Below are 57,671 nucleotides of genomic sequence, written 5' to 3' on the forward strand. Positions count from 1 at the left end.
TAGCTCGTAGGTGATAGGGATAAATACAAGCCTGGGTAATACCCACTATTTCATCCTCTAATCCTAAATCAAAAAGCGTTTCCGTTTGTGAAGGTACCAGAGAAACAATGCGTTTTGGCGTTTGTTCAAAGGTATGTTCACAACCAAGTTGATCCTTTAGTACTATCATAATCTATTTTTTAAAATCTCTTGCATTTCTTGTTGTATTTTCAAGGCTTCTTCTCTTGCTTTCTCAGCAAAATCATGTTGATTAGAAGCGTATATAACCCCTCTGGAAGAATTGATCAACAAGCCCACATTTTCTGTTAACCCATACGCGCAAACTTCTTGCAAACTTCCTCCTTGCGCCCCAACACCTGGTACCAACAAAAAGCTTGTAGGAGCCACAGTGCGAATATCTTTAAAATACATTGCCTTTGTTGCTCCAACAACATACATTAGATTCTCCGCTTTTTGATAGGTTTGTGACGTCTGAATTACCTTTTTATATAGGGGTTCTCCATCAATCAATTGGGTTTGAAAGTCAAAGGCACCTTCGTTAGAAGTCAAAGCTAGAAGAATCGTATGCTTATTTTCAAAAGCTAAGAAAGGCTCTACAGAATCCTTCCCCATATAAGGAGCAACGGTTACACTGTCAAAAGCCATATCTTCAAAGAAAGCTTTGGCATACATTGATGCTGTATTGCCAATATCTCCTCGTTTTGCATCGGCTATCGTAAAAAGTTCAGGGTAATTGTCATTGATATAACCTATTGTTTTCTTTAATGCCTCCCAACCTTTAATTCCATAAGCTTCAAAAAAAGCAATGTTGGGCTTATACGCTACCGCTAAATCATGCGTAGCATCTATAATGGCTTTATTAAAACTAAAAATAGGATCCTCTTCTTTTAATAAAAAAGCGGGGATTTTAGTTAAATCAACGTCTAAACCTACACATAAAAAGGATTGTTTACGTCGAATCTCATCAATGAGTTGTTGTGTTGTCATGCTTCTTATATTTTTAAAAAAAACCACACTAAAAAGTGTGGTTTCTTTTTTTATATTGCGTTTTAATAAACGTCACTTTCTTTTAATTTCTCCGTATTACTTACCAATTGTAATTCTTCGATAATTTTCTGAATACCTCCATTCATTACTCCATCTAAATCATACAAGGTTAAGCCGATACGGTGATCCGTAACACGTCCCTGTGGATAGTTGTACGTTCTAATTTTAGCTGAACGGTCACCACTACTCACCTGAGAATTACGTTTTTTAGCATCTTCTTCCTGTTTTTTCGCCAATTCCATTTCGTATAAACGAGAACGCAAAACAGATAAAGCTTTGTCTTTATTTTTGTGTTGGGATTTCTCATCCTGACATTGAGCGACTAAACCCGTTGGCACATGCGTCATACGTACAGCCGATTTGGTTGTGTTAACCGACTGTCCACCAGGTCCTGAAGAACAGAAGAAATCAATACGTACATCATTCATATCAATATGAACATCAAACTCTTCTGCTTCTGGCAATACCATAACCGTTGCTGCCGAAGTATGAACACGTCCTTGTGTTTCCGTTTGTGGCACACGCTGTACACGGTGAACACCTGCTTCAAACTTTAGGATTCCATATACATCTTCTCCAGTTACTTCAAAGATAACCTCTTTGTAACCTCCTGAAGTTCCTTCATTCACATCTACAACAGAAGTTCTCCAACCTCTTGATTCGCAGTATTTCGTATACATTCTAAACAAATCTCCAGCAAAAATACTAGCTTCATCTCCGCCTGTACCGGCGCGAACTTCCACCATTACGTTTTTCATATCTTCTGGATCCTTCGGAATTAAAAGAAATTTAATCTCATCTTCTAATTCTGGCAAACGACCTTTCGCTTCAGCTAATTGCATTTTGGCCATATCTACCATTTCGGCATCACTTCCATCGTCAATTATTTCATTGGCTTCTGCTATATTTCCTTTAAGAGCTAAATATTCCGTACGTTTTTCAACTAACTTATTTAAATCTTTATATTCCTTGTTTAATTGTACATAACGCTTTTGATCAGCAATAACATCCGGTTGAATAATCAAATCCGATATTTCATCAAAACGCTGTTTTATAATTTGTAATCTATCTATCATATCTTGAAAAGAGATAATTTATTTGGACTGCAAAGTTAAAAAAAAAGAGGAATATATTGGCATATTCCTCTTCATTTCGTTTCTTTTATACCTATTATTTTTTAATCTCTACCGCAATATCAACCTCAGACCATGTTTTGCCTTCGTGTAAGGCATTACAAGCTGTATGTAAAGCATTAAAAGCATCCTGTGCCGTGAAGTCAGCGATAATATCAATTGCCCCTTTTAGCTTCAATCCACCTTCCGTAGCTTCATAAGCAAATTCTTTTTCTTTTGTTACCCCGTTTAAAGTCAAGTTAACTAAAACCTTTCCATCCTTAAACTCTCCGAAGAAACCATTGATATTTCCTACCAATTTACTGAAGAAATTCATTCTCAAGGTTTCATCTCTCGCAGGATCACCTGTACTAGCTGAACTGGTAACAATCATAAATTGTGCGCCTTTCAGACTTTCCTCTAAAGTAGCCGCATCGTGTTTTACTTCTGATAGTTTAACCTCGTCAAAGGTTCCTTTTACACCTACTTTAGCTGGTGTTTTAAAAGCCGTCCATTCAATAGAATACGTTAATTCTTTTTGCGCAGGCGTTTCTGTTGTTTGTTCTACAGCTTGCTCAGGCGCAGTTGTATCTGTTGATTTTTTATCTCCACATGAAATAGCCACTAAACTAACTAAAGCTAGTGCTAAGATTGATTTTTTCATAATGCTATTGAGTTTTGTTCCTTGAAGCAACTAAGGTACAAAAAGGAATTCATAATCTGTAATCCTAAAAAATTAAAATTTCCTTAAAACTTTTTTGTTTTTAAAGAACAAAAGGGAAAGAAAACTAAAATCATCCCGATTGAAAACATACTCTCCCTTATAGGTAGTAATTTCCAAACCTACAAGTAAAAAAAAGCAGTAAACCTGAGGCTTACTGCTTTTTAATATTTCATTTTGAGAACACTTACTTCTTAACTGGTATTTGTTTTAAAATTTCTAAAACAAAATTCCAGAATTTCTGAAGTGATTGAATATTAGCACGTTCTGCTGGAGAGTGTGCTCCTTTGATGGTTGGACCAAAAGAAATCATATCCATATCTGGATAATGAGTCCCTAAGATTCCGCACTCTAACCCAGCATGACAAGCCACAACATTTGGTTTTACGCTGTGTTGTTGTTCATAGATATCCACTAAAACATCTAAGATTTCAGAGGTTGGATTTGGACTCCATCCTGGATATGCTCCTGAGAATTCTACTTCACATCCCATTAATTCAAAAGCAGAACGCAAGCTATTAGCCACATCCATTTTAGAAGATTCAACCGAAGAACGCGTTAAGCATTTTACTGTTAATTGTCCATTTCCAACTTCTACTTTTGCAATATTGTTTGAAGCCTCTACTAAATCATCGAAATCTGGACTCATGCGGAATACGCCATTATGAGCAGCATACATCGAACGCACAAAGAAATACTGTGCCATAGGTGGCATTACTTTATTTGGCGTTTCTACTTCGTCTAATTTTTCAAAAATCACTTCTAAATCAGGATCTACTGTCTGCAATTCTGCTTTGATTTCTTCAACAATTTGAGTCATATCATAAACAAATGCCTCATCGTACATTTGAGCAATAATAACAGTAGCAACACTCTCACGTGGAATAGCATTGCGCAAACTTCCTCCTTTAATTGTTGCTATTTGCAAACCAAAATTATCAAATGAATCAAACAATAAGCGGTTCATGATCTTATTTGCATTCCCCAAGCCTTTGTGAATATCCATTCCTGAATGTCCACCATTTAAACCCTTTATTGTAATTCTATAACCTACCGCATTTTCCGGAGCATCCTCTTCATCATACTCTGCTGAAGCCGTTACATCAATTCCTCCTGCACATCCGATATCGATTTCATCATCTTCTTCGGTATCTAAGTTCAATAGAATTTCTCCTTCAAGTAGTCCACCTATTAGACCTTTAGCTCCTGTCATACCTGTTTCTTCATCAATGGTAAACAAAGCTTCAATGGCTGGATGTGGAATATCACTGCTTTCTAAAATAGCCATAATAGTAGCAACTCCTAATCCGTTGTCTGCTCCTAAAGTGGTTCCTTTTGCGCGTACCCATCCCTCTTCTACATACATTTCAATACCTTGAGTATCAAAATCAAAATCGGTATCATTATTTTTTTGGTGAACCATATCCAAATGCGATTGCATCACAATGGTTTTTCTGTTCTCCATACCTGCTGTTGCTGGTTTTTTAATAATAACATTCCCTACCTCATCTTCAATTGTTTCTAGCCCCAACGATTTTCCAAAGTCCACCATAAACGCAATTACACGTTCTTCTTGCTTAGAAGGTCGCGGCACTGCATTTAAATCAGCAAACTTATTCCATACTTGTTTCGGTTCTAAATTTCTTATTTCTTGGTTCATAATTTCAATATAGATTCTACTAATTCCGTGTACCTCAAAGGTACAGTTATTCTTTTTAAAATGTAGAAATTGAGACTAATTTTGTTAATCTCCTTCTCTTTTATTGCGCTCGAATAGGTAAATAAATAGTTTAATACAAGTGATTTAACTTGCTTTTTCAGAGGTTATTACAGTTCCAATACTTGCAAAAACAACACAGCCTATCGAAAGCCATTGAATCATTGTTAGTGCCTCCCCTAAAAACAAAAGTCCGCTTAAAGCTGCAAATGCAGGGTGTAAACTCGTAAAAATACTAAAACTCTTTGCAGGCATTCGCTTCATGGCTACTAAATCTAACGTAAAAGGCAAAGCACTTGATAAAATGGCGACAGCCAAGCCTAAGAAAAAAAGTGTAGGAGTTATGTGCATTAATCCACCCGATGCTATTCCAACAGGAACAATCAGCATTGCTGCAAAAAGAGTACCTACAGATACGGCTACTTTCCCATCAATTAATTGAGTTACCTTACTTCCCATTACAATATAACCCACCCAAAACATTCCAGCCATAAAAGCCAGACCTAAGCCAAGTAAATCAACATTATTACTCTTCCAAGGTACAATCAATAAAATACCTATACAGGCCAATATCGCCCAAAGAACATCCAATACTCTTCTCGATAAAAATAGGGCTAACATCAAAGGACCAACAAATTCAACCGTAACTCCCAATCCCAAGGGCACGCGTTCGATAGCGAAGTAAAATAATAAATTCATCCCTCCAATACTCAAACCATACCCCAAACAACAAAGCCATTGCTTTTTGGTTAATGCGCTAAAGTTTGGGCGGTTAATTATTAATAATAAGAGGGCAGATAAGCCAATACGCAAGGAACTTGCCCCAGCTGGTCCTAAAATAGGGAACAGTTTTTTTGCTAAAGAAGCACCTCCTTGAACACATAATATAGATGTCAAAGCAGCTGAAATAGCCGTTCTTTTTTCACTCATTTCCAACGATTAAAAAAAATAAACTTTATTCCATTTTGGCCTAACGTTTATTTTTGCTGCAAAACTACTGTTTCACACCTAGTATAGCAATTGAAATACCTTATTTATTTTAGAAGAAAATAGAATTAAATTGCGACCTCACTTTCATGGGATCTAAAATTCCCATGTAGGATTGCAGTAAAAAAATCACAAAATACTTGATGAATCGGTTGATCAATTTGTGTGCCTTTTATTCCTAAATCACAGTGTACCTTACTTATTTTTTGAGTTAAGCTTTCAACTATACACACACCAAATTCATGAAGTTCACGTTGAAAACAAGCGCTAATCAATTGATTTTTAGTTAATATAAATTCAATTTCGTCCGCCTTTTTTAGAACGGTTTCTAAATTGTCCTGCACTGAATTCTTATAAACTTCTAAGATAGGATGAGCTAACCCTTTTTCTGCCTCTTCCATAAAGTGATAGGCTATTCCTAAATAATTAACTAACAAAGTTAGATCTGCAAAAAGGCGAAAGGGTATTTGGGTGATTGCGTCCTCAGTATAAAAAGTATCATAGGTAAAATGATAATCAGCAGGTACTACAATGGCGTTGACTTCAAAAGAAAAAGTACCAGTTGCCTTCATACCCATTGATTTCCAATTGGGAATAATTCGGACTTTACTACTTTCAACAAGGAAGGAACGAATGCAAGTATTTCCCTGTGCATCCAAAAGTGGTTTTCCTTGTTTCACCACTTGTGCATTCAAGGTAAAATGGCTTAAATAAGGGGCTCCTGTAGCATAATGCCATAGTCCTTGAAGAAGAAAGCTTCCGTCGGTTTGTTCCTCCGCTGTACCACCCACCATTCCACTTCCACCAAAACAGGTTTGTTCATCCGAAAAAAGAGTCTTGGCGAGGTGCGGAAGCATATTTCTCGAAAAGTAATTAGCTCCCGAACAAAGGGTAAGCATCCATCCTAAACTGCCATCGATGCGTGCCCATTCATACAAAGCTGTAAGTCCCGTTTTAAAATCACAACCCAATCCACCATACGCCTTAGGTACCCATATTTGCAACGCTCTTGTTTTGTAAATATGAGTCATTACCTCATCCGAAATAGAAGTTGCCCCTTGCATGGCAATCCTTAATTCATTAGCTGTTAGCATTCGCTTGATTTTTTATAATTGTATTCCATTTGAAGTAACCAACAACGGCTACGCTAAATAAGAAAACGGTAAGTGCCGCATAGAGATATAAATCTTTGTGAATCATCAAAGGAATCGAAATTAAATTACTAATATTCAATAAAATCCAATTTTCTATTTTTCGCTTTGCCATTAGCCACATACCTGCCCATGCAAAGGCACTCACTAAAGAGTCCCAAATAGGTACATCTGAATCGGTATAATGCGTGAGAAAAAACCAAAATAAACCAAAAGTAAAACTGACAATTCCCACCACAATGAGCTTTTCATTAACATCTGTTGTCGAAATGCTAGCCTCCTCTTTTTGCTTTCCATATTTCCAAAATAGCCAACCGTAAATACTCATCACTAAATAGTAAAGGTTGAGCGTAAATTCGCCATAGAGTTTAGCGACAAGCATGACATAGAGTGTCAACGATATTCCCGCAATTCCAAAGAGGTAGTTGTTGGCGTTATTTCTCGATGCAAGTACCACTTGAATCATAGAAAAAAAGACACCGAGCCATTCGGCCCACGTTGTTTGTTGTAAAATTTCCTGCATCATATTAACTTAACTAAAGTAAATGATGAGATGATAAATGGTTGATCCCTACGCTAGCATTATCTAGATCAGGTGTGGAAACGAGTTCCAGGGTATCATCTCAGCCACACCACCGTGTAGCACCCCTTTCAAGGGCAAAGTTGACATTTTTTTTTGATACAAAAAAATTTCCTTTGCCCTTGTTTGACAGGAATACTTCATTCTTCCCCCATCTGCTCATCGACTCTGCAAACTTAACACCCCTACACGTCTCAGTTTTTGTTGTATTTCCTCACACCAAGGTAATCCTATACTAATGCGAATACAATTTAGAAATTGACGTTGCACCGTAAACATTCGTCCGGGTGCTATGCTAATTCCTTCTTTCATACACAAATCATATAGTTTGAGCGTATTTACTCGTTCATCAAATTCAATCCACAACGACAAGCCTCCTTCGGGACGCGTAACTTTAGTGCCTGGAGGAAAATCTTCGAGAATAACGGCTAACATTTTCTGATAATTAACAAAGAGACTTTGCCTCAATTTACGCAAGTGTTTTTCATATTTGCCTGATTTCATAAAATTGGCTACTGCCTCTTGTACAATCGCAGGGGAAGAGATGGAATGGATTAATTTTTGTTCGATCACTTTATCTTGGTATTTACCTGCACTCACCCATCCTACACGATAACCTGGGGCTAAGGTCTTAGATATGGCGCTACACCACAATACATTTCCTGTGGTATCAAATGCCTTGCAACAAAGGGGGCGTTTTCCACTAAAATTCAAGTCACCATATACATCATCTTCTATCAAGGGAATATTATAAGAAGTTAATAATTCAACTACTTTCTTTTTATTTTCTACAGGCATACAGCTGCCTAATGGGGTATTGTAGTTCGAAATTAAAAGGCAAATATCAATCGTAGGACACACGCGCTCCAAGGCATCCAACTTAACACCTGTTACAGGATCGGTTGGAAGCTCTAAAACTTTAAATCCCAAATCAAGAGCCAATTGAAAAATCCCCGGATAACAAGGACTTTCTATCGCAACGGTATCTCCAGCTTTTCCCAAAGCCAATAAACACAAGGAAATAGCGTGAATACTTCCATTCGTTGTTACAATATCATCTTCTGTAATCGAACCTCCCCAAGTCAATGAATGTGCCGCAATCATCCGCCTTAGCTGAATATTTCCTTGAACAGCTTCGTAATCACCCCCCCCGTACTTCATTTGTTTAGCCGCCTGAATAATTTCCTTTTTCATCTGAGCCACAGGTAAAAATTCCCCATAGAGCGAATTGAAAGAAAACAAAGTCAACTCTTCCTTTCCAATACTAGCATACACTTTATTAATAATATCCTTAGGGAGATCGCTATTCGCTAAGGGTGTTGGATTAGAAGCTTTAGGTAAAGGAAAATTAGCATAATTGATATGACTTACGAAATAACCCGATTGAGGAACAGCCAAAATCAGAGACTCCGATTCCAATTCTAAATAGACGCGCTTTGCCGTATTCATACTGATGCTATGTGTTTTACACAATACACGTAGGGAAGGCATACGATCTCCTTTTTTGAGTATCCCATTTCGAATTTGATTGGCTAGCTTTTCTGCTAAACCTAAATAAATGTATTTATCGTTCATTTTTTTTAACTGTATCCATTCAAATATACAAAACTGAGACTGTATTTGTTCATAAAACCCCTGTACTTTTGAAAAAAATAAAGAAATGAAAACAACAGTAGTAACCAATACATCCAATGGATGGATGAACGGATTGATTGGTGTACTTTTATTTAGTGGATCCATGCCTGCAACAAAAGTTGCTGTATTGAGTTTAGATCCCATTTTTGTAACACTTGTTCGCGCTTTAATTGCTGCCCTACTTGCTGCCTTTTTCTTATTGTACACCAAAGCCACTTGGCCGACTAAACAAGAATCACACTCTATTTTACTTGTTTCAGCAGGTGCTGTTATTGGATTTCCCTTATTATCGTCTTTGGCTTTACAGCATATGACAGCGGCACGATCACTCGTTTTTGTTGGAACTTTACCCTTGAGTACCGCTATTTTTGCCGTAGTGCGTGGCAAGGAAAAACCCAAACCGTTATTTTGGCTTTTTGCTCTCTTAGGTAGTGCGTTAGTTGTTGGCTTTGCTTTTGCACAACAGACGACGAGTTCACTTACGGGCGACTTATTAATGCTAGCAGCTATTATTTTATGTGGATTAGCCTATGCAGAAGGAGCTGTTTTGACCAAAACAAGAGGTGGAAGTCAAGTAATTTCTTGGGCCATTATTTTTGCTCTACCTGTATTAGTACCAACCTTTTTCTTTGTTATTCCTTCTTCCCTACAGACGATCCAAATGAATACTTGGCTTAGCTTACTCTATCTAGGAACCATGAGTATGTTTACTGGTTTTATCTTTTGGTATAAAGGATTAGCACAAGGGGGTATCGCTTCTGTTGGACAATTGCAACTCTTACAACCTTTCTTTGGTTTAGCTCTTGCAGCCTTTTTCTTACAAGAATTTATCTCTATCGGAATGGTAGGCGTAACTTTAGGTGTTGTGCTCTGTGTAGCTGCTAGTAAAAAATTCACTTAAATGCCTTTTTCTATACTTATTCTTATTTGAGCTATTCATAACAAGCACAAGGCATAAATCCAATCAGTGATATAATTATAACTATTGAGTGATACTAAATTTTAACTTTAAAAATATACTGATTGGTATTTTTATTTTATATTTGTGCAGATTTAAGTTACTAAACTATGAGTAAAGCAGCTCAAACAAAGCAGTTTATTATTGAAAAAACAGCCCCCTTGTTTAATACCAAAGGATACGCTGCTACTTCCCTATCAGACATCACAACTATTACAGGATTAACAAAAGGGAGTATCTATGGCAATTTCAGCAATAAAGATGAAGTTGTGATTGAAGCCTTTCTCTATAATGTATCTCTTATAAAACGCGAAATTCACGCCGCACTCAATCGAGGAGCAAATCCCAAAGAATCTTTGTTGAATTTTGTTGAATTTTATCGAATGTATTGGGAAACACTAGTTACATCTGGTGGTTGTGCCCTGCTGAATGCAGCAACCGAAGCTGATGATCATCTCCTTTTTCTTAAAGAAAGTGTTCAACATAATTTTAAACTTTGGATTCATCGCCTTACGGGTGTTATTGAACAAGGAAAAGAACAAGGCTATTTTAAATCAAATACGGAGTCAGAAGAAATTGCATCTTTATTTATAATGCTTATAGAAGGTGGTATTCTACTCTCACGCTCTATGGGAAACAAGAAACATTTAGATATAGCACTTAATCAAATTGACCATATAATTCACACCGAAATAGCTTCTTAAGCGCAACTAATCATTGGATAACTCATCGAATGATTTTTTTAAACACAAAAATATACCGATTGGTATTTTATTAAAATATAAAAAGGAAACAATGAAAGATGTATTTATTATCGCAGCGAAACGCACACCCATTGGAGGATTTTTGGGTCGCTTACAAGCTTATACAGCAACCGAATTAGGCAGTTTAGTAACCCAAGATCTCTTAAAAAACCTCAATCTCCCTATTGATGCAGTTGATAGCCTATATATAGGCAATGGTTTAAGTGCAGGATTGGGACAATCTCCAGCCCGACAGGTAGGTATTTTTGCAGGTTTATCAAATGCTACAGATGCCACAACCATCAACAAGGTATGTTCTTCGGGATTAAAAGCAGTATCCTTAGCTGCCCAACAAATTCAATTAGGTCAAGAGAATCTTATTGTAACGGGTGGTATTGAAAGTATGAGTAATGTTCCTTTTTACTCTTCGTATCGCAAAACGCATAAATTGGGAACGGTAGAAAGTCTAGATGGTCTTTTAAAGGATGGTTTAACGGATGCGTATGCACATTGTCACATGGGAAATGCTGCAGAAATTGGGATTCGCCATTTTGGGTTTACTCGAGAACAATTAGATCACTATGCATTAGCATCGTACAAAAAAGCGCAAACAGCAACCGAAGCAGGCAAATTCAAAGCAGAAATTGTGGCTATCGCCTCCCGCGATAAATCAAAACCCAATGCAATAGAAACGGATGAAGATATCTATAAAATCATACCTGAAAAAATGCCTCATCTACGTCCTATTTTTGAAGAAGAAGGTCTTTTAACAGCGGCAAATTCAAGTAATTTAAATGATGGCGCTGCTATTCTCTTACTTGCCTCAGCTCAAGCCGTTGAAACGCACAAGCTAAAACCTTTGGCTAAGATTATTGCCTATGCAGATGCAGCCCAAGATCCTTTGTGGTTCACAACTGCGCCTGCCCTAGCGATTCCCAAAGCATTAGAACGTGCCAATCTTACTTTAGATGCTATCGATTTATTTGAAATCAACGAAGCGTATGCCTCTGTTCCCCTTTCTATGCGTAATCTATTAGGCATTCCTGAGGATCGTATGAATATTTATGGAGGTGCAGTCGCACTAGGACATCCAATTGGCGCATCTGGTGCGCGTATTTTGGTAACGTTAACACATGCCCTACACCAAGAAAATAAAAAATATGGACTCGCAGCAATTTGCAACGGTGGTGGTGGCGCAACAGCCCTAGTCATTGAAAAAGTATAAATTAAATACACACAATATGGAAAAGTTTGACTTAGTAGTAATTGGTTCAGGACCTGGTGGTTATGTTGCAGCCATCAGAGCCTCTCAATTGGGATATAAAACAGCAATTATAGAAAAGTATGATACCCTCGGAGGTACCTGTACCAACGTAGGTTGTATACCTACAAAAGCTCTTTTAGATAGTACCCATCATTATGCGGATGCTTTATCCAAGTTCAAAACACATGGTATTGAAATTCAAAGTATTCATTTAAATTTTGAACAGATGTATCATCGAAAAAACGAGGTGATTCAAAAAAATACGCAAGGATTAGATTTTTTAATGCGCAAAAATAATATCACGCATATACAGGGTACAGCTAGTTTTACAACTAATATCTCTCTTACAGTAACTTTCAGTAAAGGAGATATAGCGTCAATTAAAGCCGATCGATTTATTATTGCAACGGGATCTAAACCAGCTACTATTCCCGGTATTAAAATAGATAAAAAACGAATCATTACATCTACTGAAGCTTTAACCTTGAAAGAGCAACCAAAAAGCATAATCATCGTAGGTGGAGGAGTTATTGGTGTAGAAATGGCATCTATTTTTAGTCGCATGGGTACGCAAGTAACAATTTTAGAATATGCTACTAATCTACTAACAACAATGGATACAGAACTCGGCAAGACCTTACATAAAGTATTGAAAAAAGAAGCGATTGATATTCGACTTGAACAAACCGTTTATCAAGTGGATAACTTGGGAGAACAAGCTCGTGTAAAATTTAGAGATAAACAAGGCCTAGAACAAGAATTACAGGCAGATTATGTGTTAATGGCGGTTGGAAGACGCCCCTTTACAGATGGATTGGGTCTCGAAAACACATCGGTAACCGTAAATAACAAAGGTTTTATTGAAACCAATGCGAAGCTTCAAACACAAGCCGAAACAATTTATGCAATTGGCGATGTTATTGGTGGCGCTATGTTAGCACATAAAGCAGAAGAAGAAGCTGTTTTTGTGGTAGAAACGATAAATGGACAAAAACCACACATTCAGTATAATCACATGCCCAGCGTTGTCTACACTTGGCCAGAAGTAGCTTCTGTAGGAGCAACAGAACAGGAATTAATTCAAACAAATACCCCGTACAAAGTTGGTAAATTTCCTTTTGCTGCCAGTGCGCGTGCGCGAGCTTCTATGGATACCGATGGATTTGCTAAAGTTCTAATTGATCCTAAATATGGAGAGGTATTAGGCGTTCACCTTATCGGTGCACGTGCTGCGGATTTAATAGCACAAGCCGTAGTTGCTCTTGAATATGAAGTAACGGCCAAAGATATGTTTACCATGTCCTATGCGCATCCAACTTTTGCTGAGGTACTCAAAGAAGCGTATATGATTGCCTATGGACAGCCCGCAATTAATATTTAGTTTACGGTGGACAGTGAACAGTTTACGGTGGATGGCTTTAAGCTCACTGTAAACTGTAAACTGTAAACCGTTAACTATAATTCCATCTGCAAAATGGGATATGCTTTGCCTTGCCCATCTAATTCAGATCGATGTATAACTTTAAAGCCGAGATGTTTATAAAAGCCAACCCCCTGCTCATTTTGTTCATTCACCTCTACTTTGGTTACCCCTTGTTGTTCTATTCCGTATTGAATAAGCTTTTTACCGACTCCCTTTCCTCGCATAGATTCATCAATAAATAACATTTCCAGGCTATTTTCTGCTATTCCCATAAAGCCAACTAAAACACCCTCATGTTCAAATCCCCATAACGTTACAAAAGTAAAATAGGTCGGTAAATGCTCTTTATAATAGCTAAAATCTTCTGGTTTTAAAAAATCATGGGTAGCCAAAACTGCGCTTTCCCAAATTTCTACCAAGCACGGATAATCAGAGGTATTAATTGTTCGTATCATAATCATGTATTTTTATTGGAGCAAAACTCTACCATTTAAACGAGTAAATACTGAACCCAAGTTAAAAAATTCGCTTGCGTATTCTGCTTAAGGCTTGAGGCGTAATTCCCAAATAAGAAGCAATATCTTTTAAAGGTATAAGGTTCATTCTACTCTTCTGTTTCTCTACTAAACGAAGGTAATACTGTTCAGGTGAATACTTAATCATCGCTACCTGACGCTCCAACAATCGATTGAGTAAAAGCGCGGTTAAATGATCAAAAACACGTTTTAAAGCAGGAATAGCTAGATACAGTTCTTCAGCTTGTTCTCTATTAATGCGATAAACGTCACAGGCAACCACTGCCTGTACGTTGAAGGTTGCTTTTTGATGTAGGGTAAAAGAGATATTAGACATGGAAAAGGTTCCTGATTGGCAAAACCAAAATGTTTGTTCTTGTCCTTTTTGATCTAAAACCCAGCAACGCATGATCCCGGAATCAATAAAATAACTATGTGTTTCTACTTCGCCCTCCTGGATCAAAAAGGCATTCTTTTTGATTTTTACTTTTTCAAAAAAAGTATCAAATAGAGCCAATTCTTGCGCAGTAAAAGCATCCAAAGAAACGTCAAACTCCTGCAATAGTTTTTCTAGCAACATATTTTTTTCTATATAAGGTAAAAATAGGAAGTTCTATGTAATAAATCGAATTAGCCAAGAATTGTTTCTTATAGCCTCAACAAGATAAAAAAAGAGGATGGCCTTGGGTCCATCCTCTTTCACTTGCTTTAATTTAAAATCTAAATAAAGTTTTATTTATTGGTTTCTAGGTTTCGCATCCAATCCAACAGATAGGCTCTATAGTTTAAGTTTAACCTTATCCTTCTATAAGCACTAATTCTTCTAAAGCGATGGTAAATTTCATACTCTCTATCAACACTGTAGCTTTTTTTCCACGAATTTCTAAGAGCGTACCCGATTTACCTCTACCCGCTCGTTTTACCCTATCCCCTACTTTTAATTCTTTTTTTTTTTCCTCAACAATACAAACGGGTTGAGGTACGTGTATTGGTTCTTCTGTCTCTACTTCAACTCTATTCTGCATTTTATCTTCTTCCATTTGATGAAGTTCTGCTACTTTAGCTGCTACTAAGTCTTGAAGTTCTCGTTCGATAAGTAGATAATTCGCATCAATCTTCTGAGAGGCATTCACTACTATTGCTTCAGGCAAACCTATTCTCCTAGCTACATCTAAAGCATACGAACTACCAGGATGTCCCTGTGATAATTGATAGAGCGGTTTCATCGCTTTAAAATCATAGAGCATCGCTCCATTTTGTAACCCTTTGGTACGCTGCGCGAACCCTTTCAAATTGTAAAAATGGGTGGTGATAATCCCGAAGCATTCTTGTTGATTTAATTGTTCTAAAATACTTTCTGCAAGAGCTCCTCCAAGTTCGGGTTCTGTTCCCCCTCCAAATTCATCAATTAAGAGTAAGGTTTTACTATTTGTATGTGTTAAAAACAAGTTCATTGTGGTTAAATGAGCTGTATAGGTACTTAAATTATTTTCTATACTTTGTCCGTCCCCAATATCCATAAAAAGATTTTCAAATACCCCCATTTTTGTTTTTTCATCTATTGGAATAAGTAAACCACATTGCAACATATACTGAAGCAAGGCTACCGTTTTTAATGCAACTGATTTACCCCCAGAATTAGCGCCTGAAACAACAAGTATGCGATTATCACCTTCTAGAACAAGGTCTAAAGAACGAAGTTCTTGCCCTTGCTTTTTTAAGGCCATGGCTAAAATAGGATGATACGCTTGTGACCAATTGAATTGCTGTTTATCTTCGACAATCGGTTTAATTCCACCTATTTTTTGAGCTAAAAGTGCTTTGGATCGAATAAAATCCATAGAACCAATCAATTCATACAACGTATCCAAACTCGTTTTTTTCTTTCTTAGGAGATGGGTAACATTTACTAGAAGTCGCACAATTTCTTTTCGCTCCTCTTGTTCTAAAACAAAGAATCTCGTATTTTCTCTTACGAGTTCTTCGGGTTCTATAAAAACGGTTTTTCCAGAGCGAGACTCATCGTGAATCACCCCTTTGAAGCGGCGTTTAAAAGAAGCGGTTATGGGAATTACCATGCGTCCGTCCCGAACACTTGCGGGTGTTTCAGAATCAATTAAACCCGAAGCCTGTGCTTTTCGCCATAGGGTATCAAATTTTTTCTGAATGGTTTGTGCTACTTGTATCTTTTCTTTGCGAATACTAGCTAATTCTCGCGAAGCATTATCGCGTACTTGTCCATTTTTATCTAAAAGCTGATGGATGAAATTTATCACTTCATCAAAGGGTTCATAAGCATGCGCCAATAAAGCAAGCCTTGGGTAACTATAGTGATTATCCTTTTGTTGTGTAATGAGGTTATACCACTTTTCACCATTGACAAGGGTTTGCAAAAGAGCCAATACTTCTTCTACGGTGCACCAACTAGTGGGATTCTCTCCTATTTGTTGCAGGATAGAACGAGTATCACTGTAGTGTTCAAGAGGGAAATTTCTTTCATTGGTTAGTAAACCAACAAACTCTTCCACTTGTTCCAATTGATGCACAAGTGTTGGAAAATCTGTTTGAAAACGTAACTGATTTACTTTTTCAATACCAAAAGGGCTCAAACAAGTAGCTATAAGCATTTCGCGGATTGTTAAAAAACCGCATTTTTCTTCGTAATTATTCGGGAATATCATATCGATTCCATACCATATTAAGGTCTATTCTCTAGAGAATGACATATTATAATTAAGACTCAATATTTTCGAAACTTATACAATATACATACACTACTGCGTTTAGTTTCTGCTAAACAAGCAAGGAGCGCAATATTAAAGTACTAAAATCTACTTTAGATTTTAGTATAAGCTAGCATTAAAGAATGACTTTTACTCGAAAATAGGCTATAATACGGACATCAAACAATTTTAGGTATGAATACTTTTTAACGATATGACAGCTAAAGCATATCATAGGATATAAAGGTACAAACGTTTTTTACAATTTTCAAAAATTCTCATTAAAAGAATACAAATTCACACCTTAATCCTTAAACTATAGACAAGGATCCCGTTATTTTTTAAGTAAACGCAAGGCCAAATCCATTTCAGCATCTTGTACCTTTTGCAAGCCTTTTTGAAATTCATCCGCGGTTACTGTATATTGCGGTAGTACGCCACGACAATTTTTATCTTTATTGGCTGCGATATTAAAAAAAATCTCACTCCTTGGCAAAGAGACAATTGATTCTGTATAAGGCAGTTTGTAATTTACAAACCAAGCAGCGGTAGTGAAACCACTACAACTTCTCGTTTCCTGTCCAACAAGAGCACCTCTCGCATTCAATTGAAATAAAGAAGCAAAATAACTTGCGGCAGACACAGTATTATTATTAATTAAAAGCGCAACATCACCTGTAAAGGCATTTTTGTCTTGGGGGTAGTTTTCTACATAGTATTCGTCCAAGCGATTATTCCCATAATAAAACCCATCTTCTTCATTCTTATCAAATCGTTGCTGCATAAAGTTATCTTGACTTAGGATATCATTTGCATTCGCCAATTTTCCATTCTCATCTAGTAAGTTTGCTTTGACATTTATTTTAGGAACCTTGGTTGCGTATTTGTAAATATTACTGAAACTTTTTTCTGTACTGATAAAGGAGTAAAATAAAGGGATATTTGACAAGGATCCGCCTTGGTTATCTCGAATATCTACTATGATATGCTTTACTTTTTGATCTTTAATTGATGTGAATAGATTATTTAAAATCGAATAGGCATAGGCTTCCGATAAATCAAAGGATCGGATACTAATGAGGTAGGTATCTTTATTTACTAAATAACCCGAAATACCTAAACGATAAGATAGAAGGTCAAAAGGTAGAATCGTTTTATTACTGTTATAATCATATTTGGTATAATTTACAGCTTTTAATTGAACGCTTTTCAAACTCCCTTTTACACTTTCTTTATATTGAATAGTAAACACCTCTGCCTTAGGAAACAACAAAGAAGCATAAAGGCTAAATTTCTTTTGTGTACTACCTTGTATATCTCCATCAACTTTAGCAGGTATTTTTGCTAGCATATCCGTTACTTTTTTAGTATTCACGGTAATGATCTCAGCACCTAAAGGAATATCACTGGCAAATTGATTGACAAAAACTCGCTGGTCATATACAATCGTTTCTAGTGGAAAAAAATTAATTTCTTTCACAAATGCATCAAAAACCAAATCATCTACATTTAAATCAGAATGGGTATCACGAATTAAAGTCAAAGGATTTGACAATAAAAAATTAGCCAAAGTAGGTTCTTTTTTAAGTCCCTCGCGTAAAACATGTGCTTCTTTCTCAAATTGTTCTTCCGAAATAAATCGAAAAGGATTAGGGTGTTGATTTTTAATTAATTCAACTATAAAATCGTAATCCTGGAGGTACTCTTCTGTTGTGAAATCAATATTTTTCACCTGAGAAAAGGCACTATAACAAGAAATAAAAGTTAACAAAATAACTAGTTTAATTATTCTCATATTTAAATGTTTTAAATTTTAAACATCAAATATACAACATACACCTATTAAACTTAATATTTAACAAAAATATAAACACAAACATATGTATTTTTGTATTTATATTTGATTATTATATTTTCTACACCTAAATAAAAAGTAACTTTGAAAATTAAATTTATTTTAGCTCCTATTCTATGTTATTTATCCGCCACATCCTCTGGTGAATAGAGGTTATAAGCAATAGAGCATACGGCTCTATACAGCTTAAGCAAACGCTTTGTTTAGTCTGCTATTTTTGCACCTGATTCAATAAGATCTTGTTATATTAAAAATAAAACAACAAGGGCGTACTGCTATGCAATACGCCCTTGCTTATAAAAATAAAAAATTACTGAACTAATTCCCTTTAAAATCTGGTACTCTTTTTTCAATAAATGCACCGATTCCTTCTTTTTGATCCGCTGTAGTAAAAAGCTCACCAAATAAAACGGCTTCTTGTTTTAATCCTTCTTCTAAAGTCAAATCAAAACCAGTGTGCATTGAATCTTTGGCTTTGGCTACTGCAATCGGTCCTCTTGAAGCAATTGTTTTAGCCATCGCTTGCGCTTGATTTAACAAATCTTCTGGAGCATAAACACGATTAACAAATCCCATTGCCTCACAAGCAGCAGCCGAATAAAAATCGCCTGTAAATATCATTTCTTTAGCTTTGTAAAGTCCAATCGCACGCGGTAAACGCTGCGTTCCTCCAAAACAAGGCAACAACCCTAAGGTAGATTCAGGAAGACCAAATTTTGCTTTTTCACTTGCTAAAATGATATCACAAGATAAAGCTAATTCGCATCCACCACCTAAAGCAAATCCATTCACAGCAGCAATTACAGCGAAAGGCAAGGCCTCGATTGCATTAAAGGCTATTTGTGCCGCATTAGAAAAGTCCGTCGCCTCTTGAGGAGTCATACTCTGCATGGCTTTAATGTCTGCCCCAGCAACAAAAGCTTTCTCTCCCGAACCCGTTAGTACCAATACGCGAATATCACCTTTGTTTTTAATCTGTTCAGTGAATGATTTTAACTCTGCTAATACCGTTTTATTTAAGGCATTTAACGCCTCAGGACGATTGATAGTCAACGTGCCAACAAAACCTTCTTGTTGGTAGATTAAAGTTTCAAAATTCATACCTATTGCTGATTTAAAAATTTAATAATACTCGAAAAATCGATTTTACCATTTCCTGCTTCGCTCCACATTCGATACAGATTAAGTGCTGTGCTTCCTAGAGGAGTTGAGCTTTTAGTTTCCAAGCTCGCTTCTGCAGCTAATCCCAAATCTTTAGTCATTAAATCTACTGCAAAACCACCCGCATACTCTCTTGAAGCAGGTGTATTTTCTGCCACACCTGGATAAGGGTTATATACTTCTAAAGACCAGTTTCTGCCTGAGCTTTTCTGCATAATTTCACTTAAAACTTTTGGATCAAGACCGTGGCGTACACCTAAATTAATAGCTTCCGAAGTACCAATCATGTGAATCGCCAATAACATATTATTGCAAATCTTAGCTACTTGTCCAGCGCCTGATTCTCCTGCATAAAATATATTTTGTCCCATAGCCTCCAAAATTGGTTTTGCTCTATCGAAATCAGTAGCAGCTCCACCTACAATAAAAGTCAAAGTTCCAGCTTGTGCACCTGCTGTTCCTCCCGAAACAGGGGCATCAATCATCGAATGTCCTTGAGCCACAGCTAAAGTTGCTACAACACGAGCCGTTACTGCATCAATTGTACTACTGTCAATTAAAATGGCATTCGGTTGCAACTTAGACAAAAACTCTGTGGTATATAAATCGGCTACGTGTTTACCAGAAGGCAACATTGACACCACTACCTCTGCTCCCTGAGCTACTTCTAACGCAGAATGCGCTACTTGCCCACCTTGAGCTACTAATTGATTTAAAGCTGCTTCACTTACATCAAAACCAGTTACCTGGTGTCCTTTTTTAATTAGGTTGGCAGCCATTGGACCACCCATATTTCCCAAGCCTATAAAAGCTATTTTTGCCATATTCTTTTAGTTTTTACCTAAATTCTTTAAAACGTCATTCTCCTTCGTCCAAAGGGGTTTGAAATAACCATCCACCCATTCGTTCGTAACCTCCTCTAAAGTAGCGGGTTGCCATTTAGGAGATTGATCCTTATCCACTAACAAAGCACGTACACCTTCTGCAAAATCAGGATGAATACAACACTGGCATGCCAAGTTTAATTCAGTTTGAAATACCTGTTCTAAGGTATAATCTTTTCCCTCTTTGAGCTGTCTAAATATAAGATGTGCTGAACTTGGTGATCCTTTTTCAAAGCTTTCTATACCCGCTTCAATCCAACTATCTTTTTCAGTGTTATTTAACAAAATGGCGTGAAACTCTTCGAGTGTATTCACTTTTTCAAATTGTTTAATAAACGACTGATGAGCTGCTGTTTGTGAAGAACCTACGGTATATTTCTCTGCGATAGTAGCTAAGATTGCTGAAACTTGATCTGCAATAACACCTGTCCAAGTTGCTTGTGCTAAAGCATCTAAGACTTCTTGTTTTGCTATGGATTCCATATAGTAATCCGCCAAACCTAAGAATCGACAATCTGCGGCATCTAAACGAGCTCCCGTTAAACCTAAATATAGACCATAAGCAGAAGGCATCTTATTCAAAAACCAAGTTGCACCAACATCTGGAAATAAACCAATGGTAATTTCAGGCATGGCCAATTTACTTCTTTCCGTGACAATACGGTGAGAAGCGCCAACCATAACACCAATACCTCCCCCCATTACAATCCCATGTCCCCAAACAATAATAGGTTTAGGATAGGTATGAATGGTGTAATTTAAGGCATATTCTTTTGCAAAAAAATCAAAACATTCTTGGGGTACTTGCGTATTGTCTTCGGTGCGTTGAATGATAATCGCATCATAGAGTTTTCGCACATCTCCACCTGCACAAAGCGCTTTTTCACCTGCCCCTTGAATAAAAATACAAGCGACATCCTCTGATTCTTTCCATGATTCGACAGCTGCGGTTAGCCCTTCTATCATTTCTAAGTTCAGTGAATTAAGTGTTTGCTCTGAATTTAAGGTGATAAAACCAACTTTATTCTTAATTTCTGTTTGTATTAAACTCATTTCCTCCTCAATTAACGTATTTCTGCAGTTGCTCCTTCTTCTAATATTCTTCTTGATATAACTAACTTCATAATTTCATTAGTTCCTTCAACAATTTGGTGTACACGTGCATCGCGCATCAATCTTTCTACAGGGAAATCTTGCGTACAGCCGTATCCACCAAGAATTTGTAAAGCATCATTACAAACGGTAAAACTATTGTCTGTTGCTAATCGCTTAGCCATCGCACAATACGTTGTAGCATTTACATCTTTTGAATCTAGTTTAAAAGCAGCTAAATATACCATTTGACGAGCAGCAACTAATTCGGTTACCATATCCGCTATTTTAAACTGTAAAGCTTGAAATTGCGCCAATGATTTGCCAAATTGTATGCGTTCATGCATGTAGCGTTGAGCCAAGTTAAGTGCTCCTTGCGCGGCTCCAACCGAACAGATACCTACATTGATACGCCCACCATCTAAACCTTTTAAAGCAATTTTAAAACCATCCCCTTCTTTTCCTAGGAGGTTTTCAGCAGGAATTTCAACTTGATCTAAAAAGATAAAACGCGTAGGTTGTGTATTCCATCCGAGTTTCTTTTCTTTTTCTCCATAGCTTATCCCTGTTGCACTAGCAGGTACTACAAAAGCACTGATTCCCTTGGGACCAGCTTCTCCTGTACGAGCCATAACAACTAAAAAATCACTCTCTCCTGCACCAGAAATAAACGCTTTGGTACCATTCAAGATATATTTATCTCCTTGTTTTACTGCTGTTGTTTTTAAACTTGCTGCATCAGAACCCGAATCAGGCTCTGTTAAGCAATACGATCCTAGTTTCATTCCTGAAGCCATAGCTGGACAAATAGATTCGCGAACGGTTTCGCTTGCAAATGTATCTATCATCCATGTCACCATGTTATGAATCGTAATATAAGCCGTGGTAGAAGGACATGCTGCTGCTAACTCTTCAAAAATAATAGCAGCATTCAATCTTGAGAATCCTAATCCTCCGACCTCTTCACGTGTATAAATACCACAAAAACCTTGTTCTCCGGCTTTTTGGATCGCTTCGCGTGGAAATATTTTATTAGCATCCCAATCTGAAGCATAAGGTGCTAATTCTTTTTCTGCAAAACTCCTTGCCGCATCTTGAAAGGCTAATTGATTTTCATCTAAATTAAATTGCATAGTATGAACTCCTCCTTATTTTAGATTAATAGTCATATTCAATTTTCCTCCTGCAGGCACATCTTCTTCAAACCAACGAGCGGTAACTGTTTTCGTCTCTGTATAGAAGCGAACCCCTTGTTTTCCATATGAATGTAAGTCTCCGAAAAAGGACTTACGCCATCCTGTAAAAGAGAAGAAAGGCAATGGCACTGGAATTGGAAGGTTAACTCCAATTTGGCCTACTTGAATTTCATGTTGGAATTTACGCGCAGCCGCACCTGAGTTAGTAAAAATTGACGTACCATTTCCGTACGGATTGTTATTGATAATTTGAATAGCCTCATCTAAACTATCAGCCGTTATTAATAATAAAGCAGGTCCAAATATTTCTTCTTTGTAAATATCCATATCCGTTGTTACTTTATTGAATAAGGTTGGTCCTACGAAATACCCATTTTCATACCCTGGAACTACGCAATCACTTCCGTCTAACAATACTTCAGCTCCTTGGTCATAGCCACTCTTAATTAAGCGCAATACCTTTTCTTTCGCCTGTTTATTGATTAATGGTCCATAAGCTGCTGAGTCATCTGACCAAACACCTGGTTTGATTGTACTTAAAGCCGCTTTAATTTCTCCAACCCAATTTTGAGCTTCTCCAACTAATACAGCAACACTAATAGCCATACAACGTTGACCTGCAGCACCACATGAAGCACCAACTAAATTATTGATAACTTGTTGTTTATTGGCATCTGGCATAACAACCATATGGTTTTTTGCACCACCAAAAGCTTGCACGCGTTTTAAATTATGCGTTCCTGTGCGATACACATGTTCCGCCACAGGTACAGATCCCACAAATGAAATAGCACGTATATCTTCGTGGTTTAAAATATGATTCACTTGATCTTTAGATCCGTGAATAACATTTAAAACACCTTTAGGAAACCCCGCTTGATGGAATAATTCTGCTAATTTCATCGCAGTCATTGGTGCTTGCTCAGAAGGTTTTAAAATAAAAGTATTTCCACAGGCAATAGCCATTGGGAACATCCACAACGGAATCATGGCTGGGAAATTAAAAGGTGTAATACCTGCACATACCCCTAGTGGTTGAATATAACTATAGGTATCTACTGCACGAGCTACGTTTTCTACGGTTTCTCCCATCATTAAAGTAGGAATCGTACAAGCGTGTTCAACTACTTCAATACCTCTCCATACATCGCCCATTGCATCTGCAAACGTCTTACCGTTTTCAGTAGCTAAAATTTCTGCGATTTCTTTTTGATTCTCTTTTAATAAATGTTGGTATTTAAAAAATAATCTTGCACGCTCTGGTGTAGCAACTTCTTTCCAAGTTTTAAATGCTTCACTTGCCAGGGCAATAGCTTGGTCAATTTCTGCTATTTTCGTCAAAGGAACTTCAGCAATAATTTCTTGATTTGCTGGATTTTCAAGAGGTAAATATTCTGTAGTGGTACTTTCTGTAAAAGCTCCGTTTATATATAGTTTTATTTTTTGTGACATAATTTTCATAATTTATAGGATTGGTAATAGCTTGTAAGGAACAAGAGTTGATTTTGCAATCAACTCTTGTTTTTTTATATAAGCTTAGATAACTAGTAAATCAACAAACTCATTTACATTTAGATTAATCAAAGTATTATAATCTAAAGAGTTTTCCATTACAACGCGTTGTTGTTTTTCTGGATAAACACGGGCTAAATTAATTTTGTATTTTTTGATTAATTCAGGAATTCCTTCTTCTCTTCTGCGTTTATGACCGATTGGGTATTCTACTACAATTTCGTCAATCGTGCTTTCATCATTGAAGGTAACCGTTAAGGCATTCGCAATCGAACGTTTTTCTGGATCGTGGTAATCTTTGGTAAACTGAACGTCTTCAACACACTCCATTTTATCGCGTAACACATCGATTCTTGCATCCGAAGCGATATTGTTTTCATAATCCGAAGCGGTTAATCTTCCGTGGATTAATGGAACAGCAATCATGTATTGAATACAGTGGTCACGGTCAGCTGGATTGTCTAGCGGTCCTTTTTTATCGATAATGCGAATAGCCGCTTCATGTGTGCGGATTGTAATCTTTTTAATGTCTTCAGTAGATTTTCCTAATTCTTTCAATTTCCCGTGTAAAGTCATCGCTGCTTCAACTGCTGTTTGCGAGTGGAATTCAGCTGGGAAAGAAATTTTGAATAATACATTCTCCATTACATACGAAGAATAATCTCTTTGGAATTTAAATGCATTTCCTTTGAAAGAAACGTCATAGAATCCCCATGTTTTAGCTGTTAATACAGATGGATATCCCATTTCGCCCGTTTTAGCCATTAAAGCTAAACGCACCGCACGAGAGGTTGCATCACCAGCAGCCCATGATTTACGGCTTCCTGTATTTGGTGCATGACGATACGTTCTCAAAGCTTGTCCATCTACAAAAGCAAGTGAAATAGCATTGATTAATTCCTCACGTGTTAAGCCAATTAACTTACCTACAACTGCTGTAGAAGCTAATTTTACTAATAATACGTGATCTAATCCTACGCGGTTAAACGAGTTTTCTAAAGCCATTACACCTTGTATTTCGTGTGCCATGATCATTGCTTCCAAAACTTGTTTCATTTTCAAGGGTTCTTTTCCTTCTGCGATATTAGTTCTTGACAACCAATCTGCAGTTGCTAAAATTCCACCTAAGTTATCCGATGGGTGACCCCATTCTGCTGCTAACCAAGTATCGTTAAAATCCAACCAACGCACAATGGTTCCAATGTTGAAAGCGGCTTGAATTGGATCTAATTGAAATTGAGTTCCTGGTACTTTTGCTCCATTTGGAACAATAGTTCCTTTTACTACAGGCCCTAATAATTTAGTACATGCAGGGTATGTTAAAGCTTCTAACCCACATCCTATAGTATCCAAAAGACAATAGTGTGCCGTTTTCCAAGCTAATTCATTTTTAATTTGATAGTTTAATACGTAATCAGCAATGTCCACTAATACTTGATCTGGTTGTGGTCGTTCGTTTGAAATGTGTAATGACATTTGAAATCTTATTTTATTAGTTATTAAATTATTTTCTATTGTTAATCGATACAAATGATCGGTTTTCTGGCCCTACATAGTTAGCACTAGGACGGATAATTTTTCCATCCTGGCGTTGCTCAATAATATGAGCGCTCCATCCTGTAATACGCGAAATAACAAAAAGTGGAGTAAACATTAAAGTAGGAACTCCCATTTGGTGGTAAGACACCGCAGAGAACCAATCTAAATTTGGAAACATTTTTTTCTCTTCCCACATCACGCTTTCTAGGCGTTCTGCAATATCATATAAAAGCATATCCCCTGCTTCTTTAGACAATTGCTCAGCTACTTTTTTAATAACGATATTTCGAGGGTCAGAAATGGTATAAACAGGGTGACCAAAACCAATAATTACTTCTTTGTTCTCTACGCGTTTTCTGATATCTGTCTCTGCTTCATCTGGTGACGTATAACGGCTTTGAATTTCGAAGGCAACTTCATTTGCACCTCCGTGTTTTGGTCCTCGTAAAGCACCTATAGCGCCAGTTACACAAGAATAGAAATCTGAGTTTGTTCCAGCAATTACACGACTAGTAAACGTTGAAGCATTAAATTCATGTTCCGCATATAAGATCAAAGATACTTGCATCGCTTTAACCCAAGATTCGGATGGTTTTTTGCCGTGTAAAAGGTGCAAAAAGTGTCCACCGATTGTATCATCATCTGTTTCTACTTCAATTTCTTTTCCATTATGCGTATAATGGTACCAATACAATAAGCCCGAACTAAAAGACGCCAATAGTTTATCAGCGATATCTCTTGCTCCTGCCATATTGTGATCGTCTTTTTCTGGCTGAATTGTTCCGATTGCAGAAACCATTGAACGCATAACATCCATAGGATGAGCTGCTGCAGGAATATTTTTTAAAATAGTGCGAACTGATTTAGGTAAGCCGCGTAAAGACTTCAATTTCGTTTTGTAATTTCTCAATTGCGCTTCATTTGGCAAATGCCCATAAATCAAAAGATAGGCTACCTCTTCAAATTCTGTATTTTCTGCTAAATCTAATATATTATATCCTCTATAGTATAAATCATTACCGCTTTTACCAACACTACATAAAGCTGTATTTCCAGCTGCAACTCCAGAAAGTGCTACGCTTTTCTTCGGTTTGAAGCTTGTTTCATTATTTGACATGCTTATTGTTTTTTAAATAGGTTATTGAGTTTTTGTTCGTAATCGTGGTAGTTTATACTGCTGTATAATTCCTCACGAGTTTGCATGGTATCCACGACATTGGCTTGAGTACCGTCTTGGCGAATGTGATTGTAAACATTTAAAGCCGCTTTGTTTGCTGCGCGGAAAGCAGATAAAGGATAGAGTACTAAGCCTACTCCAGCTGCTTTTAATTCTTCAACCGTATACATTTTAATCATCCCGAATTCCGTAATATTAGCTAATACGGGAATTCCTGTTGCATCAACAAATTTTTGGTAAAAACTTAAATCAGGCACAGCTTCAGCGAAGATAAAATCCGCCCCAGCTTCTTTATAAGCGATTGCTCTTTCTAATGTTTTCTCTAATCCTTCATTAGCAAAAGCATCTGTACGTGCTCCAATAACAAAATTTTCGTCTGTACGTGCATCTACAGCAGATTTAATACGATCTACCATTTCTTGCATCGTAACTACTTCTTTTCCAGGGCGATGCCCACATCGCTTAGCACCAACTTGATCTTCAATATGTAGCGCAGCTGCACCCGCTTTGATAAGCGATTTTACTGTTCTTGCTACATTGAAGGCAGAAGGTCCAAAACCTGTATCTACATCTACCATCAAAGGCAAATCACATATATTTGTAATGCGTTGTACATCGATTAAAACATCTTCTAGTGTAGTAATACCCAAATCTGGTACTCCCAATGATCCTGCAGCAACTCCACCACCTGATAAATAAATAGCATTAAATCCAGCTTGTTTAGCTAATAAAGCATGATTTGCATTAATAGCACCAACAATTTGAAGGGGACTTTCTTTTTGCATTGCCTCCCTGAAACGCATTCCAGGAGAATTGAAATTGTTTGTTTTGTTCATTCTTATGGTTGTTAATAATCTACATTCATTTTACGTCAAATCAAATACATAGAATTTATCTCTATCTACTTCATTGCCATGCGTATTAAAAATAAATCTGTATTGAAATCATGGGAGAAAATGAGGTGAAATTTCACTATTTCACGGCTCTTTTTTTTTTAGTTCTTTTCTCGCTTCAACAAGAAATATTTCTAAGAGGGCTCTTTTCTTATCCTAGTAATAGAGTGACTTCAACTCTACTCGATCCAACAAATAGAAACTATTTATATTTGATAAATATATGAATATTTTTATTGAAAATATTTTTATAACCAAAATTCCATAAAATATAACCAGCCAAAGAAAAGTTAAATCCTATCAATTAGATAAAATAGGATATAAATTAACCCCTTATTAACAAGAAATGATATTTTATAAGGACTAAAATTGCTGATTCCAAATAAAAAAAAATATTATTCACTCCCCTATACAAGGTAAAAGGAGGATTTTTTGAAATCAAAATACATCCGGGCAAAGAAGAAAATATCTTGCTAATCGCTAGAATTCTAAAAGAAAAAAAAACATCTTCTAGTTTCTATTAATCCGAATTCAATATACTGATTTTTATTTCATTATACCTAATAAAAAAAAACTGAAATGTTAATTTATTCTCCATTTGCGTTTAGCTCTTAATAGCAAGGTCTTTTCTATTTTTTTAGTCAAAGCCCCTTTTTTATTTCTTACAAATACTTAAAGTATTCCTTTAACACAAACAAAAAAAGCACCTGAAAATCAGGTGCTTTTTTTTAAATTACTTTCGTATTTTTTTTACTTTACGAGTTGAATTCCTTTATCTGTAATTGTAATTTTCTTTTCTTTATACAAAGTTCCGATGGCTTTTTTGAATACTTTTTTACTCATGTTGAGTACAGTTTTAATGTCTTCAGGGTGACTATTATCTGACAGCCCTAAGAATCCATTATTTTCCACCAAGGCTTCTAAAATCAACTCCGCACCACCTGTAATTGCTTCAACACCTACACGGCTTCTAGATACATCAATTTTTCCATCAGGGCGAATATTCTTAATAAACCCTACAATACGATCTCCTGTACGCAAATCTTCAAAAACTTCATTTTTGTACATTAAACCTTTGTATTTTTCCTTAATGATTACATTGATCCCTAAATCGGTAATATGAGAAACAACCAACTCTACTTCTTCACCAATACTCAGGTCAATTATATCGTTATTTAAAAATTGATTCAATCGACTTGACCCCACTAAACGATTTGATTTTTCATCTAACTGCATGTAAACCAAATAATAATTACCCTCTTTCATTGGGCGAGCTTGTTCAGCAAAAGGAACGAATAAATCTTTTTCTAAGCCCATATCTAAGAATGCACCAAATTCATTAATAAAACTCACCTTTAGCAAGGCAAATTCATTAATATAGATAAACGGTTCTAACGTAGTTGCAACGGGTCTCTCTTCTTGATCAAGATATACAAAAACCACAATTTCATCTTCTACTTCAATGTTTTTGGGCACATATTTATTAGGTAGCAGAATATCTGTTTCTCCATCTGTCAAATATAAACCGATGCTTGTCTTTCTAGCTACTTTTAACGTATTATCACTTCCAATTTTAATCATAACGATTAGATTTTACTACTGTTTAAATTCTAGATCAAAGATTTCTTTCATATACTGCATCGCAGGATTTAGTTCAATAAAGCGAACTAATTTATCTTCTTTATCTAGTACTTTCTTTTTTATTTTTATTTCTTCATTTACTATAATCTCAATTTCTAAATCATAGTTACTCAGTTTCTTACGCAGATAATTAACTAAGTCAAACTTATTCTCATCAAAACTTAATTTAGATCCTTCATTTGGCATTTCTAAAGAGACCGTTGTTCCTTTAACTATTGGAGGTACCATTCCCATTAACGAAGACATCAACATAAAGCCAGAGCGCGCTAATTTCTCTGCATATTTATGCCACTCTTCACTTAATTGTTCATACGTAAAAGGCTCTTTAGGCAAGTCATCTGGATTAACCACTTTCTTTTCCAAAGAGGACTCCATTTCTCTACGTGTTCTAATACTAGACAGAGAAAGAGCAGATGCCTTTTTTTCTACCTGAGGTGCTACTTGTTCTATAGGGGGTGTTTCAATAGATTCTACTTTCTCTTCAATTGAAATAGGGTCTGAAACAAACGATATGCTACCCTCCGATTCATGCGTTAGATAGGTCATCTCGATCTCTTCAACTAAATCGGGGGCTATTTCAGTTACCTCAATGAGCTGTACTATTTCCGTTGGTTGTTCCTGAATGAGCTCAACGGATTCTTGCACAATTTCCGTAAAAATAGGAGATTGACTAGGAGCCGATTGCATTTCTATAGCAGGCATTTTAGCAACAATTGCTAATACACTTGATGGAATTATGAAAGATTTATCTTTTTTTTTTCGCCTTCATAAGATAAAGACGCCAATTTCATTAAGCACAATTCAACCAGCAATCGTTGGTTCTGGCTTGTTTTATATTTTAAATCAGTTTCATTAGCTAAATCAATAGCTTCTAACAATAGAGCAACACTTGCTTTTTGAGCTTGCTCTTCAAACAATTGTCTTCCATGTTCGCCTACTTCTAAAAGTGAAGCCGTTTCTGGTGTTTTGCAGACCATCAAATTTCTAAAATGGGAGGCTAAACCAGCAATAAAATGTTGCGCATCAAAACCTTTGGCTAAAATAGTATCAAAAGAAGTTAGAAGTGCGGGAATATTAGTAGATAAGATAAGGTCTGTAACTCGAATATAGTACTCAAAATCAAGTACATTTAAGTTTTCTGCTACCGCTTGTCTTGTTAAGTTTCTCCCACAATAAGAAACGACACGATCAAAGATGGATAAGGCATCTCGCATTGCACCATCTGCTTTTTGCGCAATAATACGCAAAGCATCACTTTCATAGCTTATACCTTGGTTATTTGCTACTAAGGCTAAATGCTCAGCGGCATCAGCGATTGTAATTCTTTTAAAATCAAATATCTGACAACGAGATAAAATCGTTGGAATGATCTTGTGCTTTTCGGTAGTTGCCAAAATAAAGATAGCATGACGAGGCGGTTCTTCTAGTGTTTTCAAAAACGCATTAAATGCAGCTGTTGACAACATGTGAACCTCGTCTATAATATAAACTTTATACTTCCCTGTTTGTGGGGGTATACGCACTTGATCGATTAAATTTCGAATATCATCCACGGAATTATTCGATGCTGCATCTAATTCAAAAACATTAAAAGTAAAGTCTTCGGTAGGATCATCATACCCCACTTGATTGATTTTACGAGCCAAAATACGCGCACAAGTGGTTTTTCCAACTCCTCTAGGACCTGTAAACAACAAGGCTTGCGCTAAATGATTACTCTCTATAGCGTTTATTAAAGTGTTAGTAATAGCTTGTTGTCCGACAACCTCTTGAAAAGTTTGCGGTCTATATTTTCTTGCTGATACGATAAATTGTTCCATAAAATCACTGTTAATGCAAAGGTAGCTTAATTTTTAGAAAGCCAAAATTATTCCCTCAATTCAAGTGGAAAAAACTCATCTTCTGCAATTTTTAGTTTCCACATTTTTCTCAATGCATTGAAGTTATTTTTGTTATACCCTTCACTTCGTTCCAATTGATAGGTATAAAATAAAAATTGCAACTGGGTTTCGATATAAAAATCTTGTAAATCACTATCAGGATGATATTCAGATTTCAAATCTAAACTAAAGGTTTTAGCCGTTGTATTAGACCAAAAAGCAGTCCATCCACTTCTAAACTCTTTAATTAAAGTAAACGTAGTTTCTCCAGTCTCTCTATGAATAAGTTTTAATAGTATTTTCCCATCTTTACGAGATAATTTTTTCAACTTTTCTTTAAATTGACTTTCCAAATATTTTTGTGAACGCTTAATGTATTGTCTTTTTTGTTTATTCGTTTCTAACTTTTCTAAATTCTCATTTAAAGTAATTAAATTTTCCGCGGTTGCACGTGCATAGGGATATACCCTGCGAATGCGATTGCGCATGATATTCATATCTTGGCGGTACTGCTCTTCTTTGGCATTATTACCAATATAAATTTCAGGAATACTATATTTTAAAGTATCATCTTCTATTTCAATTGTAGGTACAATATCAGGTACAGGTTTTAATCCTACTTCTTGTGCAAAAACAGAGGTAAAACTAAAAGATAGAAGAAAATAAAAACACAGCTTTTTCATATGTTAAAAATATATCCAAATGTAAAAAATTAGATTGAGTATTCACAAGCGAATCAGTACATTCGTATAAAAAATAATCATGGATAAAAATACAATATTAAATGAAGATTCACTTCGTTTTTTAGAATCCTATTTAAATAATGCTTCTCCAACTGGACATGAGCACTTGGGACAGAAACTTTGGATGAATTACCTACAGCCTTATGTTGATACATTTATCACGGATACCTATGGAAATGCGGTGGGGGTTATTAATCCTGAGGCGGAATACAAAGTTGTTATTGAGGGGCATGCGGATGAAATTTCATGGTATGTCAAATACATTACCGAGGATGGATTCATTCACGTGGTTCGCAATGGCGGGAGTGATCATATGATAGCACCTTCAAAGCGAGTTAATATCCACACAGCTCAAGGAATTATCGAAGGGGTCTTTGGGTGGCCGGCGATTCACATTAGAAATAGAGCGGGTAAAGAAGAATCTCCTAAAATCGAAACCAACTTTATTGATGTAGGCTGTGATACCAAACAAGAAGTATTGGATTTGGGCATCCATATTGGTTGTGTAATTACCTACCCAGATACATTTACGGTCTTAAATAATAAGCGTTGGGTTTGTAGAGCCTTAGATAACCGCATCGGAGGATTTATGATTGCCGAGGTTGCTCGTTTGCTTAAAGAGAATAAACAGACCTTACCTTTCGGTTTGTATTTAGTTAATGCAGTTCAGGAAGAGGTTGGTTTACGTGGAGCGGAAATGATTACACAAACCTTAAGACCGAATGTTGCTATTGTGACAGATGTTTGCCACGATTCGAATACCCCTATGGTAGATAAGAATATCGAAGGCGACAATACCATTGGAAAAGGCCCAGTAATTGCCTATGCTCCAGCTGTACAGAATAATTTACGCGCCTTAATAGAAAAAACGGCAGAGAACAATCAAATCCCCTTTCAACGCAATGCTTTATCTCGTGTAACAGGAACGGATACTGACGCTTTTGCGTATAGCAATGGTGGGGTAGCATCAGCCTTGATCTCTTTACCGCTACGCTATATGCATACTACGGTAGAAATGATTCACAGACAAGATGTTGAACATACGATTCAATTAATCTATCATTCTTTATTACAAATTGAAAACGGAGAGACCTTTTCTTATTTTAAATAAGTTTTACGCTAAAACAGACCTAAAAAAAGCTCCAAAATTTGGAGCTTTTTTTAGGTTATTTTGTATCAACTTCTTCGAATTCAATAAATTCACCAACTACTTTGGTTGAACGGGGAACCCCTTCTTTACCTGTTGATGCTTGGTTATTAAAAGCCGGTTCTTCTTGATTTGATTTATTTTGTTGATAATGTTGTTGCTGTTGCTGTTGAAAATTTCGCTCTACTTTTTTTGCCATTTTGTAGACAAAAAGTGGCAATAAATAACGCATAGCAAATTTAAAAGCATAATAAATCAAAACGATGATTACTAATGTTCTTAAAAAACTTCCAAATGATGCTATATCCATAATTTACCTTTTTCTTCAAAAATAATAATTTTTTCAATCATCTAACACGAAGAATTCTTAAATAATTGATAAATTAAACCTAGTTTTTTTCTGCCTTCCACGCTTTATACCCTCCTTCTAGCTCAATAACATGAAAGCCTACTGCCTGCATCTTTTTTGCCGCTGCTGCACTTCTTTTTCCTGATTGACAAAAAATATACACGGGTTTTTTGGGATCTAATTCTTTTATTTTGTCCGTAAAACTCTCAGCTAAAAAATCAATATTCTTTGCCTTTAAAATAGTACCTGCTTTGTACTCTTCTGGCGTTCGAACATCAATTAATTGTACCTTTCTATCGCTTATTTGAGATTCGAAAACAGTTGTATTCACCACTTCGGCAGTCGTAACTTCCTGAGCATTAACCTTAAAAAAAGACAGCATTACCAAGATTGCTGTTAAAATTATATTTTTCATAATCTATTTAGTATAATATATTTTTAATGAAGTGACAAATATCAGGATTATTACTCTATAATCCCGTTATTTTTGTTACAAACATACGAAAAATGGCTACCCCACTGATACAAAAATACAACGTACCTGGACCTAGGTATACGAGTTATCCCACTGTTCCCTATTGGGAAGAAGCAAGCTTTTCACGAGAAAAATGGTTAAAAAGTGTAAAGGAAACCTTTGATAAAACGAATAAAACCGAAGGAATAAGTCTGTATATACATTTGCCGTATTGTGAGAGTTTATGTACGTTTTGCGGGTGCCATAAACACATCACGAAGCGCCATGAGGTTGAAACCCCTTACATTCAAGCTTTGTTAAAAGAATGGGAGTTATATTGTGCTGTTTTACAAGACACCCCTATCATCAAAGAGATACACTTAGGAGGTGGTACACCAACCTTCTTTGCTCCAGTTCATTTACAAACCTTACTTGAAGGTATTTTAGCACGTGGCATCAAAGCTAAAAATTACGAATTTAGTTTTGAAGGTCACCCAAATAATACAACAAAAGAGCATTTACAAACTTTATATAACCTAGGTTTTCGAAGAGTTAGCTTTGGCGTTCAAGATTATAATCGCGAGATACAAAAGGCCATAAATCGTAATCAAACGTTTCACGATGTCGCTAAAGTAACTCTTTGGGCCAAGGAAATGGGCTATACTTCTATTTCACATGATATTATTTTTGGTTTACCATTTCAAAAAGTAGAGCATGTAATTGATACCATTGAAAAGACTAAATCACTATCGCCAGATCGTTTAGCTTTTTATAGCTATGCGCATGTGCCATGGATCAAAGGCAATGGACAACGTGGATTTAAAGATGAGGATGTTCCTAAAGATGAAGAAAAACGCAAATTATATGAGATTGGAAAAAATCTTTTAGAAGAGAAAGGCTACATTGAAATTGGCATGGATCATTTTGCTCTTAAAACGGATTCGTTATTTAAGGCGATGAATACTCAAAGTATTCATCGAAACTTCATGGGCTATACTTCTTCTAAAACAGATTTGATGATTGGTTTAGGTGTTTCTTCTATTAGTGATAGCTGGACAGCCTTTGCCCAAAATGAAAAAAACATAGAGGCCTATTATGCCTCTTTAGATAACAAAGAGATTCCTGTTGTAAAAGGACACATTTTATCTGAAGAAGATTTGATTATTAGAAAACATATTCTAAATTTAATGTGTAATTTAGAAACCGATTTAAATCCTGATTTGTCTTTGATTAATTTTGAACCTATACTCGAAGAACTTAAAGAAATGGAGAAAGATCAATTGATTACAATCAAAGATCACGTGATAACGGTGAGTAAAACAGGACGCGCTTTTGTTCGCAATATATGTATGGCTTTAGACTTGCGTTTACAACGAAATAAACCAGAGCGTGCTTTATTTTCTATGACTATTTAAAGCAAAAACATGAATAAAAAATTTGAAAAACTAGCTACCTATCTTGTTCTATTTCTACTTGTTTATGGTATATATCAACTGGATATAGAAAATCTTTGGTCCTTAGAAATAAATTGGTTCTCCTTTCTTGCCTTTTTGATTTTCTTGTGCTATTTAATCTTTTCATTAAAGAAAGCTGCCAAAAAACAAGATCAACAGAACCAAAAATAACGCTAGATACTACAAGGAGAGACGTCAAAAGAAAAGACAAATCTTCTAAAAAAACAAAAAAAAAGGAGAACGCTATGTTCTCCTTTTTTTGTGTTTTTTTAGTACCACTCCATCAGAGAAATACCAATTCCAATCGTTGTTTGATTCCAGTTGTAATCAATTAAAGATTCTCCATATCCATTATTTACAACAAAAAAGGCTTTTAAGTTATTCTTAATAGGATAGGTATACATCAATTCGTGAAAACCTTTGTATTGCGCATTCAGTCGCATATTATTTCGAGTCATGAAAGTCAATATTTGTCCTTTGTGTTGATAAGCAATAGTTAGCTCTCCTTTTCCTGCATATTCTGTAATTCTTGCATTATCATCGTTCTTATTACTTTCGCCCAATCGAATCCATGGTTTAACCATAATAGTCCAATTGTTATACTCCATACCGGCATGCATAATAAATCGATTCCAGCTTCTTGAAGTAGGTTCGCTTTTGCCATTGGATTGATGATTAAAAGCAAAACCCGCCATTCTAAACTTTAAATTACCAAGCGAAAGATTCAACGGATAATTAAAGATTACCTCAGGTTCATAATTCAATTCTCGGAATGGTCTTGAAACTTTTTCATTATACACTTGCCAATTCGCGGTTTGGGTAAAAGCAAGCCAAATATCTCCTTTTCCAAATAACAAACCCTCTGTGACTTTTGTTTTAAAACTCAGTTGAAAACGCGCCTCTACCCGATTGTAATCAATGGCATTGGGTTGCCCCATATGTTCACTGAAACTAAACGGTTGATTATTGGGTCTACTTGTCCATCTAGCAGGTAACAAATAAATCGGCTTATAGGGGGATATAGTAAATGTTTTTCTTTTCGCTGTTGAAGATAAATCCCATCGTTCTGCTAAGGAATGTACTTCAATATTTTCAAATAAATTATCACTTCCTGGCGCTTGCCCATACGAAGCACAAGTAAAACCTAAAGCAATACACCATCCTATTATTTTCTTTTTTATACTCATTGATTTTGTAAATAGAACTAGTTAAAATTAATTTTCCCTCCAGTTAAGTTGTACAGGCTTATACTACTACAATGTGCACAGTCTAAACCACCTTACTGTTACTATCAACCATCGATTAACCAAAATCATAAAGCTTCCAAAGCCAGGAGTACCAGTAAGCTAATCCTTTTTTATCTTCCTACAAATACATTAAAACAAACTGCTTTGTCCATCTTCATCAATACTAATATCTGGCAACTCTTCTACCTCATAGTTAATATTCACTTCTTCCTCCACTATTTCCTCATAAGGCAAAGATTCTAAATGATCTATTTGTTTTATTTTATCAGTCGTCAGTTGATTACCTAAAGCTTTAATTCCCTTAATCGTTATAAATTGTTCTAAATCAATTATTAAGCTTTCTTTTTGTATCCCTTTTACTTTAGCAAAAATGACTTCAACTACAGGGCGATAATCCGTTGAAATTAATTCCAATTTTGAATTTTCATGCTCAGAAATAAAAATATCATCTCTATTTTCATTTTCTACCACAAAACGCTTAATGTAGTATCTCGATTTTTCGCCATCATAGTAAATAGCTGAAATAGGTTTGGCTGGTTTCCATTTTTCTAAGACAATCATATCTTCATCAAAATGAGTGGTCAATTCCGGAACAACCGTTTTTACCTTTGCACTTTGCGTAAGAATCAACAAGCGATCTTCGGGTTTAAACTCACCTAATAGTTCGCCTCTTCCTTCAACATTCAAACGTCGAACGGTATCATCATACCAAATTTTACGCGGGCGTAAAGTAGAAATCCCCTTTTCTTTTAACTCAATCTTTTTAATAGCATATTTGGTTACTAAATTTCCTTTCGCAATACGCCCTTTGATTAATAAATCAGCAAAATCAAGGTCAAATTTTAATTTTTTCACATTACTTAATTGACGCAAGAGTATTGTTACCACTTCAGCTTCGCCATTTGGGTTTGCAGAAAAATATAAAATTTGCGACCCCGCACTACCTTGTGTCAAATCATATACCTTATCGCGAGTAATACTCATTACATTAAAACGCTTAATGTAAGAAGGTCCTGATTTTCCATCACGGTAAATTAAGTTATAAATGGTTCGTTTATCATTCTTGGAAAATACATCAATATGTATGATATCTTTCCCAACAAAACGCTTTTCTTCTACCTTTGAGATTACCATGGATCCATCGCGTAAAAAGACAATAATATCATCGATATCGGAACAATCACAAAGGTATTCATCTTTGCGCAGCGAAGTTCCAAAAAAGCCTTCTTGTCTATTGACATAGAGCTTTGTATTTCTCAAAACAACTTTAGTAGCTTCAATTGTATCGAAACTTCTCAATTCTGTTTTACGCTCTTTACCTTTCCCGTATTTTTCTTTTAAACTCGTGAAATAGGCAATAGCAAAATCATTTAAATGCTCTAGATTGTATTTAACTTTCTCTATTTCTCCTTCTAGAGATTCAATTTGTTGATTGGCTTTATCAATATCAAAACGAGAGATGCGCTTAATTCTAATCTCTGTAAGTTTGGCAATATCTTCTTGTGTTACTGCTCTTTTTAAGTTTACAACAAAAGGCTTCAGCCCTTCGTCAATAGCAGAAAGCACGCCTTCCCATGTTTCTTCTTCCTCAATAGCACGATAAATTCTATTTTCAATGAATATGCGTTCTAAGGATAGGAAATGCCATCTTTCTTCTAATTCTTGCAGTTCAATTTCCAACTCTTGTTTTAACAAATCAACGGTTTGGTGTGTTGAACGGGTCAACATTTCAGAAACGCCGATAAACAAAGGTCTATTATTTTGAATAATACAAGACAAGGGTGCAATTGATGTTTCACATGCTGTGAAAGCATATAAGGCATCAATTGTTTTATCTGGAGAAGTTCCTGGTGGTAAATGGATTAAAATCTCTACACTTGCCGCTGTGTTATCTTCAATTTTTCGAATTTTTAATTTTCCTTTTTCATTGGCCTTTAAAACACTTTCTATCAAAGAAGTGGTAGTCGTTGAAAATGGAATCTGTGTAATGACTAACGTATTTTTATCTAACTGCGAAATACGTGCGCGAACGCGAACGCGACCTCCTCTTAATCCATCGTTGTAATTGGATACATCAGCAATCCCCTCAGTTAAAAAATCGGGAAATAAAGTAAAAGGTTTTCCTTTTAATATTTTTACAGAAGCATCAATTAATTCATTGAAATTATGTGGCAATACTTTAGTTGATAAACCAACAGCAATCCCTTCTGCTCCTTGTGCTAATAACAGAGGGAACTTTACAGGTAGATTAAGTGGCTCATTTCGACGTCCATCATAGGAAGCTTGCCATTCGGTAATTTTTGGAGAATACAGTACTTCTAAAGCAAATTTACTCAAACGCGCTTCAATATATCTTGAAGCTGCTGCTCCATCTCCCGTTAAGATATTTCCCCAGTTTCCTTGCATGTCAATTAGCAACTCTTTTTGCCCTAATTGAACCATTGCATCTCCTATACTTGCATCACCATGGGGGTGATATTGCATGGTATGCCCTACGACATTTGCAACTTTGTTGTATCGACCATCATCCAACTCTTTCATTGAATGCATAATACGGCGTTGAACTGGTTTGAATCCATCTTCAATAGCAGGTACAGCACGTTCTAAAATCACATAAGAAGCATAATCCAAGAACCATTCCTTGTACATTCCCGTAACTTTGGTAATCGTCTCTTTATCCTCTTCTTGTAATTCCGTATGATCTTCTACAAACTCACTGTTTTCTAGGTTGTTTGGTTGGATATCTTCATTCAAATTATCTTCAGTACTCATAATCTATTCTTCTACAACATCAAGTTCAACTTTCAAATTATCTATAATAAATTCCTGTCTATCGGGTGTGTTTTTACCCATATAAAACTCTAACATTTTTTCAATAGACATAGATTTATCAAGCATAACAGGATCCAGCCGTATACTTTCGCCAATGAAATGTTGAAATTCATCGGGTGAAATTTCTCCTAGTCCTTTAAATCGGGTGATTTCCGGTTTTGGTTTTAACTTTTCAATAGCTACAAGACGCTCTTCTTGACTATAGCAATAGATGGTTTCTTTTTTATTTCTCACGCGAAACAAAGGTGTTTGTAAAATATACAAGTGGCCTTCTTTTATCAGTTCTGGAAAAAATTGCAAAAAGAAAGTAATCAACAAAAGTCGAATATGCATTCCATCTACATCGGCATCGGTAGCGATTACAATATTGTTATAGCGCAAGCTTTCGAAATCTTCTTCAATATCTAATGCTGCTTGAAGCAAGTTAAACTCTTCATTTTCGTATACAATCTTCTTGCTCATACCATAGGAGTTCAATGGTTTTCCTCGTAAACTGAAAACAGCTTGCGTGTTGACATCTCTCGATTTGGTAATTGAACCCGAAGCAGAGTCTCCCTCAGTAATAAAAAGTGTACTTTCTAAATATCTTGGATTTTTGATGTCTGTTAAATGCACGCGACAATCGCGTAATTTACGATTGTGTAAGCTTGCTTTTTTAGCGCGCTCTTTGGCGATTTTTCGAATACCTGATAATTCTTTACGCTCGCGTTCTGCTTGTAAGATTTTACGCAATAAAGCATCTGCAATATCCGGATTTTTATGTAAAAAATTATCTAACTGTGTTTTGACAAAGTCATTGATAAAAGTTCGCACTGTAGGCAAATCAGGTCCCATATCGGTAGATCCCAATTTGGTTTTGGTTTGTGATTCAAATACAGGTTCTTCAACCTTTATTGAAATAGCAGCAACAATTGATTTTCGGATATCCGAAGCCTCGAAATTTTTGTTGTAGAATTCCTTCAAGGTACGAACTAAAGCTTCTCTAAAAGCCCCTAAATGCGTACCTCCTTGTGTGGTATTTTGTCCATTTACAAAAGAGTAATATTCCTCAGAATATTGTGTTTTACTATGGGTAATAGCCACTTCAATATCCTCACCTGTCAAGTGAATAATCGGGTATACTTGATCTTCTTTGTCAATATTTTCGTTAAGCAAATCTCTTAATCCATTTTCTGAATAGAATTTTTCTCCATTAAAAATGATGACTAGCCCTTTATTTAAGTAACAGTAATTTTTGAGCATACGCTCAATATATTCTTTGCGGTACTTGTAATTTTTAAATATTTTTTCATCCGCAATAAAGGAGACTTTCGTTCCTTTGCGTTTGGTAGTTTCAACTAACTCTTCTTCATTAACTAAATCACCCGCAGAGAAATCAGCTGCTTTTTGCTGATTATCACGTACAGAAACAACTCGGAAATAATTGGATAAAGCATTTACTGCTTTAGTTCCCACTCCATTTAGACCAACAGATTTTTTAAAGGCTTTAGAATCGTATTTTCCTCCCGTATTCATTTTCGATACGACATCGATTACCTTACCTAATGGAATACCACGTCCAAAATCGCGAACCGTAACCATTTTATCTTTTAAAGTAACTTCAATAGTTTTTCCTGTGCCCATTACAAACTCATCAATACTATTGTCGATTACCTCCTTAATCAGGATATATATCCCATCATCCGGAGACGATCCATCACCAAGCTTACCGATATACATACCCGGACGCATACGGATATGTTCTTTCCAATCTAAAGAACGAATATTATCTTCAGTATATTGATTTTGATCTTGCATATAAATTGTTGGAATTTGTGCTAAAATACTACTATTTAAACTAAAATAAAAATGATAAAAATTTGTAAATACCGTTTTTTCGCTTGCTAAACTTTCTGTTCTTCAACCATTTTGATGGCATTTTTATCAATTTCTAAAGAAAATGCTCCAGGCCTAATTCGCTCTCCAAACAAGAGGGCATAATTTTTAGTAAATTCAGCGCCAAAATACAAAATCATTGCAGAATAATAGATCCAAATTAGCATAACAATAACAGACCCTGCAGCTCCATATAAAGAAGAAGTAGCCGTAGTTCCGAGATAGATTCCAATACCCAATTTGCCTAGCATAAATAAAACAGCTGTTACAGCCGCTCCTACGAATGCATCTTTGAATCGAATGATTCCATTGGGTAACGTCTTAAAAATCAAGGCAAAAAGAAGGGTTATAATTGCAAATACAATTCCGTTATTCAGCACTTTTACGAAATAAATAGTCGATTCAGCAAAAAAAACAGCTAAGTAATCATATAAGATACTAGCTAGGGAATTAATCAACAAACTAACTAACAACAAAAACCCCACAGAAGCAATCATAGCAAAAGCTAGTAATCTATTTTTCACCATGCGAATTATACTTTTATCAGGTTTAGCTACGAATCCCCAAATATAATTAATAGAACTTTGTATTTCCGCAAAAACTCCCGACGCACTAAAGAGCAACATCGCTACACCAATAATTGTTGGCAATACACCTGATCGATTAACCGTAACCTTTACCATGGCACTTTCGACTTCTTTGGCTGTATTAGGTCCTACTAAATCTGCTATTTGCTGGTAAAAGAAAGTAGACACTTCTTTTTCTTCAATAAAGAAACCCGATACTGAAATAAGCAAAATAATTAAAGGCGGCAAGGCAAAAATGGTATAATAGGATAACGCAGCACTAAATTTAGTTGCTCGATCGTCTAAGAAATCGACCACTGAATTTTTAAACAAAGTTCCTATCTTTTTAAATGGTATGTTTTGTATCCTCATTATTTATAATGCCTAAATATTCCTTGATCATGTAACGTCCATAAGGCTGCTTTTTGATTCATCTGTTTTAGTCCTTGATTTACCCAGGTATTACACGTATAAAATAAACTATAACTTCCTCTTGCTTCGTAAAAAGTATCCGATTGATGATAGCCCTCTACCTCAATACGCTGATACTGTTCGTCTTTTTTTTGAAAACTAGCATCAATATAAGATATGAGACTTTGGTATTCCTTTGTTGAAAGTTTTAACTCTATCGAAGTAGCATCCTGTACAAAAGCTTTGTAAGCCGTAACATGCATAGCCGACCCTCCGGTTCCTGAAATTGCACGCAGTGCTGTAGAGACACTTAAATCACTCCAAGCAGGAGTATCGAGGTAAAACCCTTTATCTCCCCAGCCAAAGGCCACCCAATGAATCTGATTTGCAGGCAACGCTACTTTTGTGTGCCAATCCATCTGTGTTGAAACAACAGGAAGCACAAAATCGGTATGAACTCCATTGGTCGATAAATAAATGGTTATCTCCTCTTCCCTGTCTATATCTATGCCTATACCTTTTTCTTTTTGTCCTCCTGCTGGTAAAATCGACAAGAGGTAAAACACCCCTAGATAAACAACAACAAAAGTAAAAAAACACAAGGTGATCCACATAAAAAAACGTGCTATATTTTTTAGCATATTCAACGAATTTCTACCTATAAAATTTAAATATACAAAAAAAGAGAGGTTTTTATAGCCTCTCTTTCTTAGAATTTTATTTATTTAGAACATTATACGTTAAAACGGAAGTGCATTACATCTCCGTCCTTTACGATATATTCTTTTCCTTCTACTCTTAATTTACCTGCTTCTTTTACTTTGTTTTCAGATCCATAGGCTACATAGTCATCATAAGCAATAACTTCTGCGCGAATAAATCCTTTCTCAAAATCAGAGTGGATAACACCCGCAGCTTGTGGCGCCGTATCTCCTACGTTAATTGTCCATGCTCTTACTTCTTTTACACCTGCTGTAAAGTAAGTTTGTAAATTTAGCAATTGATACGCTGAACGAATTAATTTGGATGATCCCGGTTCTTGTAAACCTAAATCTTCTAAAAACATTTGACGCTCCTCAAATGTTTCTAATTCTGTAATATCTGCTTCTGTGCCTACTGCCAGAACAATAACTTCTGCCTTTTCGTCTTTAACAAGCTCTCTTACTTGCTCAACATAAGCATTTCCAGTAACTGCTGACTCTTCATCTACATTGCAAACATATAAAACGGGTTTCGTTGTAATTAGCTGAAAAGCTTCTAACAACACTTCCTCATCTTGATTTTTAGCTTCAACTACACGCGCCGATTTACTTGCCAATAGGGCTTCTCTGATGCGTTCTAATAAATCAGCTTCTACTTGCGCTTCTTTATTTCCTGTTTTTGCCGCTTTTTTTACTTTATCTAAACGTTTTTCAACTGTCTCTAAATCTTTCAATTGCAACTCAATATCGATTGTTTCCTTATCGCGAATAGGGTTTACTTTTCCATCCACGTGAATGATATTATCGTTATCAAAACAACGTAAAACGTGAATAATCGCATTACACTCGCGAATATTTCCCAAGAATTGATTTCCCAATCCTTCTCCTTTACTTGCTCCTTTAACTAATCCAGCGATATCAACGATTTCTACTGTTGCTGGCAAAACACGCTCTGGGTTCACCAATTCTTCTAATTTCAATAAACGAGCATCTGGCACGTTTACAACCCCTACATTGGGTTCGATTGTACAGAATGGGAAGTTAGCACTTTGCGCTTTAGCGTTTGATAAACAATTGAACAATGTCGATTTTCCAACATTAGGCAATCCTACAATACCTGCTTTCATATTTTTAGTAACTTATTGTCTTTTTTTAAACTAATTGCAAATATATTCAAATTTTACAAAAACTCTTCTATTCCTAGGTAGATTAAAAGCTAGAATAATAGATAAATGAAGTAAAACTAAACTTTATAGCACTTCATTTTAGTTAAATGAAAGAAAGAATGTACTTTTAACTTTTAAATTCCACTCTCTATGCTACTTGAATCCCTTGAAATCCGAGAAATTAAAAACAAACAATATCCCTTTAATTTGCTTTTATTAGCTGATGAGACTGTTGAAGCAATTGAAAAGTACCTTTATGAAAGCCGCGTATACAGCGCCTGGAAAGACCAAGAAGAAATTGCTGTTTTTTGCCTTTACTCCGTTACCGACGAAACACTTGAAATTAAAAACATTGCCGTTAGCACGCCCTACCAAGGAAAGCATATTGGTCAGTGGCTAATAAATAAGATTAAAGCCATTGCCAAACAACAGGATTACAAAACGCTACTAGTTGGCACTTCAGACACCGGAGAAGCGCAAATACGCTTTTATCAACGCAATGGTTTTGTGTACTACGACAAACGCAAAAACTTTTTTATTGAGCACTATCCCGCACCCATTTTTGAAAATGGAAAACAAATGATTGATATGATTTTATTGAAATGGGAAATAGAAATGAGTGGTGAGAAATGAGTGGTAAGAAATGAGTGCAGTGTAACCTCTCGCCCATCGTCCTATCAAAAAAAGGCTACCGCAATGCGATAGCCTTTATATTTTATAGTACGTAAAACCGTTAATCTTCTTCGTCAGCTATTTCTAAGTCTTTCAATGCATCCAATGAATCATCCACAGGATCAGCAAAATCGTCTTCATCGTCTTCATCGAAGTTTTCAATACGATCGGCTAACTTAGTACTTACTTTCACTAAATAGATGGTATCTTCTGTTCTTACCTCTACAGCCTCAACAGTTTCGTTTTTAATATTTTTAAAACGAATAATATCTGAATCGTCATAACCATCAGGAAATTTTTCAACTAAAAGTGTCAAAATTTCGTTTGTTAATTTCGCGTAATCAACAATTACTCTCTTCATTTTTTATTTATTGCTTTATTTCGTTTTCAAATGTAATAGCTAAATCCTAATTAACAAATAAAATATCCATTATTTTTAGGATTTTTTATCTATTCATTAATGACCTAGAATGTATGCAAACACCAATGGAGCCACAATTGTTGCATCCGACTCGATTACGTATTTAGGTGTGTCTATATCTAATTTACCCCAAGTAATTTTCTCATTTGGCACTGCACCAGAATAAGATCCGTAAGAGGTTGTAGAATCAGAAATCTGACAGAAATAAGCCCAGAAAGGAACATCTTCCCACTCTAAATCTTGATACATCATTGGCACTACGCAAATAGGGAAATCACCAGAAATACCCCCTGCAATTTGGAAAAACCCAACGCCTTTACCTCCAGAATTAGCACGATACCATTCCGTTAAGAAAATCATGTATTCAATTCCAGATTTTACCGTATGCACGTTTAATTTACCTTTAATTACATTTGAAGTAAAGATATTACCACAAGTAGAATCTTCCCATCCTGGAACTACAATAGGCAAATTTTTCTCTGCCGCTGCAACAATCCAAGAGTCTTTAGGGTCAATTTCATAATATTGCTCTAAAATACCTGAATTCACTACTTGATATAAGAATTCGTGAGGAAAATAGCGTTCACCTTTCGCTTCAGCTGCATGCCATACATCTTCTAAGTGTTTTTGTAGACGACGAAAAGCTTCTTCTTCTGGAATACAAGTATCCGTTACGCGGTTATAGTGATTATCTAATAATTCTCTTTCTTGCTCAGGCGTTAAATCTCTATAATTTGGCACTCTTTTGTAGTGAGAGTGAGCCACTAAATTCATTACATCTTCTTCTAGATTTGCTCCTGTACAAGAGATAAAGTGAACTTTATCTTGACGGATCATTTCTGCTAATGAAATCCCCAATTCGGCAGTACTCATTGCTCCACCCATAGAGATTAACATTTTTCCACCCTCTGTTAGATGTAACTCATATCCTTTAGCAGCATCTACTAATGCAGCAGCATTAAAGTGTCTATATTGATGCTCAATAAACTGACTAATTGGTCCTTTACTCATTTTATTAATCTTTTAATTATATTGTTTATTTATTTTTGTTATACCCTAAAATTTCCAATACTTGTTCTGCTGTTTGTTGTTCAGAGAATAGTTCAGAAGCAATGATTCCATTTTCATCTTTATCAATCAAGATATGTTTCGGTTGCGGAATCAAACAATGGTGAATTCCACCAAATCCCCCTATTGTATCTTGGTAGGCTCCTGTATTGAAGAATCCAATATACAATGGTTTTTCTTTGTTGTACTTCGGTAGATAAATCGCGTTTAAGTTTTGCTCTGAGTTATAGTAATCATCACTATCACAAGTCAATCCTCCTAATAAAATACGCTCATACGCATCATTCCAGCGATTGATTGGCAACATAATAAATTTTTTATTAATTGCCCAAGAATCTGGTAATGTAGTAATGAAAGACGAATCAATCATATTCCATTTCTCCCTGTCATTTTGTTGTTTTTGGTATAGGATTTCATAGATTGCTCCTCCACTTTCTCCTACCGTATAAGAACCAAATTCTGTAAAGATATTTGGAACATCTACTTCAGCCTCATCACATACAATTTGAATTTGATTAATGATTTCATCTACCATATATTGGTAATCAAAATCGAAAGCCAAAGAATCTTTGATTGGAAAACCACCACCGATATTCAAACTATCTAAAGTAGGGCATTCTTTTTTCAATGTAATATACACTTTCAAACATTTCACTAATTCATTCCAGTAATAGGCTGTATCGCGAATACCTGTATTAATAAAGAAGTGAAGCATTTTTAGCTCAACCTGCGGATTCTCGGCAATTTGTTTTCTGTAAAAAGGCAAAATACCTTTATATCCAATTCCTAAACGAGACGTATAAAATTCAAATTTTGGAGACTCCTCCGAAGCGATGCGAATACCTATTTTAAATTTCTTGGTAATTTGTTCTTGCAACAAATCTAATTCCTCGTAATTATCGATAATTGGAATTGTTTTCTCGTGGTGATTATTGATTAGGTTTGCAATATTATCGATGTATTGAGCCCGTTTAAACCCATTACAAATCACAAAAGTATCCTTGTTAATCTTACCTGTTTCTAATAGTTTTTCAACGATATTAACGTCAAAAGCCGAAGAAGTTTCTACATGGATATCATTCTTAAAAGCTTCATTTAACACATATGAAAAATGAGAACTTTTTGTACAATAACAATAGTAGTAATTTCCTTTGTACTTATTTTTTTCCATTGCTTTTCTGAACATTCCTTTAGCTCTGCTAATGTTATCAGAAATCTTTGGCAAATAAGTGAATTTTAAAGGAGTTCCGTATTTTTCAACTAGCCCCATTAAATCAATATTGTGAAATTGAAGATTGTCTTTGTTTAATTTAAACTCCTCTTGAGGGAAATAAAAAGTTTGGTTAATTAAATCAACGTATTTTGTGTTCATTTGAAAAGTCAATTTTAAAAGTTAGTACTTAATTTTAATTTAAACGGTTATGAAACCGCTTTTCAAACTCTAATATTGGCAAATACAATAGGAAGTTTATGTCTAAAACGAAATGCATTTAGTGCTTCCTTTGAATTTTTAATAATTGTATATACAAAATTAGCCTTTTGCTTCCTTGCAAATCGCCTAACATTCCTTCGGAAAGAAACACATAATCTAATATATAAAACATCTATTTTCACGACCGCAAATGTAACAAAATAATAAATCCAAATCCTAAAAAGATCTTTAAAATCAAGACTATTTTGAATAATCTTCAAACCCACTAACAATCAAATCCTTAGACACGACCAAATCGAAGGAGCATTCCCCTATTTTCGATAGTAAAACCATTCGAATCTCCCCGGCTCTATTTTTCTTATCCAACTTCAACCAGGTTAGAATTTCTTCAACATCAGTCTCAGAAAATAGTTGCTTACCATAAATATATTGAATTGCTTCTTTAATTTCTTGATAAACCTTCAAATTTAACCCTAAAATAACGGTCGAAATATAGGATTCTATTACTAGGCCAATCGCAACTGCCTCACCATGCAACATACGTTCTTTTATTGGATTTATCAAAAAATAGCTTTCAATTGCATGCCCAATAGTATGTCCGAAGTTTAATATTTTTCGCAAGCCAAGCTCCTTAGGATCCTCTTGAACAATTTGAGTTTTAATGACTATCGAATGGTAAATTAAGGTTTCAATATCGCTAAAATCAACTTGAGCGATATCCTTTAAGTGATTGAAATAACTTTCATCATAGATTAACCCATGCTTCAGCATTTCAGCATATCCAGATTTTAATTCTCTTGGCTCTAGCGTTTCTAAGTATACACTATCAATAAGAACCATTTGAGGCATTGAAAAAGTACCGATACAGTTTTTAGCTCCATTCAAATCCACGCCTGTTTTTCCTCCAACGGAAGCATCAACCATCGCCAATAAAGTAGTAGGCACCAAAAAACAATCAATCCCACGCATATAGACCGACGCTACAAAACCACCAAGATCAGACACAACCCCACCTCCTACTGTGATCACTGCACTGTGTCTATCCATTCCCAAATCAATCATAGCCTCCCAAACCCCTTGACAAGTTTCTAAATTTTTAGTTGGCTCGCCAGACTCAATTTCTACAATTTCAAAAGGAATTGTTGTGGGTAAATTTGCTAAAAAATGAGGTAAACAAAGTTCATTGCAAGTTGAATCCGTCAGTATCAATAGCTTACTGTACTGTTTTTCGTTTAATTGGTTACCTAAAACCGCATAACTTTCAACACCAAAATAAATAGGATAATCTGGGGTATCGATTTTTATCATTTAATTTCTATTTCTACACAAAGTAAAGTATAAATAGTTGAATAAAAACTAAAAGAGTAAGTATATTTGCGCAACATTTATTATTACCAAGTAATGAAAAACTTATTTAATAATACAGAAGTAGCATTCGCTCTTAAGAATAATAAGGAGTTAAAAAGAGCTCATTTTTTATTCAAAATGATTAGCAAACCCGCACTTGTAAAAATGGGGTCTTCTTTAGCTAATTTCGCCATCAAAACTCATTTACCTGTAACAGGATTAATACGATCGACGGTTTTCGACCATTTTTGTGGAGGAATCAACGAAGAAGATTGTTTGAGTGTTGTAGACAACATGTACAAGCAAGGAAGAGTTGCCTCGGTTTTGGATTATTCGGTGGAAGGAAAAGAGACAGAAGCGCAATTTGATGCTGCTTTAAACATGACACTTAAAACGATTGAATTGGCCAAAGGCAGACCTGAAGCTATTCCTTTTGCGGTTTTCAAACCCACGGGATTCGGGCGTTTTGATATGTTTGTAAAAAAAGGAGAAGGTAAATCATTTACTGCTGAGGAAGAAAAAGAATGGGAACGCATTGTCTACCGTTTTAATATGGCTTGTAAATTTGCCTATGATCACGATGTTTTGTTGTTAATTGATGCCGAACACAGCTGGATGCAAGAGGCTGCTGATGCCATTGTTTTAGATATGATGCGCAAATACAACAAAGAAAAAGCCCTTATTTACAACACAGCTCAAATGTATCGCTGGGATCGTTTGCAGTTCTTAAAAGACTTACATATACTTGCCAAAGCAGAAGGCTTTCATATTGGTATGAAAGTAGTTCGCGGTGCTTATATGGAAATTGAAAGAGAACGCGCTTCAGAAAAAGGATACCCATCCCCTATCTGTGTAGATAAAAAAGCAACCGATATCAACTATGATGCTGCTGTGACTTTTATGGTAGAAAACATGGACTGTATGGCTTTATTTGCAGGTACACACAATGAAACTAGTTCAATGTTAGTGATGGATTTAATGGAGAAACACAATATTGCTCATCACGACCAACGCCTTTTCTTTGGTCAATTATATGGAATGAGTGACAATATCAGTTTTAATTTAGCTAAAGCGAATTACAACGTTGCTAAATATCTTCCATTTGGTCCTGTGCGTGATGTAATTCCTTATTTAATTCGCCGGGCACAAGAGAATACGTCTGTAAAAGGACAAACCAACCGTGAATTAGATTTAATTGAAACAGAAATGAAAAGACGCAAGCTTTAATTGCTGATTTTAGATACTATAAAAAAGAGGATGTTCCACAAGAACATCCTCTTTTTTTATCTTAAAAAGCCAATAAAGCTTACTTATCTGCTACAATTAGCTGTCCACACTTTGCCATCTTTGGTATAGGCAATCACTAAAGTACTGGCGTTAATTTTAATTAAATGGGCTTCATCAGAACCAATATTAATAACGGTATTTTCTCCGTCCTTCTCAAACTTTACATCAGTCAAATTAGGAATTTTATCAGAAAAAATAAAATTATAGTCTTTTCCCACTTTGATAACTTCAACGTTACCCTTGTCTGCATCAATATGTGTTTCACCTTCTGTATAAGTAATGTGTCCCTTGTACTTTCCGATAAAAATATCGTTATCTGTTGGATCATCATCTTTACTACACGAAAAGGAAACAAAAGTGATTAGGCCAAATAAAATTAGCATCAATCCCGTTCGTTGGGCTGTTGTTTTTTGAATTGTTTTCATAGTTTTATAATTTTTAGTTACTGTTAGTAAATCAAAAATCATTCTAAACTCATATTTTTACTTATTTTTTAACATTTAAAACCATTTTATATAGCCTACACGTCTTTTTTATTTAACAAAACTAATTTTTAAGTGTAGAAAACTGTAGAAACCTTCTACAGCTTAAAAAAATCACGAGAAATCCCCTACATAAACTTTACAACTTGATTATCTTTGCCTTTCTAACTTCGTTTACCATGAGAGAATTCCCCTTGATTTTACTATCGAAAGATGCGTTTGCAACGCATACCGCAGAAGCACTTGTCAATTCTAATATTTCGGTTATCAATTACTTGCGAAATTCAGAAGTTGGTGATGATGAATTGCATCCAGATGCTTTTGCTAGTTATTGTGTAGATTATTATTATCAAACGCTGTTAAAAGAAGGTTTTGCGTTTTTTGTGCATAAAACACAGTGGGATACGGATCTTGTTGATATTGTACAGGCTGGTTTAACGGCTATGAATGCCAAAGAGCATATAACCTATTTTGAAAAACAAATGCGTCGCATGAAATTGTTTAGCAAAATTAAATTGAATAAATTCTTACAAATGCCTTTTGAAGCCAAGCAAGAAATTAGTCAATTAATAGAAGATAGTTCCTTTCAGACAATAACAGAAAATCTTCTTACCTTGAATGCTGAATGGTTAAAACAACATCCGGATACACAAATTGTTTCAATTGAAGAAATGGAAGAAATTATTAAAGCATTTTTAGCAGATCAAGCCATATAAATTTGTAAATCATTATACGGTCTAAGTAACGCTTATGCCGCTTAAGCATAGCCGTATTGGCTTAATTATCAAATTGATTTTCACCCCAATACGGCACGTTAGGCATCTTACTTATTTTCTAAATGTAAATTTGCCGCTTTCTTGATCATGCGACTTCCGTTGGCATCTTTGTATTCATAGGTAACTACATAGTAATACGTGCCACTTGGCAATTTCTTTTTCTTATCTATCGTAACTTTTCCTTCTGAATAACCTGTAAATACATTGGTACTTCCATCTCCTAGTGGATCGTAATTTGTCGTTTCATATACTTTTACTCCCCAACGGTTGTAAATCTCTACCCGGTTATTGGGATATTTGCGGATGTTGTCAATGATAAAGTAATCATTCTTTCCATCGCCATCAGGGGTTACTAAGTTGTAAATCACCACATCGCCTTCTAAAATAAAATCAGTCTTTACCGTCGCTAACGTAAAATAACCAAAGTCTTTTATTTCGGCTGGCGTGGTCACCGTGCGACTAGACATATCAACTACACCGCCTTCGTCAACCCATAGCTGCTGTTTTTCATCCCAACGAACAATATGAAGTTCATTTTCAGGGTCTTTCAACAAGTCGAGAACAGTCGTGTGCTCATCCCAAGTCAAACTTAAGATAACTGTCGCAGGAGTTTTTAATTTTCCTTCCAATTTCCAATATTCTGCGGTATTGAGTTGTTTGATTACACCGGTGGTTGCTTTGTGATTTTCAAAAAAAGAAGCCTCATCTATATTGTATTTGGCGGTAATCGCATCTTTAATATCCTTTGGAGCGCTGATCATTGCTGGGCGATATCTATTTTTATCCCCTACTGGATAGGTGAAAGGCTCCTTTCCTATCTTCTCAACCTCGCCTTCTACATGGCTTTGATCAGATACATTAACATGCTGTGACTGAGGCATAAAACTAACCATCCCCGTAGATGCTTTATGAATAGGGTTGATGTATTCATCTACCTTTATAATTCCCTTTTTGAAATCTAATGTCCCATACACTGCAATATTGTTTTTTAAGTCGAAAGCAATTTTAGGTGTAGCATTATTCAATTCTAAATCAAAAAAATCTGTAAGTGCATTACCGCTTATTAATTGAGTTCCTTCTTCGTTAGAATACCGACTAAAAACCACTTTACTTGTTTTTCGATTGTTGCTAAAAGAATAATACCCTTCATTATTGAAATTGCGATAATAATAGATGGTTCCATCATTAATTAGCTTGGCTTGCTCTGTATTAGCAAAATCGAACTGTGTAGCTACTATTTCATTTGGAGATACAAATAAAAGACCTGTATTAACCACTACGTGTTGATTTGTATTTTGTGCTTGTCCACTAAATCCAGAGAGGCCTATCATAAGGCTTAGCATATAAGGTAGCTTGATCATTTATTGTTGTTTTTAAACTGCAAATTCATCATTTTATTTGATTGTTGAAACTTTAATTTCTTTTATGCGCAAACCCTTTATCCGCTTAAAAAAACTTTTGAAGTCTAAAGAAACTTAGAAAAATTACAGGGGCTAATATTTAGTAGATAAAAGAAGAAAACAGTGATGAAAATCACCACTGTTTTGAATGTATCGTTGAGTAAACGCGAGGTCTACCCTATCCTTTGCTCTTATAATTTCTCGTTTTTAATCTGCTCGATAACTTCGGGATTAATTAGTGTTGAAACATCGCCGAAATCTTTTGCTTCTCCATCTGCTATTGAACGCAAAATTCTACGCATAATTTTGCCTGATCTAGTTTTTGGCAAACTCTCAACGAATTGAATTTTATCTAATTTAGCAATTGGTCCAATATGACTGCTAATATATTGATTGATTTCTTTTTTAACATTTTCTCGATCTCTGTATTCTCCTTCTACTTTTAAGGTTATAAATCCATACAAGGCATTTCCTTTAATCTCATGTTTATAGCCTACAACCGCACTTTCAGCCACTGCTGGATGCTCATTAATTGCATCTTCAATAGGGGCCGAACCTAAATTATGTCCCGAAACAATCACCACATCATCTGCACGTCCTGTAATTCTATAATAGCCCACTTCATCTCTTAATGCACCATCACCTGTAAAATATTTCCCTGGAAATTGACTAAAATAGGTGTCTTTATAGCGTTGGTGATCTCCCCAAATCGTTCGTGCCATCGATGGCCAAGGAAACTTAATACACAAAGCACCATCAATTTGGTTTTCTTCAATTTCATTTCTTTTCTCATCCATCAATACCGCTTGAATACCAGGCAATGGCAAAGTGGCATAGGTTGGTTTTGTAGGGGTGATAAAGGGTAAAGGAGAAATTAAAATACTTCCTGTTTCAGTTTGCCACCACGTATCAACAATAGGGCATTTTTTCTTTCCTACATGGTCATTATACCAGTGCCAAGCCTCCTCATTAATCGGTTCTCCTACCGATCCTATTACACGCAAACTAGATAAATCATGGGAGTTCACATATTTATAGTCTTCCGTCATCAAAGAACGAATGGCTGTTGGTGCTGTATAAAATTGTGTGACTTTATATTTATCAATAATATCCCAAAAACGACTTGGGTTTGGGTAAGTAGGCACCCCTTCAAACATAACCGTTGTAGCTCCGTTTAAAAGTGGACCATATACAATATACGAATGTCCCGTAATCCAACCGCAATCGGCAGTACACCAAAAAATATCATCGTCTTTATAATCAAAGATATTTTTAAACGAATAGGCTGTCTGAACCATATATCCTGCTGTAGTATGTACCATCCCTTTCGGTGTACCCGTTGATCCAGAAGTATAAAGAATAAACAAAGGATCTTCTGCATCCATTACTTGGGCTACATGATTGGTTGAAGCTGCTTCTAAAAGTGGATTTAACGGGATATCTCTACCCGCTACCATTTCTACATCTGCCCCCGTACGTTGAACCACTAATACGCGTTCTACTGAAGGGCATGATTTTAAAGCTTCATCAATGATAGGTTTTAAGGGAATTGTTTTATTTCCTCTAAAACTTCCATCCGAAGTAATTACGTATTGACAGGCAGCATCATTAATTCGCTTGCTCACAGCAGAAGATGAAAATCCGGCAAATATCACACTGTGAACCGCTCCAATTCTAGCACATGCCAACATAGCTACAGCTAATTCTGGAATCATTGGCAAGTAAATACACACGCGATCCCCTTTTTTTACGCCTTGTTCTTTTAAAACATTTGCCATTTTACAAACGCGATTAAACAAGTCGTTGTAGGTAATTATTTGTGGTGCTTCTTCTGGATTATTGGGTTCGAAAATAATCGCGGGTTTCTCTCCTCGTTTTGCTAAATGTCTATCGACGCAATTTTTTACAATATTAAGTTTTGCATTGACAAACCATTCGAACTTAGATTCCTCCATATCAAATTGAAAGACCTTGTCCCAAACCTGATACCATACAAAGTTTTCTTCAGCTATTTTACTCCAAAACTTTCTAGGTTCTCGCACTGATTTTTTATAGTGCTTGAAATATTGTTCAAGGTTTTCTATTTTATAGTAACTCATAGTATCGTGTATAGTTTTCGTTTATTTTACTTCCTATAAAAATAAAGGATTATTAGTATATAGCAAAAAACCATACGAACTTTTTATAAAAATTTCGTATGGTTTTTATAATATTCTACAAAACAACTTATATTCTCTCTCGAAAAACAGGTGTTTATAGGAGTCTTAACCTTTAAAATTCAAATCGTTTCAAGTGCGCTTGTTCAAATTCCGCGATAATAGACGTTATAATTTGTGCTACAGGCTCGACATGTTTTATCAAACTGGCCACTTGACCTGCCTCTAATTCACCGTCAATCAAGTCTCCTTCGAACATTCCTTTTTTAGATCTCCCTTTGCTTAAATACGCTTTTAATTCTTCAACAGGGGCACCTTTTGCATATAAGGCTTCAATTCCTTTATAAAATTCATTTTTAAGCATTCGCACAGGTGCTAATTCTTTCAGCGTAAGTATCGTATCTCCTTCTTGAACAGCAATGATTTTATTTTTAAATGCCTCATGAGCGGAACTTTCTGTTGACGCGATAAAACGCGTTCCCATTTGAACCCCTTCCGCGCCAAGAATCATCGCGGCAAACATGCCATTTCCTGTGGCAATTCCTCCAGCTGCGATCAAAGGAATACTCACATTTTCCTTAACTAGGGGAATTAAGGTAAACGTAGTTGATTCTTCTCTTCCATTGTGTCCGCCTGCTTCAAATCCTTCGGCAACAATTGCATCAACCCCCGCTTCTTGTGCTTTAAGGGCAAATTTAGCTGAACTCACTACATGAACCACCGTAATACCGTGTTCTTTTAAAAAAGGAGTCCATGTTTTTGGATTACCCGCAGAAGTAAAGACAATTTTAATGCCCTCTTCTACGATGATCTCCATAATGGCCTTAATATCGGGATAAAGCAAAGGAACATTAACCCCAAAAGGTTTTGTTGTTGCTTTTTTACATTTTTGGATGTGTTCTCTCAAAACTTCTGGATACATAGATCCCGCACCCAATAAACCTAATCCACCAGCATTGCTCACCGCACTTGCCAGTTTATATCCACTATTCCAAACCATTCCCCCTTGTATAATAGGGTATTGAATACTAAAAAGTGCCGTAATTCTATTTTTTGCCATGGGTTAGGTATGAGATTATACTACTTTTGATATTACGCCAGAGCCGATTAATTCTTCTCCAAGATGCCAAGATACAAATTGTCCTTCTGTAATAGCCGATTGTGGTGCATCAAAACGCACATACATCCCTTTCTCCATTTGATATAATGTAGCTTCTTGTAGCGGTTGACGATAACGGATACGCGCTTTAATACGTCTTGTTTCACCTGGTTTTAACTGCAAATCTTCTCTTATCCAATGAATTTCATGTTCCTGAACAAACAAGGTTTTATGAAACAAACCGGGATGGCTATTTCCCTGTCCCGTATAAATAACATTTTCTTTTACATCCGTTGCAATAACAAATAGCGGTTCCACCGTTCCACCCACATTTAATCCTTTGCGTTGTCCGGTTGTAAAATAATGTGCTCCATAGTGATCTCCTACCTTTTTTCCCATCTCAGGCGTATAGCTAAAAGCCTGTGCTTCTGCATATAGTTCTTCCTCTAGAGAAACAAAGGTTTGTTTTTCTTTAGCTGTAAAAACAGGAGCGCTCCTAGGGATCTCATAAATAAAACCATCTTTGGGTTTTAATTGTTGTTGCAAAAATTCAGGTAAACGAACTTTTCCAATGAAACACAAGCCTTGAGAGTCTTTTTTCTCCGCCGTGATTAAATCGGCTTCCGTGGCAATTTCTCTTACTTTTGATTTATATAATTCTCCAACAGGAAATAACGCTTTCGCCAATTGTTCTTGGGATAATTGACATAAAAAGTACGACTGATCTTTGGATGGATCTACGCCTGCCAACAATTTATAAACCGTTTGCGTTGTGCCATCTTCTGCGATCACTTCCTCTTCTGCTTTTCTACAGTAGTGTCCTGTAGCGACATAATCCGCACCTAATTCTAGGGCAATCTTCATGAAAACATCAAACTTGATTTCTCTATTGCACAAAACATCGGGATTAGGTGTACGACCATTTTCGTACTCCTTAAACATATAATCTACAATTCGCTCTTTATATTGTTCACTTAAATCCACAGTTTGAAAAGGGATGCCTAATTTTTCGGCAACCATTAGCGCATCATTGCTATCTTCTAGCCATGGGCACTCATTCGAAATGGTAACGGAATCATCATGCCAATTTTTCATGAATAACCCAATCACTTCGTATCCTTGTTCTTTCAATAGGTAGGCTGCAACACTTGAGTCTACGCCCCCTGAAAGTCCTACTACT

Annotated in this window: 50 protein-coding genes, 1 pseudogene and 1 riboswitch (2 of these 52 cut by a window edge); of the genes and pseudogenes, 9 read left to right on the top strand and 42 right to left on the bottom strand. The window is 35.8% G+C overall.

What is annotated here, in order from left to right; all coding sequences use genetic code 11:
• The 9 genes from ACMHJ2_RS13005 to ACMHJ2_RS13045 all read right to left on the bottom strand — a co-directional run.
• Window positions 1-169: the start of an ABC transporter substrate-binding protein gene (locus ACMHJ2_RS13005; protein ID WP_413513290.1), read on the bottom strand. Its footprint begins 629 nt before the window's first position; only the first 169 of its 798 coding nucleotides appear in the window; its start codon is at window positions 167-169; its stop codon lies off the left edge, out of view.
• Complete coding sequence (pyrF, locus tag ACMHJ2_RS13010) at window positions 166-987, bottom strand: orotidine-5'-phosphate decarboxylase (protein ID WP_413513291.1); 822 nt, start codon at window positions 985-987, stop codon at window positions 166-168. Before pyrF ends, ACMHJ2_RS13005 begins: the two co-directional genes overlap by 4 nt.
• A 62-nt stretch (window positions 988-1,049) precedes the next feature.
• A complete protein-coding gene (prfA, locus tag ACMHJ2_RS13015; RefSeq protein ID WP_413513292.1) occupies window positions 1,050-2,123 on the bottom strand; it encodes a peptide chain release factor 1 in 1,074 nt (357 codons plus the stop codon).
• Between the two features lie 94 nt (window positions 2,124-2,217).
• A complete protein-coding gene (locus tag ACMHJ2_RS13020; RefSeq protein WP_413513293.1) occupies window positions 2,218-2,823 on the bottom strand; it encodes a YceI family protein in 606 nt (201 codons plus the stop codon).
• Between the two features lie 244 nt (window positions 2,824-3,067).
• A complete protein-coding gene (locus ACMHJ2_RS13025) occupies window positions 3,068-4,540 on the bottom strand; it encodes an aminoacyl-histidine dipeptidase (protein WP_413513294.1) in 1,473 nt (490 codons plus the stop codon).
• A gap of 144 nt (window positions 4,541-4,684) precedes the next feature.
• Window positions 4,685-5,527, bottom strand: a complete 843-nt coding sequence (locus tag ACMHJ2_RS13030; RefSeq protein ID WP_413513295.1) for an EamA family transporter — start codon at window positions 5,525-5,527, stop codon at window positions 4,685-4,687.
• Window positions 5,528-5,652: 125 nt separating this feature from the next.
• Entirely contained in the window at window positions 5,653-6,678 is a 1,026-nt protein-coding gene (locus ACMHJ2_RS13035; RefSeq protein ID WP_413513296.1) for a hypothetical protein, read from the bottom strand.
• Complete coding sequence (pnuC, locus tag ACMHJ2_RS13040) at window positions 6,665-7,261, bottom strand: nicotinamide riboside transporter PnuC (protein ID WP_413513297.1); 597 nt, start codon at window positions 7,259-7,261, stop codon at window positions 6,665-6,667. The genes ACMHJ2_RS13035 and pnuC overlap by 14 nt, the downstream gene beginning before the upstream one ends.
• 25 nt (window positions 7,262-7,286) lie before the next feature.
• Window positions 7,287-7,396: riboswitch (TPP riboswitch) on the bottom strand.
• A gap of 78 nt (window positions 7,397-7,474) precedes the next feature.
• Window positions 7,475-8,890: a PLP-dependent aminotransferase family protein gene (locus ACMHJ2_RS13045; RefSeq protein WP_413513298.1), complete on the bottom strand. Its 1,416-nt coding sequence runs from the start codon at window positions 8,888-8,890 to the stop codon at window positions 7,475-7,477.
• A gap of 85 nt (window positions 8,891-8,975) precedes the next feature.
• Between ACMHJ2_RS13045 and ACMHJ2_RS13050 the strand changes: the two genes are divergently transcribed.
• The 4 genes from ACMHJ2_RS13050 (at window position 8,976) to lpdA (ending at window position 13,296) form a co-directional block, all read left to right on the top strand.
• Window positions 8,976-9,851, top strand: coding sequence for a DMT family transporter (locus tag ACMHJ2_RS13050; protein ID WP_413513299.1), 876 nt, complete (start codon window positions 8,976-8,978; stop codon window positions 9,849-9,851).
• 167 nt (window positions 9,852-10,018) lie between these two features.
• Window positions 10,019-10,612, top strand: a complete 594-nt coding sequence (locus ACMHJ2_RS13055) for a TetR/AcrR family transcriptional regulator (protein WP_413513300.1) — start codon at window positions 10,019-10,021, stop codon at window positions 10,610-10,612.
• A 91-nt stretch (window positions 10,613-10,703) separates the two neighbouring features.
• Window positions 10,704-11,876: a thiolase family protein gene (locus ACMHJ2_RS13060; protein ID WP_413513301.1), complete on the top strand. Its 1,173-nt coding sequence runs from the start codon at window positions 10,704-10,706 to the stop codon at window positions 11,874-11,876.
• A gap of 16 nt (window positions 11,877-11,892) precedes the next feature.
• Complete coding sequence (gene lpdA / locus ACMHJ2_RS13065; protein ID WP_413513302.1) at window positions 11,893-13,296, top strand: dihydrolipoyl dehydrogenase; 1,404 nt, start codon at window positions 11,893-11,895, stop codon at window positions 13,294-13,296.
• 74 nt (window positions 13,297-13,370) lie between these two features.
• On the opposite strand, the gene ACMHJ2_RS13070 is transcribed toward lpdA, so the two are convergent.
• The 16 genes from ACMHJ2_RS13070 to ACMHJ2_RS13145 form a co-directional block, all read right to left on the bottom strand.
• Window positions 13,371-13,793 carry a GNAT family N-acetyltransferase gene (locus ACMHJ2_RS13070; RefSeq protein WP_413513303.1) on the bottom strand — a complete coding sequence of 141 codons (423 nt, stop codon included), beginning with the start codon at window positions 13,791-13,793 and terminating at the stop codon, window positions 13,371-13,373.
• 61 nt (window positions 13,794-13,854) lie between these two features.
• Window positions 13,855-14,433 (bottom strand): Crp/Fnr family transcriptional regulator, encoded by a 579-nt coding sequence (locus ACMHJ2_RS13075; protein WP_413513304.1) that lies wholly within the window; start codon window positions 14,431-14,433, stop codon window positions 13,855-13,857.
• A gap of 217 nt (window positions 14,434-14,650) precedes the next feature.
• Window positions 14,651-16,534 carry an endonuclease MutS2 gene (locus tag ACMHJ2_RS13080; RefSeq protein WP_413513305.1) on the bottom strand — a complete coding sequence of 628 codons (1,884 nt, stop codon included), beginning with the start codon at window positions 16,532-16,534 and terminating at the stop codon, window positions 14,651-14,653.
• Window positions 16,535-16,910: 376 nt separating this feature from the next.
• Complete coding sequence (locus ACMHJ2_RS13085; protein ID WP_413513340.1) at window positions 16,911-18,365, bottom strand: S41 family peptidase; 1,455 nt, start codon at window positions 18,363-18,365, stop codon at window positions 16,911-16,913.
• A 384-nt stretch (window positions 18,366-18,749) separates the two neighbouring features.
• On the bottom strand, window positions 18,750-19,532 hold the full coding sequence (locus ACMHJ2_RS13090; RefSeq protein ID WP_413513306.1) for an enoyl-CoA hydratase/isomerase family protein: 783 nt from the start codon (window positions 19,530-19,532) through the stop codon (window positions 18,750-18,752).
• A 2-nt stretch (window positions 19,533-19,534) separates the two neighbouring features.
• Window positions 19,535-20,416, bottom strand: coding sequence for a 3-hydroxyisobutyrate dehydrogenase (gene mmsB, locus ACMHJ2_RS13095; protein ID WP_413513307.1), 882 nt, complete (start codon window positions 20,414-20,416; stop codon window positions 19,535-19,537).
• 6 nt (window positions 20,417-20,422) lie between these two features.
• On the bottom strand, window positions 20,423-21,529 hold the full coding sequence (locus tag ACMHJ2_RS13100) for an enoyl-CoA hydratase/isomerase family protein (protein ID WP_413513308.1): 1,107 nt from the start codon (window positions 21,527-21,529) through the stop codon (window positions 20,423-20,425).
• Between the two features lie 11 nt (window positions 21,530-21,540).
• A complete protein-coding gene (locus ACMHJ2_RS13105) occupies window positions 21,541-22,701 on the bottom strand; it encodes an acyl-CoA dehydrogenase family protein (RefSeq protein ID WP_413513309.1) in 1,161 nt (386 codons plus the stop codon).
• Between the two features lie 15 nt (window positions 22,702-22,716).
• Window positions 22,717-24,216 carry a CoA-acylating methylmalonate-semialdehyde dehydrogenase gene (locus ACMHJ2_RS13110; RefSeq protein WP_413513310.1) on the bottom strand — a complete coding sequence of 500 codons (1,500 nt, stop codon included), beginning with the start codon at window positions 24,214-24,216 and terminating at the stop codon, window positions 22,717-22,719.
• A gap of 84 nt (window positions 24,217-24,300) precedes the next feature.
• Window positions 24,301-25,752, bottom strand: coding sequence for a bifunctional 2-methylcitrate dehydratase/aconitate hydratase (locus tag ACMHJ2_RS13115; protein ID WP_413513311.1), 1,452 nt, complete (start codon window positions 25,750-25,752; stop codon window positions 24,301-24,303).
• Between the two features lie 28 nt (window positions 25,753-25,780).
• A complete protein-coding gene (prpC, locus tag ACMHJ2_RS13120; protein WP_413513312.1) occupies window positions 25,781-26,932 on the bottom strand; it encodes a 2-methylcitrate synthase in 1,152 nt (383 codons plus the stop codon).
• A 2-nt stretch (window positions 26,933-26,934) separates the two neighbouring features.
• Window positions 26,935-27,828 (bottom strand): methylisocitrate lyase, encoded by an 894-nt coding sequence (prpB, locus tag ACMHJ2_RS13125; protein ID WP_413513313.1) that lies wholly within the window; start codon window positions 27,826-27,828, stop codon window positions 26,935-26,937.
• An 807-nt stretch (window positions 27,829-28,635) separates the two neighbouring features.
• Entirely contained in the window at window positions 28,636-29,466 is an 831-nt protein-coding gene (locus ACMHJ2_RS13130; RefSeq protein ID WP_413513314.1) for a S1 RNA-binding domain-containing protein, read from the bottom strand.
• A gap of 15 nt (window positions 29,467-29,481) precedes the next feature.
• Window positions 29,482-30,228: a hypothetical protein gene (locus ACMHJ2_RS13135; RefSeq protein ID WP_413513315.1), complete on the bottom strand. Its 747-nt coding sequence runs from the start codon at window positions 30,226-30,228 to the stop codon at window positions 29,482-29,484.
• A 32-nt stretch (window positions 30,229-30,260) separates the two neighbouring features.
• A complete protein-coding gene (gene dnaX, locus ACMHJ2_RS13140; protein ID WP_413513316.1) occupies window positions 30,261-31,346 on the bottom strand; it encodes a DNA polymerase III subunit gamma/tau in 1,086 nt (361 codons plus the stop codon).
• A 47-nt stretch (window positions 31,347-31,393) separates the two neighbouring features.
• Window positions 31,394-32,089, bottom strand: coding sequence for a DUF4294 domain-containing protein (locus tag ACMHJ2_RS13145; RefSeq protein WP_413513317.1), 696 nt, complete (start codon window positions 32,087-32,089; stop codon window positions 31,394-31,396).
• Window positions 32,090-32,168: 79 nt separating this feature from the next.
• Here ACMHJ2_RS13145 and ACMHJ2_RS13150 point away from each other — a divergent pair, with 79 nt between their 5' ends.
• A complete protein-coding gene (locus ACMHJ2_RS13150; RefSeq protein ID WP_413513318.1) occupies window positions 32,169-33,260 on the top strand; it encodes a M42 family metallopeptidase in 1,092 nt (363 codons plus the stop codon).
• Window positions 33,261-33,315: 55 nt separating this feature from the next.
• Here ACMHJ2_RS13150 and ACMHJ2_RS13155 read toward each other — a convergent pair whose 3' ends face one another.
• Together ACMHJ2_RS13155 and ACMHJ2_RS13160 are read right to left on the bottom strand one after the other, a co-directional pair.
• Window positions 33,316-33,606 carry a DUF4834 family protein gene (locus tag ACMHJ2_RS13155; protein WP_413513319.1) on the bottom strand — a complete coding sequence of 97 codons (291 nt, stop codon included), beginning with the start codon at window positions 33,604-33,606 and terminating at the stop codon, window positions 33,316-33,318.
• A gap of 79 nt (window positions 33,607-33,685) precedes the next feature.
• A complete protein-coding gene (locus tag ACMHJ2_RS13160; RefSeq protein ID WP_413513320.1) occupies window positions 33,686-34,060 on the bottom strand; it encodes a rhodanese-like domain-containing protein in 375 nt (124 codons plus the stop codon).
• Window positions 34,061-34,152: 92 nt separating this feature from the next.
• Between ACMHJ2_RS13160 and hemN the strand changes: the two genes are divergently transcribed.
• Window positions 34,153-35,514: an oxygen-independent coproporphyrinogen III oxidase gene (gene hemN, locus ACMHJ2_RS13165; protein WP_413513321.1), complete on the top strand. Its 1,362-nt coding sequence runs from the start codon at window positions 34,153-34,155 to the stop codon at window positions 35,512-35,514.
• Between the two features lie 308 nt (window positions 35,515-35,822).
• Here the strand turns inward: hemN and ACMHJ2_RS13170 are convergent, their stop codons facing one another.
• From ACMHJ2_RS13170 to ychF, 6 genes are all read right to left on the bottom strand, one after another.
• Window positions 35,823-36,740 (bottom strand): phospholipase A, encoded by a 918-nt coding sequence (locus tag ACMHJ2_RS13170; protein WP_413513322.1) that lies wholly within the window; start codon window positions 36,738-36,740, stop codon window positions 35,823-35,825.
• Window positions 36,741-36,929: 189 nt separating this feature from the next.
• A complete protein-coding gene (locus ACMHJ2_RS13175) occupies window positions 36,930-39,572 on the bottom strand; it encodes a DNA gyrase/topoisomerase IV subunit A (protein ID WP_413513323.1) in 2,643 nt (880 codons plus the stop codon).
• A gap of 3 nt (window positions 39,573-39,575) precedes the next feature.
• Entirely contained in the window at window positions 39,576-41,429 is a 1,854-nt protein-coding gene (locus ACMHJ2_RS13180) for a DNA topoisomerase IV subunit B (protein WP_413513324.1), read from the bottom strand.
• Between the two features lie 86 nt (window positions 41,430-41,515).
• Window positions 41,516-42,439, bottom strand: a complete 924-nt coding sequence (locus ACMHJ2_RS13185; RefSeq protein WP_413513341.1) for a YihY/virulence factor BrkB family protein — start codon at window positions 42,437-42,439, stop codon at window positions 41,516-41,518.
• A 5-nt stretch (window positions 42,440-42,444) separates the two neighbouring features.
• The gene (locus ACMHJ2_RS13190) at window positions 42,445-43,125 is read right to left on the bottom strand and encodes a TIGR02117 family protein (protein ID WP_413513325.1); all 681 of its coding nucleotides are present in this window, start codon (window positions 43,123-43,125) and stop codon (window positions 42,445-42,447) included.
• A 92-nt stretch (window positions 43,126-43,217) separates the two neighbouring features.
• On the bottom strand, window positions 43,218-44,312 hold the full coding sequence (gene ychF / locus ACMHJ2_RS13195) for a redox-regulated ATPase YchF (protein ID WP_413513326.1): 1,095 nt from the start codon (window positions 44,310-44,312) through the stop codon (window positions 43,218-43,220).
• A gap of 189 nt (window positions 44,313-44,501) precedes the next feature.
• On the opposite strand from ychF, the gene ACMHJ2_RS13200 reads away from it, so the two are divergent.
• Window positions 44,502-44,984: a GNAT family N-acetyltransferase gene (locus ACMHJ2_RS13200; protein WP_413513327.1), complete on the top strand. Its 483-nt coding sequence runs from the start codon at window positions 44,502-44,504 to the stop codon at window positions 44,982-44,984.
• A gap of 103 nt (window positions 44,985-45,087) precedes the next feature.
• Here the strand turns inward: ACMHJ2_RS13200 and ACMHJ2_RS13205 are convergent.
• The 4 genes and pseudogenes from ACMHJ2_RS13205 to aroB all read right to left on the bottom strand — a co-directional run.
• Window positions 45,088-45,384 (bottom strand): annotated as a pseudogene (locus ACMHJ2_RS13205) (DNA primase); the annotation flags it as partial.
• A gap of 96 nt (window positions 45,385-45,480) precedes the next feature.
• Complete coding sequence (locus ACMHJ2_RS13210) at window positions 45,481-46,455, bottom strand: deoxyhypusine synthase family protein (RefSeq protein WP_413513328.1); 975 nt, start codon at window positions 46,453-46,455, stop codon at window positions 45,481-45,483.
• Window positions 46,456-46,480: 25 nt separating this feature from the next.
• On the bottom strand, window positions 46,481-47,884 hold the full coding sequence (locus tag ACMHJ2_RS13215) for an arginine decarboxylase (protein ID WP_413513329.1): 1,404 nt from the start codon (window positions 47,882-47,884) through the stop codon (window positions 46,481-46,483).
• Window positions 47,885-48,184: 300 nt separating this feature from the next.
• On the bottom strand, window positions 48,185-49,252 hold the full coding sequence (gene aroB / locus ACMHJ2_RS13220; RefSeq protein WP_413513330.1) for a 3-dehydroquinate synthase: 1,068 nt from the start codon (window positions 49,250-49,252) through the stop codon (window positions 48,185-48,187).
• 93 nt (window positions 49,253-49,345) lie between these two features.
• Here aroB and ACMHJ2_RS13225 point away from each other — a divergent pair, with 93 nt between their 5' ends.
• Window positions 49,346-50,518, top strand: a complete 1,173-nt coding sequence (locus ACMHJ2_RS13225; protein WP_413513331.1) for a proline dehydrogenase family protein — start codon at window positions 49,346-49,348, stop codon at window positions 50,516-50,518.
• Between the two features lie 83 nt (window positions 50,519-50,601).
• Here ACMHJ2_RS13225 and ACMHJ2_RS13230 read toward each other — a convergent pair whose 3' ends face one another.
• Window positions 50,602-51,003: a hypothetical protein gene (locus tag ACMHJ2_RS13230; protein ID WP_413513332.1), complete on the bottom strand. Its 402-nt coding sequence runs from the start codon at window positions 51,001-51,003 to the stop codon at window positions 50,602-50,604.
• A gap of 236 nt (window positions 51,004-51,239) precedes the next feature.
• Here ACMHJ2_RS13230 and ACMHJ2_RS13235 point away from each other — a divergent pair, with 236 nt between their 5' ends.
• The gene (locus ACMHJ2_RS13235) at window positions 51,240-51,776 is read left to right on the top strand and encodes a hypothetical protein (protein ID WP_413513333.1); all 537 of its coding nucleotides are present in this window, start codon (window positions 51,240-51,242) and stop codon (window positions 51,774-51,776) included.
• 107 nt (window positions 51,777-51,883) lie between these two features.
• Here ACMHJ2_RS13235 and ACMHJ2_RS13240 read toward each other — a convergent pair whose 3' ends face one another.
• The 4 genes from ACMHJ2_RS13240 to mnmA form a co-directional block, all read right to left on the bottom strand.
• Window positions 51,884-53,167 carry a gliding motility-associated C-terminal domain-containing protein gene (locus ACMHJ2_RS13240; RefSeq protein ID WP_413513342.1) on the bottom strand — a complete coding sequence of 428 codons (1,284 nt, stop codon included), beginning with the start codon at window positions 53,165-53,167 and terminating at the stop codon, window positions 51,884-51,886.
• Between the two features lie 260 nt (window positions 53,168-53,427).
• A complete protein-coding gene (acs, locus tag ACMHJ2_RS13245) occupies window positions 53,428-55,335 on the bottom strand; it encodes an acetate--CoA ligase (protein ID WP_413513334.1) in 1,908 nt (635 codons plus the stop codon).
• A 172-nt stretch (window positions 55,336-55,507) separates the two neighbouring features.
• A complete protein-coding gene (locus ACMHJ2_RS13250) occupies window positions 55,508-56,452 on the bottom strand; it encodes an NAD(P)H-dependent flavin oxidoreductase (protein ID WP_413513335.1) in 945 nt (314 codons plus the stop codon).
• Between the two features lie 15 nt (window positions 56,453-56,467).
• Window positions 56,468-57,671, bottom strand: the 3' portion of a protein-coding gene (gene mnmA, locus ACMHJ2_RS13255; protein WP_413513336.1) for a tRNA 2-thiouridine(34) synthase MnmA. It continues 11 nt past the right edge of the window; only the last 1,204 of its 1,215 coding nucleotides appear in the window; its start codon lies beyond the right edge, outside the window — the gene reads right to left on this strand; the stop codon is at window positions 56,468-56,470.

Origin of the sequence: Myroides odoratus, assembly GCF_965118575.1 — a bacterium.
Classification (GTDB): domain Bacteria; phylum Bacteroidota; class Bacteroidia; order Flavobacteriales; family Flavobacteriaceae; genus Flavobacterium; species Flavobacterium odoratum_B.

Coding starts and splice junctions, on each gene's coding strand:
- pyrF (WP_413513291.1), bottom strand. CDS start 987: ATGACAACACAACAACTCATTGATGAGATTCGACGTAAACAATCCTTT.
- prfA (WP_413513292.1), bottom strand. CDS start 2,123: ATGATAGATAGATTACAAATTATAAAACAGCGTTTTGATGAAATATCG.
- ACMHJ2_RS13020 (WP_413513293.1), bottom strand. CDS start 2,823: ATGAAAAAATCAATCTTAGCACTAGCTTTAGTTAGTTTAGTGGCTATT.
- ACMHJ2_RS13025 (WP_413513294.1), bottom strand. CDS start 4,540: ATGAACCAAGAAATAAGAAATTTAGAACCGAAACAAGTATGGAATAAG.
- ACMHJ2_RS13030 (WP_413513295.1), bottom strand. CDS start 5,527: ATGAGTGAAAAAAGAACGGCTATTTCAGCTGCTTTGACATCTATATTA.
- ACMHJ2_RS13035 (WP_413513296.1), bottom strand. CDS start 6,678: ATGCTAACAGCTAATGAATTAAGGATTGCCATGCAAGGGGCAACTTCT.
- pnuC (WP_413513297.1), bottom strand. CDS start 7,261: ATGATGCAGGAAATTTTACAACAAACAACGTGGGCCGAATGGCTCGGT.
- ACMHJ2_RS13045 (WP_413513298.1), bottom strand. CDS start 8,890: ATGAACGATAAATACATTTATTTAGGTTTAGCAGAAAAGCTAGCCAAT.
- ACMHJ2_RS13050 (WP_413513299.1), top strand. CDS start 8,976: ATGAAAACAACAGTAGTAACCAATACATCCAATGGATGGATGAACGGA.
- ACMHJ2_RS13055 (WP_413513300.1), top strand. CDS start 10,019: ATGAGTAAAGCAGCTCAAACAAAGCAGTTTATTATTGAAAAAACAGCC.
- ACMHJ2_RS13060 (WP_413513301.1), top strand. CDS start 10,704: ATGAAAGATGTATTTATTATCGCAGCGAAACGCACACCCATTGGAGGA.
- lpdA (WP_413513302.1), top strand. CDS start 11,893: ATGGAAAAGTTTGACTTAGTAGTAATTGGTTCAGGACCTGGTGGTTAT.
- ACMHJ2_RS13070 (WP_413513303.1), bottom strand. CDS start 13,793: ATGATACGAACAATTAATACCTCTGATTATCCGTGCTTGGTAGAAATT.
- ACMHJ2_RS13075 (WP_413513304.1), bottom strand. CDS start 14,433: ATGTTGCTAGAAAAACTATTGCAGGAGTTTGACGTTTCTTTGGATGCT.
- ACMHJ2_RS13080 (WP_413513305.1), bottom strand. CDS start 16,534: ATGATATTCCCGAATAATTACGAAGAAAAATGCGGTTTTTTAACAATC.
- ACMHJ2_RS13090 (WP_413513306.1), bottom strand. CDS start 19,532: ATGAATTTTGAAACTTTAATCTACCAACAAGAAGGTTTTGTTGGCACG.
- mmsB (WP_413513307.1), bottom strand. CDS start 20,416: ATGGCAAAAATAGCTTTTATAGGCTTGGGAAATATGGGTGGTCCAATG.
- ACMHJ2_RS13100 (WP_413513308.1), bottom strand. CDS start 21,529: ATGAGTTTAATACAAACAGAAATTAAGAATAAAGTTGGTTTTATCACC.
- ACMHJ2_RS13105 (WP_413513309.1), bottom strand. CDS start 22,701: ATGCAATTTAATTTAGATGAAAATCAATTAGCCTTTCAAGATGCGGCA.
- ACMHJ2_RS13110 (WP_413513310.1), bottom strand. CDS start 24,216: ATGTCACAAAAAATAAAACTATATATAAACGGAGCTTTTACAGAAAGT.
- ACMHJ2_RS13115 (WP_413513311.1), bottom strand. CDS start 25,752: ATGTCATTACACATTTCAAACGAACGACCACAACCAGATCAAGTATTA.
- prpC (WP_413513312.1), bottom strand. CDS start 26,932: ATGTCAAATAATGAAACAAGCTTCAAACCGAAGAAAAGCGTAGCACTT.
- prpB (WP_413513313.1), bottom strand. CDS start 27,828: ATGAACAAAACAAACAATTTCAATTCTCCTGGAATGCGTTTCAGGGAG.
- ACMHJ2_RS13130 (WP_413513314.1), bottom strand. CDS start 29,466: ATGATTAAAATTGGAAGTGATAATACGTTAAAAGTAGCTAGAAAGACA.
- ACMHJ2_RS13135 (WP_413513315.1), bottom strand. CDS start 30,228: ATGCCTGCTATAGAAATGCAATCGGCTCCTAGTCAATCTCCTATTTTT.
- dnaX (WP_413513316.1), bottom strand. CDS start 31,346: ATGGAACAATTTATCGTATCAGCAAGAAAATATAGACCGCAAACTTTT.
- ACMHJ2_RS13145 (WP_413513317.1), bottom strand. CDS start 32,089: ATGAAAAAGCTGTGTTTTTATTTTCTTCTATCTTTTAGTTTTACCTCT.
- ACMHJ2_RS13150 (WP_413513318.1), top strand. CDS start 32,169: ATGGATAAAAATACAATATTAAATGAAGATTCACTTCGTTTTTTAGAA.
- ACMHJ2_RS13155 (WP_413513319.1), bottom strand. CDS start 33,606: ATGGATATAGCATCATTTGGAAGTTTTTTAAGAACATTAGTAATCATC.
- ACMHJ2_RS13160 (WP_413513320.1), bottom strand. CDS start 34,060: ATGAAAAATATAATTTTAACAGCAATCTTGGTAATGCTGTCTTTTTTT.
- hemN (WP_413513321.1), top strand. CDS start 34,153: ATGGCTACCCCACTGATACAAAAATACAACGTACCTGGACCTAGGTAT.
- ACMHJ2_RS13170 (WP_413513322.1), bottom strand. CDS start 36,740: ATGAGTATAAAAAAGAAAATAATAGGATGGTGTATTGCTTTAGGTTTT.
- ACMHJ2_RS13175 (WP_413513323.1), bottom strand. CDS start 39,572: ATGAGTACTGAAGATAATTTGAATGAAGATATCCAACCAAACAACCTA.
- ACMHJ2_RS13180 (WP_413513324.1), bottom strand. CDS start 41,429: ATGCAAGATCAAAATCAATATACTGAAGATAATATTCGTTCTTTAGAT.
- ACMHJ2_RS13190 (WP_413513325.1), bottom strand. CDS start 43,125: ATGCTAAAAAATATAGCACGTTTTTTTATGTGGATCACCTTGTGTTTT.
- ychF (WP_413513326.1), bottom strand. CDS start 44,312: ATGAAAGCAGGTATTGTAGGATTGCCTAATGTTGGAAAATCGACATTG.
- ACMHJ2_RS13200 (WP_413513327.1), top strand. CDS start 44,502: ATGCTACTTGAATCCCTTGAAATCCGAGAAATTAAAAACAAACAATAT.
- ACMHJ2_RS13210 (WP_413513328.1), bottom strand. CDS start 46,455: ATGAGTAAAGGACCAATTAGTCAGTTTATTGAGCATCAATATAGACAC.
- ACMHJ2_RS13215 (WP_413513329.1), bottom strand. CDS start 47,884: ATGAACACAAAATACGTTGATTTAATTAACCAAACTTTTTATTTCCCT.
- aroB (WP_413513330.1), bottom strand. CDS start 49,252: ATGATAAAAATCGATACCCCAGATTATCCTATTTATTTTGGTGTTGAA.
- ACMHJ2_RS13225 (WP_413513331.1), top strand. CDS start 49,346: ATGAAAAACTTATTTAATAATACAGAAGTAGCATTCGCTCTTAAGAAT.
- ACMHJ2_RS13230 (WP_413513332.1), bottom strand. CDS start 51,003: ATGAAAACAATTCAAAAAACAACAGCCCAACGAACGGGATTGATGCTA.
- ACMHJ2_RS13235 (WP_413513333.1), top strand. CDS start 51,240: ATGAGAGAATTCCCCTTGATTTTACTATCGAAAGATGCGTTTGCAACG.
- ACMHJ2_RS13240 (WP_413513342.1), bottom strand. CDS start 53,167: ATGATAGGCCTCTCTGGATTTAGTGGACAAGCACAAAATACAAATCAA.
- acs (WP_413513334.1), bottom strand. CDS start 55,335: ATGAGTTACTATAAAATAGAAAACCTTGAACAATATTTCAAGCACTAT.
- ACMHJ2_RS13250 (WP_413513335.1), bottom strand. CDS start 56,452: ATGGCAAAAAATAGAATTACGGCACTTTTTAGTATTCAATACCCTATT.